At 34.4% G+C, this 57,671-nt stretch carries 46 protein-coding genes (1 of these 46 only partly in view); 17 read left to right on the top strand and 29 right to left on the bottom strand.

Annotation, left to right across the window (positions count from 1 at the left end; all coding sequences use genetic code 11):
* Positions 1-102 precede the first annotated feature (102 nt).
* On the top strand, positions 103-528 hold the full coding sequence (locus NWE55_RS13975) for an acyl-CoA thioesterase (RefSeq protein WP_155091636.1): 426 nt from the start codon (positions 103-105) through the stop codon (positions 526-528).
* Positions 529-898: 370 nt separating this feature from the next.
* Here NWE55_RS13975 and NWE55_RS13970 read toward each other — a convergent pair whose 3' ends face one another.
* The 5 genes from NWE55_RS13970 to NWE55_RS13950 form a co-directional block, all read right to left on the bottom strand.
* Positions 899-1,834, bottom strand: coding sequence for a siderophore ABC transporter substrate-binding protein (locus NWE55_RS13970; RefSeq protein ID WP_155091635.1), 936 nt, complete (start codon positions 1,832-1,834; stop codon positions 899-901).
* A gap of 24 nt (positions 1,835-1,858) precedes the next feature.
* Positions 1,859-2,617, bottom strand: a complete 759-nt coding sequence (locus NWE55_RS13965) for an iron ABC transporter ATP-binding protein (RefSeq protein ID WP_155091634.1) — start codon at positions 2,615-2,617, stop codon at positions 1,859-1,861.
* A complete protein-coding gene (locus tag NWE55_RS13960; protein WP_155091633.1) occupies positions 2,614-3,561 on the bottom strand; it encodes an iron chelate uptake ABC transporter family permease subunit in 948 nt (315 codons plus the stop codon). The genes NWE55_RS13965 and NWE55_RS13960 overlap by 4 nt, the downstream gene beginning before the upstream one ends.
* Positions 3,554-4,504 (bottom strand): ABC transporter permease, encoded by a 951-nt coding sequence (locus NWE55_RS13955; RefSeq protein WP_258204273.1) that lies wholly within the window; start codon positions 4,502-4,504, stop codon positions 3,554-3,556. Before NWE55_RS13955 ends, NWE55_RS13960 begins: the two co-directional genes overlap by 8 nt.
* A gap of 279 nt (positions 4,505-4,783) precedes the next feature.
* Positions 4,784-5,677 (bottom strand): LysR substrate-binding domain-containing protein, encoded by an 894-nt coding sequence (locus NWE55_RS13950; protein WP_258204272.1) that lies wholly within the window; start codon positions 5,675-5,677, stop codon positions 4,784-4,786.
* Positions 5,678-5,767: 90 nt separating this feature from the next.
* Here NWE55_RS13950 and NWE55_RS13945 point away from each other — a divergent pair, with 90 nt between their 5' ends.
* Positions 5,768-6,979 (top strand): MFS transporter, encoded by a 1,212-nt coding sequence (locus NWE55_RS13945; RefSeq protein WP_258204271.1) that lies wholly within the window; start codon positions 5,768-5,770, stop codon positions 6,977-6,979.
* Between the two features lie 174 nt (positions 6,980-7,153).
* On the opposite strand, the gene NWE55_RS13940 is transcribed toward NWE55_RS13945, so the two are convergent.
* On the bottom strand, positions 7,154-7,588 hold the full coding sequence (locus tag NWE55_RS13940) for a lipocalin family protein (protein ID WP_258204270.1): 435 nt from the start codon (positions 7,586-7,588) through the stop codon (positions 7,154-7,156).
* A 796-nt stretch (positions 7,589-8,384) separates the two neighbouring features.
* A complete protein-coding gene (gene bioB / locus NWE55_RS13935) occupies positions 8,385-9,389 on the bottom strand; it encodes a biotin synthase BioB (RefSeq protein WP_258204269.1) in 1,005 nt (334 codons plus the stop codon).
* 572 nt (positions 9,390-9,961) lie between these two features.
* On the opposite strand from bioB, the gene NWE55_RS13930 reads away from it, so the two are divergent.
* The gene (locus NWE55_RS13930; RefSeq protein ID WP_155092671.1) at positions 9,962-10,534 is read left to right on the top strand and encodes a Crp/Fnr family transcriptional regulator; all 573 of its coding nucleotides are present in this window, start codon (positions 9,962-9,964) and stop codon (positions 10,532-10,534) included.
* Positions 10,535-10,609: 75 nt separating this feature from the next.
* Here the strand turns inward: NWE55_RS13930 and NWE55_RS13925 are convergent, their stop codons facing one another.
* Genes NWE55_RS13925 through NWE55_RS13910 form a run of 4 tightly spaced genes read right to left on the bottom strand, consistent with a single transcriptional unit; the run spans position 10,610 to position 17,735 of the window.
* Positions 10,610-11,917, bottom strand: a complete 1,308-nt coding sequence (locus tag NWE55_RS13925) for a DUF4302 domain-containing protein (protein ID WP_155092670.1) — start codon at positions 11,915-11,917, stop codon at positions 10,610-10,612.
* Positions 11,918-11,927: 10 nt separating this feature from the next.
* Positions 11,928-12,818 (bottom strand): zinc-binding metallopeptidase, encoded by an 891-nt coding sequence (locus tag NWE55_RS13920; protein WP_155092669.1) that lies wholly within the window; start codon positions 12,816-12,818, stop codon positions 11,928-11,930.
* 10 nt (positions 12,819-12,828) lie between these two features.
* The gene (locus NWE55_RS13915) at positions 12,829-14,364 is read right to left on the bottom strand and encodes a RagB/SusD family nutrient uptake outer membrane protein (RefSeq protein ID WP_155092668.1); all 1,536 of its coding nucleotides are present in this window, start codon (positions 14,362-14,364) and stop codon (positions 12,829-12,831) included.
* A gap of 14 nt (positions 14,365-14,378) precedes the next feature.
* Positions 14,379-17,735, bottom strand: a complete 3,357-nt coding sequence (locus NWE55_RS13910) for a SusC/RagA family TonB-linked outer membrane protein (RefSeq protein ID WP_155092667.1) — start codon at positions 17,733-17,735, stop codon at positions 14,379-14,381.
* Between the two features lie 1,295 nt (positions 17,736-19,030).
* Between NWE55_RS13910 and NWE55_RS13905 the strand changes: the two genes are divergently transcribed.
* Both NWE55_RS13905 and NWE55_RS13900 read left to right on the top strand, forming a co-directional pair.
* Positions 19,031-20,251, top strand: coding sequence for a PepSY-associated TM helix domain-containing protein (locus NWE55_RS13905; protein WP_258204268.1), 1,221 nt, complete (start codon positions 19,031-19,033; stop codon positions 20,249-20,251).
* A gap of 6 nt (positions 20,252-20,257) precedes the next feature.
* Complete coding sequence (locus NWE55_RS13900) at positions 20,258-22,381, top strand: outer membrane beta-barrel family protein (RefSeq protein ID WP_155092665.1); 2,124 nt, start codon at positions 20,258-20,260, stop codon at positions 22,379-22,381.
* Between the two features lie 94 nt (positions 22,382-22,475).
* On the opposite strand, the gene NWE55_RS13895 is transcribed toward NWE55_RS13900, so the two are convergent.
* Complete coding sequence (locus NWE55_RS13895; protein ID WP_155092664.1) at positions 22,476-22,907, bottom strand: hypothetical protein; 432 nt, start codon at positions 22,905-22,907, stop codon at positions 22,476-22,478.
* A 29-nt stretch (positions 22,908-22,936) separates the two neighbouring features.
* Positions 22,937-23,083 (bottom strand): hypothetical protein, encoded by a 147-nt coding sequence (locus NWE55_RS13890; RefSeq protein WP_155092663.1) that lies wholly within the window; start codon positions 23,081-23,083, stop codon positions 22,937-22,939.
* A gap of 156 nt (positions 23,084-23,239) precedes the next feature.
* Between NWE55_RS13890 and NWE55_RS13885 the strand changes: the two genes are divergently transcribed.
* Positions 23,240-23,692 (top strand): hypothetical protein, encoded by a 453-nt coding sequence (locus NWE55_RS13885; protein ID WP_155092662.1) that lies wholly within the window; start codon positions 23,240-23,242, stop codon positions 23,690-23,692.
* A gap of 697 nt (positions 23,693-24,389) precedes the next feature.
* On the opposite strand, the gene NWE55_RS13880 is transcribed toward NWE55_RS13885, so the two are convergent.
* Positions 24,390-25,529 (bottom strand): porin, encoded by a 1,140-nt coding sequence (locus NWE55_RS13880; RefSeq protein ID WP_155092661.1) that lies wholly within the window; start codon positions 25,527-25,529, stop codon positions 24,390-24,392.
* A 379-nt stretch (positions 25,530-25,908) separates the two neighbouring features.
* Between NWE55_RS13880 and NWE55_RS13875 the strand changes: the two genes are divergently transcribed.
* From NWE55_RS13875 to NWE55_RS13855, 5 genes are all read left to right on the top strand, one after another.
* On the top strand, positions 25,909-26,337 hold the full coding sequence (locus tag NWE55_RS13875) for a hypothetical protein (RefSeq protein ID WP_258204267.1): 429 nt from the start codon (positions 25,909-25,911) through the stop codon (positions 26,335-26,337).
* A gap of 313 nt (positions 26,338-26,650) precedes the next feature.
* Positions 26,651-30,472 (top strand): efflux RND transporter permease subunit, encoded by a 3,822-nt coding sequence (locus NWE55_RS13870; protein ID WP_258204266.1) that lies wholly within the window; start codon positions 26,651-26,653, stop codon positions 30,470-30,472.
* Between the two features lie 77 nt (positions 30,473-30,549).
* Positions 30,550-32,046, top strand: coding sequence for a TolC family protein (locus NWE55_RS13865; RefSeq protein ID WP_155092659.1), 1,497 nt, complete (start codon positions 30,550-30,552; stop codon positions 32,044-32,046).
* A 2-nt stretch (positions 32,047-32,048) separates the two neighbouring features.
* Positions 32,049-33,641 (top strand): efflux RND transporter periplasmic adaptor subunit, encoded by a 1,593-nt coding sequence (locus tag NWE55_RS13860; protein WP_258204265.1) that lies wholly within the window; start codon positions 32,049-32,051, stop codon positions 33,639-33,641.
* 33 nt (positions 33,642-33,674) lie between these two features.
* Positions 33,675-34,274 (top strand): DUF3347 domain-containing protein, encoded by a 600-nt coding sequence (locus tag NWE55_RS13855; RefSeq protein WP_155092657.1) that lies wholly within the window; start codon positions 33,675-33,677, stop codon positions 34,272-34,274.
* Between the two features lie 60 nt (positions 34,275-34,334).
* Here NWE55_RS13855 and NWE55_RS13850 read toward each other — a convergent pair whose 3' ends face one another.
* Positions 34,335-34,775, bottom strand: coding sequence for a hypothetical protein (locus NWE55_RS13850; RefSeq protein ID WP_258204264.1), 441 nt, complete (start codon positions 34,773-34,775; stop codon positions 34,335-34,337).
* 284 nt (positions 34,776-35,059) lie between these two features.
* Between NWE55_RS13850 and NWE55_RS13845 the strand changes: the two genes are divergently transcribed.
* Positions 35,060-35,533 carry a hypothetical protein gene (locus tag NWE55_RS13845; protein ID WP_155092655.1) on the top strand — a complete coding sequence of 158 codons (474 nt, stop codon included), beginning with the start codon at positions 35,060-35,062 and terminating at the stop codon, positions 35,531-35,533.
* A 284-nt stretch (positions 35,534-35,817) separates the two neighbouring features.
* On the opposite strand, the gene NWE55_RS13840 is transcribed toward NWE55_RS13845, so the two are convergent.
* Complete coding sequence (locus NWE55_RS13840; protein ID WP_155092654.1) at positions 35,818-36,669, bottom strand: prephenate dehydratase; 852 nt, start codon at positions 36,667-36,669, stop codon at positions 35,818-35,820.
* 322 nt (positions 36,670-36,991) lie between these two features.
* On the opposite strand from NWE55_RS13840, the gene NWE55_RS13835 reads away from it, so the two are divergent.
* The 4 genes from NWE55_RS13835 to NWE55_RS13820 all read left to right on the top strand — a co-directional run bounded on the left by NWE55_RS13835 (position 36,992) and on the right by NWE55_RS13820 (position 42,163).
* The gene (locus NWE55_RS13835; protein ID WP_155092653.1) at positions 36,992-39,043 is read left to right on the top strand and encodes a tetratricopeptide repeat-containing sensor histidine kinase; all 2,052 of its coding nucleotides are present in this window, start codon (positions 36,992-36,994) and stop codon (positions 39,041-39,043) included.
* 391 nt (positions 39,044-39,434) lie between these two features.
* Positions 39,435-40,034 (top strand): glutathione peroxidase, encoded by a 600-nt coding sequence (locus tag NWE55_RS13830; RefSeq protein WP_155092652.1) that lies wholly within the window; start codon positions 39,435-39,437, stop codon positions 40,032-40,034.
* A gap of 49 nt (positions 40,035-40,083) precedes the next feature.
* Positions 40,084-41,739, top strand: a complete 1,656-nt coding sequence (gene menD / locus NWE55_RS13825) for a 2-succinyl-5-enolpyruvyl-6-hydroxy-3-cyclohexene-1-carboxylic-acid synthase (protein ID WP_160339077.1) — start codon at positions 40,084-40,086, stop codon at positions 41,737-41,739.
* Positions 41,740-41,818: 79 nt separating this feature from the next.
* On the top strand, positions 41,819-42,163 hold the full coding sequence (locus NWE55_RS13820; protein ID WP_155092650.1) for a DUF2853 family protein: 345 nt from the start codon (positions 41,819-41,821) through the stop codon (positions 42,161-42,163).
* A gap of 308 nt (positions 42,164-42,471) precedes the next feature.
* Here NWE55_RS13820 and NWE55_RS13815 read toward each other — a convergent pair whose 3' ends face one another.
* From NWE55_RS13815 to NWE55_RS13795, 5 genes are all read right to left on the bottom strand, one after another.
* Complete coding sequence (locus NWE55_RS13815) at positions 42,472-43,809, bottom strand: amidohydrolase (protein WP_258204263.1); 1,338 nt, start codon at positions 43,807-43,809, stop codon at positions 42,472-42,474.
* A 42-nt stretch (positions 43,810-43,851) separates the two neighbouring features.
* Positions 43,852-44,568 (bottom strand): ankyrin repeat domain-containing protein, encoded by a 717-nt coding sequence (locus NWE55_RS13810; RefSeq protein WP_160339079.1) that lies wholly within the window; start codon positions 44,566-44,568, stop codon positions 43,852-43,854.
* A gap of 70 nt (positions 44,569-44,638) precedes the next feature.
* Positions 44,639-45,505, bottom strand: a complete 867-nt coding sequence (locus tag NWE55_RS13805; RefSeq protein WP_155092648.1) for an AraC family transcriptional regulator — start codon at positions 45,503-45,505, stop codon at positions 44,639-44,641.
* Between the two features lie 87 nt (positions 45,506-45,592).
* Positions 45,593-46,060 carry a copper resistance protein NlpE gene (locus tag NWE55_RS13800; RefSeq protein ID WP_258204262.1) on the bottom strand — a complete coding sequence of 156 codons (468 nt, stop codon included), beginning with the start codon at positions 46,058-46,060 and terminating at the stop codon, positions 45,593-45,595.
* Positions 46,061-46,224: 164 nt separating this feature from the next.
* Positions 46,225-46,713, bottom strand: a complete 489-nt coding sequence (locus tag NWE55_RS13795; RefSeq protein ID WP_258204261.1) for an ecotin — start codon at positions 46,711-46,713, stop codon at positions 46,225-46,227.
* 244 nt (positions 46,714-46,957) lie between these two features.
* Here NWE55_RS13795 and NWE55_RS13790 point away from each other — a divergent pair, with 244 nt between their 5' ends.
* Positions 46,958-47,326 (top strand): hypothetical protein, encoded by a 369-nt coding sequence (locus NWE55_RS13790; RefSeq protein WP_258204260.1) that lies wholly within the window; start codon positions 46,958-46,960, stop codon positions 47,324-47,326.
* Positions 47,327-47,516: 190 nt separating this feature from the next.
* On the opposite strand, the gene NWE55_RS13785 is transcribed toward NWE55_RS13790, so the two are convergent.
* The 8 genes from NWE55_RS13785 to NWE55_RS13750 all read right to left on the bottom strand — a co-directional run.
* Complete coding sequence (locus tag NWE55_RS13785) at positions 47,517-47,654, bottom strand: hypothetical protein (RefSeq protein WP_258204259.1); 138 nt, start codon at positions 47,652-47,654, stop codon at positions 47,517-47,519.
* Between the two features lie 108 nt (positions 47,655-47,762).
* Positions 47,763-49,157: a DUF4374 domain-containing protein gene (locus tag NWE55_RS13780; protein WP_258204258.1), complete on the bottom strand. Its 1,395-nt coding sequence runs from the start codon at positions 49,155-49,157 to the stop codon at positions 47,763-47,765.
* Positions 49,158-49,176: 19 nt separating this feature from the next.
* Positions 49,177-51,564, bottom strand: coding sequence for a TonB-dependent receptor (locus NWE55_RS13775; protein WP_258204257.1), 2,388 nt, complete (start codon positions 51,562-51,564; stop codon positions 49,177-49,179).
* A complete protein-coding gene (locus NWE55_RS13770; RefSeq protein WP_160340099.1) occupies positions 51,561-52,082 on the bottom strand; it encodes a hypothetical protein in 522 nt (173 codons plus the stop codon). Before NWE55_RS13770 ends, NWE55_RS13775 begins: the two co-directional genes overlap by 4 nt.
* A gap of 25 nt (positions 52,083-52,107) precedes the next feature.
* On the bottom strand, positions 52,108-53,139 hold the full coding sequence (locus NWE55_RS13765; RefSeq protein ID WP_258204256.1) for a hypothetical protein: 1,032 nt from the start codon (positions 53,137-53,139) through the stop codon (positions 52,108-52,110).
* Positions 53,140-53,899: 760 nt separating this feature from the next.
* Entirely contained in the window at positions 53,900-55,867 is a 1,968-nt protein-coding gene (locus NWE55_RS13760) for an OmpA family protein (protein WP_258204255.1), read from the bottom strand.
* Between the two features lie 31 nt (positions 55,868-55,898).
* The gene (locus NWE55_RS13755) at positions 55,899-56,843 is read right to left on the bottom strand and encodes a PorP/SprF family type IX secretion system membrane protein (RefSeq protein WP_160340152.1); all 945 of its coding nucleotides are present in this window, start codon (positions 56,841-56,843) and stop codon (positions 55,899-55,901) included.
* A 13-nt stretch (positions 56,844-56,856) separates the two neighbouring features.
* Positions 56,857-57,671, bottom strand: the 3' portion of a protein-coding gene (locus tag NWE55_RS13750; RefSeq protein WP_258204254.1) for a T9SS type B sorting domain-containing protein. 472 nt of this gene lie beyond the right edge of the window; 815 of the gene's 1,287 nt are visible here — the last part of the coding sequence; its start codon lies beyond the right edge, outside the window; its stop codon occupies positions 56,857-56,859.

Raw genomic sequence — 57,671 nt, 5'->3', positions numbered from 1 at the left:
TTATGACATTTTGAAATGCTCTACAATGATTAAACCAAACCATAAGCTATACCAATTTAAAAGGTAAAAAGTAAACTAAGTAATAACAATCATTACATCAATATGGAAGGTCAATTAACAAACAGAGAATTACGTATCCAAAAGAAAATTAAAGATTCCGAAACTCACGTATTCAGAACAGTATTCCCTGGGCAAACAAATCACCACAATACAATGTTTGGTGGGGCAGTATTATACATTATGGATGAAATTGCCTTTATGACAGCTACGCGTTTTTGTCGTAAACCTATTGTAACTGTATCGAGTGATAAAGTTGACTTTAATCACCCAATTCCCGCTGGAACATTAGTAGAACTAATTGGAACTGTTACTCGTGTAGGACGCACAAGTTTGGATGTACGTGTAGATGTATTTGTAGAGAGCATGTATAGAGATGGACGTGAAAAGGCAATCACAGGATCTTTTACCCTTGTTGCTATTAACGAAAGCAAAAGACCAGTACCTGTTCTGGATGAAATAGATGAATAAGATTCACCTTAAATAACAAAAGCTCTCTGTAATAGAGAGCTTTTTTTTGTTATCCATACACGAAATAGGAATTAAGCTCAAGTGTTTTAGCACTTAATATAAAAGTTTAATACATCCGTGTTTTGGCCTATATCTTTATTTTTTCTATACGCATTATGCCAATCTAATCACAATTAGCTAAGAGCTACTAAAAAACGCATAAGTGTCATGGCTAAAAGATAAAATATTCTACATCTTCATCTTGTAGTTTTCCCCTACTCTACTAACACTTAGGATAATATTTGGTCAATCCAAACTTAAAAACCGAGTACTATATAAAAACAAAAGGGCTATACTTGCGTATAACCCTTTTATTCATTTAAAATTAAATTTACTCAGCGATTGCATTTTCGACCTCTGTGATCATCATTTTGATAGATTTTAATCCACCTCCTGATAAATACCATACTTCAGGGTTTAAGAATACAATTTTATCGTTTTTATAAGCATTTGTCTGTTGAATTAAAGCATTAGCAAATGCCTCTTTAGTCATTGTCGCTCTTTTAATAGCAGCACCACGGTCAATAACAAAGATATAGTCAGGGTTCATTTCCTTGATAAACTCATTAGAAATAGATTGTCCATGGGTAGCAACTTCAATCTTGTTATCTGCTGGTTTTACACCAAACACATCGTGAATGATACCAAAACGAGAACCTGGTCCATAAGCACTCATACGACCTTCATTTGTCAATACAATTAAAGCTTTCTTGTCAGACTTCGCTGCAGCTTCGTTAATCTTAGCGATACGTGCATCAATATCTTTTAACTCTTTTTCTACTTGCTCCTCTTTGCCAAACATCTTACCGATAGCGATTTGATTGTTTTTAAAAGAAGTCATATAATCTTTTGCATCTACATCTAAGTTTACAGCAGGTGCAATTTTGTTAAACTCGTCTACCATAGCAGCAGTACGCGCTCCAATCACAATTAATTCAGGATCAGCAGCATTCACTTTTTCTAAGTTTGGCTCCTTAATACCCCCAATATCAACAATAGACTCGTCTTTTGCATACTTGTCTAAGTAAGATGGAAGATTTGTTTTAGGCGCTCCTTTTACAGGAATACCAAGCTCATCAAAAGAATCTAAAGCACCATATGCAATCACAACAACATTTTTAGGGTTCTTTAAAACCTCAGTTGTTCCAGAGATATGCTCTACAGTTACTTTTTCTCTTTCTGTATTCTCCTCTTGTTTTTTCGTGTCCTTGCACGAAACAAAAAGCATAGCTGAAGCAGCTAAACAGCTTATAAATAATTTACTCATAATTTTAGTTAACAATTTAATAATCTACTTAAAATAAATACAGACTTTATTGTTACAGTTATCGACTATAGTCATATCTATGTCGAACACTTCCTTCATGATATCTTCGCGAATAATATCATCTGTTGGTCCAAAATGGATAATCTTGTGATCTTTAACCGCGGCAATATAATCTGCATAAGAAGACGCATAATTAATGTCGTGCACTACAATAATGATTGTCTTCCCGTAATCATCTGCTAAGACACGAAGAATCTTCATAATCTCAACAGAGTGTTTCATATCTAAATTATTTAGTGGTTCGTCCAGCAAAATATAATCTGTATCTTGTGCCAGAACCATCGCTAAGAATGTGCGCTGTCTCTGTCCTCCACTAAGTTCATCAATATATTGATCTTGAATATCAATCAAGCCCATAAAATCAAGACTCTCATCTATCTTCTCATGGTCAAGGTGATTTAATCTTCCTTGCGAATGTGGAAAGCGCCCGAAAGACACTAATTCCTTCACAGTTAATCGTACATTAGGATGATTTGCCTGTTTTAAAATAGATAAACGCTTAGCAAAATCTCTATTGGTAAAATTGACAATTTCTTGATTAACTAAGTTAATCTCTCCTGAATCGCGCGCCACAAGTCTACTGATGATAGACAATAGCGTACTCTTTCCAGTCCCATTACCTCCAACTAAACAAGTAATTTTACCTTTTGGGAAACTAACTGAAACGTTGTCAAGTATGCTCTTTTCCCCATATTTCTTGGTTACATTTTTTACCTCAATCATCCTCTGTTACTTCTTAATAATAAATAAATGAAATATATACCTCCTACAAAATTAATGATAATACTTATTGTTGTTGACATATTAAATAAATGTTCAACAAGGTATTGTCCGCCAATTACTGTTACAGCTGTCAATAAACAACAAGCTGTTACCATATAGATATGTTTGCTTGATTTAACCAACTCATAAGTTAGGTTTGCTACCAATATTCCCAAAAAGGTAATAGGCCCTACAAGAGCTGTTGATATAGCAACCATCACTGAGATAATCATCAAGTTCACTTTAATCACCTTGTGATAATCAACCCCTAAGCTTATTGCATTCTCTCTACCCAAACTCATTACATCTAACTGTCTAAAATATCTTGCTCCCCAAATCATACTAACAATTAATATGATAGAAGAAATACCTAAGAGATTCAGATTTATCTTGTCAAAAGAGGCAAACATTGCCGCTTGAACAATCATAAACTCATTGGGATCAATAAGCATGACTATAAAAGATGAAAAACTCCTAAAAAGCGTCCCCATCAAAAGCCCTACAAGCAATAATAAATACATACTCTTACTCTCTCGTCTAAATACCAAATAGTACATCGCGATAGAAAACAAAAGCATCAGTCCTACTGATATTGCAAAATTTGATTCTGCATTCAAAACTTGAAAAGTCTTGTCTCCATAGATAAACACCAAAGTGGATTGAATCAATAAAAAGAAAGAATCAAACCCCATGATAGACGGCGTTAAAATACGATTGGCAGATATCGTTTGAAAAACAATCGACGAGTAGGCAATAGCAAAGGAAACAAGAACCATTGCTATAATCTTATAGCCTCTACGTGGCAATACATAATCGAGTTTAGTACCTGTGAAGGTGAACATATAGATAGCGATGCATAACAACAAAGCTACTAACAAGATAGAAATAACTTTATTTTTAAACATTCTTAGCTCTCTTTAAAATTAATACTAAAAAGATCACTCCTCCAATAATACTCACTGTAAGGCCAATCGGAATTTCATATGGCGCAATAAGCATTCGACTAATAATATCGCAAATCAACAAGAATATCGCACCTATTAAAGCCGTATAGCTGATAGTCTTCTTTAAATTATCTCCAAACATTAAACTCACTATATTCGGGATAATAAGCCCTAAAAAAGGAATTACTCCTGCTGTAAGCACAACAACAGTAGAGGTTATAGCTACAAAAGTAAGTCCAAGGTAGGTGATCTTTTTGTGATCTAACCCAAGACTTGTGGCAGTTTCCTCTCCAAGTCCAACTATAGTGAATTTATTTGCATATAAATAAGAAAGAATCACAACAGGTATACCCAAATACAGTACTTCGTAATTCCCTTGGATAATAGAAGAAAAATCTCCAATTAGCCAACCTTCCATATTCTGCACTAAATTATACTTGTAAGCAAAGAACGTAGATATCGCATTTAATATATTTCCAAAAACAATCCCTACTAACGGTATGAAAATAATGCTACGCATTTTTATCTTACTTGATATTTTCAAGAAAATCACACTCGCTAATAATGCAATGGTAAACGATAATACCATCTTGTACATCATCCCTCCATTTGGGAACAAAATCATACTAAATAAAATTCCCATCTTACAAGCGTCTAATGTCCCCATTGTTGTAGGAGATACAAACTTGTTTAAAGAAATCTGTTGCACAATAAGTCCCGAAATACTCATACCAATTCCAGCAATCAACACCGATATCATTCTTGGTAATCTACTTACGACCATAACTAGTAATTCATCATTGTCTAAGCGATGTAAATCCAATATTGAAATATCTTTTACTCCTATAAAAAGGGAAATAAATGATACTATTATGAGTATAAGAACTAAAATAATTCTTATCATATATTTACTTAATATTTATTTAGAATCCGTTTAAATAAAAGCAAATATATAAAAGTAAGCCCGCTAAGAAAAACAAAAATTCAAGCAATCTTAGAATTAGCAAGGATTACAATTATTATAAACCTAAAATCAAGGGCACTTTATTTAGACTTAACCAATACAATTATTTGATTATTTAATTTATTTAAAAATAATAACGGATAATATAAAGGAATAATAATTCGACTCTAAAACGTTAAAAAGCAAGAAATGACTGTTTTTTTACAAGAAAATACAAGATTACAACTGCTTATAAGGTTGCTTGTCCTCTGTTAAAAGTAAATCGACAAAGAGTTTGACAGAGCGCTTTTGATAACTCTCCTTGAGTGTGATAATAACAGCCTCTCTACTCATATCACAATCTGTAATGGGGATTGCGCAGATATTGGTTTCACCATGTACGGTAGCAAAAGTCAAAATAGTCTTAAAGGCATTGACTCTCACCAGGTCAATAACGGTAGAGGTATGGTTGACCTCTACAGCAATATTAGCAGAAATATTGTGCATTTCAAATTGCCTATCCAGGAAATTACGAGTACTAAATCCCTTAACAGGTAAGGCTAACTTTAAACTAGCGATTTCGGCAAAACTTATACCCTTGCGATTAGACAAAGAGGAATCAGTAGATACTATTAACGCCATTTCAGAAGTCAATAGCGGTTGGTACGATAAATTCTCTTGGTGTTCTCCTTCAAAAAAAGTCAAAGCAAAGTCAATTAATTGATAATTTAAAGCATCAATAAGCTCATTGGTTGTCCCAAAGGTAATCTCAATCTTTACATTGGGATAAGCAGCGGTAAACTCTTTTAAGGAAGTTAAAACAAGTGACTTTAATCCCCAGGTTAACCCAATTTTTAATACACCGGTCTTAAGTTCATTAAGGTCCTTGAGCATTAACTCCCCATCTAAAGCTGCGCCCAAACTTTTTCTTGCATAAACAGCAAAGCGCTCCCCGGCTTCCGTTAGACTGATTCGCTTGCCTATTCGATCAAACAAGGGCTGCCCGAGTTCTTCTTCCAATTGCTTAATCTGCTGTGACAAGGTACTTTGAGTAATATATAAATGCTTGGCTGCTTCTGTAAAGTTGAGTAACTCCTTTGCCTTTAGAAAATACTTTAATTGTCTTAACTCCATTTGTAAATCGGTTTTATCGATTGATATGATAGAAAAATAACGTTTTACTAATTTAGAACATAGCTTTAACTTTACCAAAAAAAGAAGGCAATGGCTACAACTACCTATACCGAAATAAGAGAAAGTGAAAAAGCAATCAGGGGTAGTTCCCGTTACAAGAAGATAAAATGGGGAATCTTTTTGGTAGGAGTATCTGTATTTGCACAGTTGTATAATTACCAACCACTGCTATCGGAGATTACCTCCTATTTTCACATCACACCTGCCGAGAGTAGCTATTTGGTATCGGCTTCTACTTTTGGCATGGCTGTAGGGCTTTTGCTATTTGCCTTTATTGCCGACCGCTTTCACAGAAAGGATGTTATATTATTTGCCCTTATTACCTCAAGTGTACTGACACTTGTTTCTGTATGGCTGAATAATTTTGCGGTGCTCATCAATATCAACTTCATCAAAGGAATGTGTATTTCAGGAGTATCAGCAGTTACCTTGGCTTATTTAGCAGAAGAAATTGACCACAAAAATATCGGACTTGCGATAAGCTTTTACTTGGCAGGAAACACATTTGGCGGTATGTTTGGAAGAATTGTCGCTGCTTTAATTAGCGGTTGGTTCGGATGGCAAACAGCAGTATTATCTATAGGTATTATCGCATTAATTATTAGCATCATTGTGTACTTTTACTTTCCCGCCTCAAACTTTTTTCAGCCTGAAAAACTAAATTTACACGACAAACTACTGCAAATGAAAAGTATTTTCAAAAACAAGAAAATACTGGCGATGTATGTAGTGGCTATCTGCTTGATGGGGAGCTTTGTCAGTGTGTATAACTTCCTTGGCTTCAAACTTGAAGCTGCTCCTTATAATCTTCCGCATTACATCATAGCCATGATATTCCTAATGTACGCCTTTGGCATATTCAGTAATATGATCTCAGGAGCACTCTCTGATCGATTCTCTACTGGGAAGATTCTACTCACGGCATTAATCTTACTTATACTAGGAACAATAATGATGTATCTAAATAGTCTTTTTTTAATACTAATAGGTTTGGTTATATTCACCATGGCTTTCTTCAGTGGCCACACCATAGCAAGTCGAGTAGTAACAACCTTAGCTAAAGATGCAAAAACTTCAGCTACAGCATTATACTGGTTTTTCTATTACTTAGGTTCGAGTATTATAGGAAGTTCAACGGGCGTATTTGTCAATCAAAACAATTGGATTGGCTTTTTTGGATGTTTGACAATCTTAGGAATATTTGCACTTCTAACAACCTATTTCACAACCAAAAGAGCTTAGAAGAAAAATTGCGAACACCCCGTAATATAGACAATGATTCTTTAAGTATCTACAAGATTGTAGTAAAAATAAAGGCAGATTAATAAACTGACCCAACACAAATAAATATAAATGAAAAAAGGATATCTTAACCCAGACATCCTTTTTTACCCTAACTCTATATATTTCGACCACCTACTCAAAAGATACAAGCTCTATCGAGAGAATATTTTTATCGCCGATTGCCTCTACAACGGCATCTCTTTGATTTAATTCCACTATTTTATATATGAATGTATTTCCTCTATCAGATTTCATAGTCAATCTATTTCCTTCTAAGACATATACCCCTTTTGATTGCTTTAAACTATATTGATCCACTGCAGTAAAAGTACCATTTTTCAAACTAATTTCAATAGATGATTTTTGATATGCTTCTTTTGATACTCTATCACACTCTGGTGTAAAATTAAAGTGTGCTGCAATCCATTTCTTCTCAATATTTACACTTTTAACTTCCTTGGCAGGGTTTGTATCTACCATATTGTTATCCTCTGCCGAACAACTTTGAAGAGTCATTCCTACTAAAACCAAACAAACACTTGCGAATATATTTATAAAACGTCCCATACTAATAAAATTTAAAAAATTTCCACAACTACCCTTCTTAACAAAACATTAAGGGATTTATTCTAACAATCTAAGTACTTACTTTGTTATTCTAAAGTTAACAAAAAATATTTAAATACTTAAATATTAGGTTAATTTTTTAAAGTATTTTATGAAACACAGAAAGAATTAACATATATTCAAAAACAAAACAGTTAATACATAAATATATTATCAAAAACTGTATAATCTTGTCATTATTACTTTTTATTTCCTTTGACAAGACGAAATTACACCAAGAAAGTTATCTCACAACTGATATTTATCAGTGATTTTAGCCTCACAACACTGCTTAACACACCTTTGAATATTTAACAACTAACCAATAATTTGACTATCAATCCCTTTGCTACATTTTTTTTGACTAATTTAAAACAAGTTGTTAAAGGTTAAAGAAAAGTTAAAAATATAACCTTAAAAAACATCATGCTTTTTCATAAAATACTATTTTTAAAAACACGCTAACTCCAGTGAATATCACCAATAACAAGGCATCAACCTATATAACTAATTATCAAAACAATAGTCATACAACTAAGTATGGACCACAGACTTTGTAAAAAATTAGATAAATCATTTCAAATCCCTTAATTATAATCAAATAGCCTTTAAAAACTTCCTTAAAGCACAAAGTCTTAGAGAGGTTCATATAAAAAAAACTAAATAGAAATTGGCTCTATTTAGTTTTAATGAAATACTTACAACTAATCAATTGCAAAGTGAATAATATATAATTACAATTTAACTACACCTTTATCTAAGATTGACAAAATGATTCTTGGTTTTGTTTAATCATAGGTTTTAAACCTAAGTTCTCCAACATGACCATATCTTTATTCAACGCTGGGTTAGCAGTTACTAAAAGCGTTTGGTTCTCACCTGCGAAGATAGAGTTTGCCCCCGCCATAAAACACCAAGCTTGTTCCACTTCACTCATCTCAATTCTTCCAGCACTTAAGCGTACCATAGTCTCTGGCAAAACAATACGAGCTGTGGCGATCATACGCACCATATCCCATACCTCTACTTTAGGTAAATCCTCAAGAGGAGTTCCCTTTATACGAGCCAAAGCATTTATTGGCACAGATTCTGGATGCTTGTCCATAGTTGCCAATGTAAGTAACATCGAGACTCTGTCACTTGTTGATTCTCCAAGACCAATAATTCCCCCCGAACAAACAGTGATACCGGCTTTTCGCACATTATTAATTGTATTGATACGGTTGTCAAACTTCCTTGTAGAAATAATCTCGTCGTAGAATTCCTCTGAAGTATCAAGGTTGTGATTATATGCATACAACCCAGCTTGTTGAAGTCGCAAAGCTTGTGATTCTGTCAACATCCCTAAAGTACAGCAAACCTCCAAGCCTAATTCGTTTACCCCTTTAACCATGTCAATTACCCTATCAAAATCTTTGTTATCCCTTACCTCTCTCCAAGCTGCCGCCATGCAAAAACGAGAAGATCCTCCTTGTTTTGCTTTTTTAGCATGGGCTAAAACAGTTTCAGTAGGCAAGAGTCTTTGAACTTTAATATCAGTATGGTAACGAGCCGCTTGACCACAATAAGAACAATCCTCAGGACACCCTCCTGTTTTAATTGACAAAAGTGTACTTATCTGTACTTCATTTTTGGGATGGTACGCTCGGTGTACACTTGCCGCAGTATAAACAAGTTCAAGTAGCGGCATATTGTATATCTGTTCAATTTGTTGTTTTGTCCAATCATGGCGCACCTTTACCGTTTCTAATATAGCATTCATAATAAGTTTATTTCGTTATGGGTCAAAACTAAAGATAGCAGCACAACAACAAATAGTCCACTTTCAAAAAAACACATAGTCCGGGTAAGCCTGTGGGCTTTGAATAATAGATATATAAACAAAATGGGATAGCATCTATAACAAGACCTCTATCCCATTTTTATAAGCACTCTAACATTTTTAAAAATTTGGAAAACACTATACAGATACAACAAGCTGCCAAAAAAAGACAGTTATTACAACTTATTGAATAAAGCTGATTACAAAAAAGAAAACACAGTAACAGCCACTAAATCAATCAATAAAACTTAAAAGTAATAAAAACGGGAGAACATCACTTACACTGTTCTCCCGTTTTTTTGAAAAAAACACTTTATCACTTGTATTGTATAATTGAAAAAAACATACTTTGTGCTAGCAAAGTACTATCAAAGTAAGTAAGGCCCTAATCTTTTTTTAAAACATACCTAAAACGAAAAAGTTTTAATAGATAATTACTTAACTTTGATGAGACAAAATTCAATAAATTAAACTAACCCCCATAGGACATTTGTCCCTAATGTGATAAAAAAATGTTAAGAATAAATATTAGCTTCTTTTCGTATATCGAAACCCTTGCAAACACAGATGTTTTCTCGGATAAAATTTTATTGCAAAAATATAAACCAAAAGAATATTTATTGCATCAAGGCGATCCTGTAACCAAAGTAATAGTTATTAATGAAGGCATTACAAAATGCTTCATTACTGAGGAGAATGGAAAGGAATATATTCCTGAGTTTTTGAGCACTGGTGAGATTATGGGTGAAATAGAAATAATGGGTAAAAAGAACTGCCTGGCTTCTGTAGAAGCCATAAGTGAAGTTACAGCCTATATTATTCCACTCTCAGTATTTGAACACTTGCTTAAAACTGATATAACCTTCAACAATGCACTATTGGAAGTTGAAGCCCTTAGGGTATACCACACCAGTCAAAAGGCTTCATTTCAACAGCTTTACACGGTCGAACATGCCCTTGAAAAGCTATTGGAATTACAAGAAAAGCAGCAATTAAAGATTTCTAAAGAAGATATGGCCTCTTATTTAGGCATTACAACACGTACGCTAAATAGAGCCCTTAAAAAGATATCTGGCGAGGAGTAAAAGAATTGTAAGAAATAAAAAAGGAGGTCTTAATGACCTCCTTTTTCTTAAAACATATCTAAGTTTTCAATATAATTAAAAACTAGAGTTATAATCGTAATTCGCTAATGCTATAGCCTGTTTATTAGACATAATAGTAACTAATGTATTAGAATACTTAATTTTAAAACTCTCAACTCTAAAATAAAGTTTGTCCTCAAATAACGCTTCTGCAAATTCTTTCAAATCAGCTGGAACATTGTTACTAGTCCATCTTTTATCAGTAATCTTAAGTGCATCATTATCATCTTGAACATTAAAATTCAATCTATAAGACGCACCATTAAATGCAAAAGTAGCATAATTACCAGCACCTTGTTTAAAGTATATTTGTATTTGACTTAAACCTGGTTTAGAGTCTTTTTTAAATTTATCTAAATACTTTCTAAACAGTGGTGAGTTAGTTGAAGCTCCAGCCAGATCTCCTGCATCGAAAAACAACCTAGTATTACTATCTTTTAAAGTAACTTTATACGAATCATTCCAATTTATAGGTGCCTCTGAATACTTTATTGAAGCAGTATTTCCATTAGCAGAATAATTAAAACTTGATGTATTAGGGTCGAAAATAAAATCAGTAGCAATATCTTCACCTACTTTTATTCCCTTAGTTAATTTTACACCATCTGGCGTATAACCAACTCCAAAAGAACTTTGATTATTCAACATTTCTCCCTTATCAATTTTAGCGAAACGAACACTTGGTAAATAATTCAAATCATAGTTTACCACGTTTCCACCTTCATTTACCTCCAAGACACGGAATATCGGTTGAGTATCTAAACTCATATTAAATCCCATATTGTACTGCTCTTCAAAACGATCCCAGTCCTCCTTAGTTGCTTTCACAAAGACTGCTTCAGTACCTTGCTTAGGAGTTTTAAAATACATTTCATTTCCATCCTCACTCTTACCATAGTACCCAAACTGGAACTCACCATTAAATCCTTTTCCATTTTCATAAGCAGAATTAATAGGATCTGAAAGTTCGTGAATCTTAGTACGTGTAGAGAATATTAAACTTGTAGTTCCACGCATTTTAATTTGGTACTCACCTGTTTCTGCAATTAACCCTTCTTCGTTAAAATCAGACACCATTCTAACGTGACGTCCTCCAGCAAAATCTAATAGATAAGTAAAACCTCCATAGCGTTTACCATCAGTTACATAAACAAGTTTCCATCCATGTTCAGCTGTAAGCAAATGATTCTGTAATTCAATCTCTCTTTGTTCAACACGCTCGGTAGATGTCTCGCTAAATACGCGATCCTCTTCTTTTTGACAAGAAGTAAGCGCTGCTAAAACTATAAGAGCTAAACCTGATTTATATATATAATTTTTCATTGTTTACTTATTAAGGTTGATTTTCTTCAAAATTTCCATTAATCACATCATTAGTGTTGCGTTCAGCAGCATCCCTAAGTTCAAAAAAGTCCATTGAAAATTGATCTAAAAAGTACTTTTCAACAATAGCAATTTTTTGCTCTATAATTGCTTTTCCATCAGCAGACTTAACCTTACTTAGGAAACTTTCAAGTTCAGCTTTTGAACTTAAAAGAACAAAAGAAGCTGTTTCTGCAAAATCCTCATCAGAGTTTAATCTAGCATATGGAGTCACAAAACCTAAATTATTACTATCTTCATCATTTTGATTATACCAGTTAGATGTATACCCTCCAAGTTTTTCACCTAATGCTTTCCATGTTACAATATCATAAGGTTTACTTTGATTCAAAATGTGAATATATTCGTGTTGAATGGTATGTACAAACTCACGAACATCTTCTAAATCAGTGTAATCTACAAAATCAACATTGTATAGAGTGATTCGAGCACCACCACCAGCTTCACCTAAAACAATTGTTCCATTGTGATTCAAGTTGTAACTTCCTATTAAATGCAATTGACGTGGCGCGATTAGCTTAACAAAGTCCTCGCCCCCTACTTCTGAATAACTATCAATCCATATTTTCTTAACCACTTGTAAAGCAGGCTTCACACTACTTAACTTAGGCGGAAATAAAGTTTTATCTGGTTTTCCCATACTTTCATTCCACAAATAAGTAGCATCTATATTATATGGCTCTGTATATGATTTAAATATCCATTGATCTAATTCAGTCTTTGGCTGTTCTTCAGTATTGTAAATACTATCACCAATTTTATCATCACTTGAACATGATGTTAAAACAAGGCCTAAAGTGAAAAATAAACCTAAGCCTTTCAAAATATTGTTTGTTTTCATAATCTTAAAATTATCTAGGGTTAGGAGTTATACCTTTATCAATTGCCATAAGTGGAATCTGAAGTTGTTGTAGGTTATCATTCTCTTTAACTTCATACACTTCGCCTGTAGCCATTTGATGTTTAACAACTATATTATAGCGACGAATATCAAACCATCTGTATCCTTCTTGGTAACCTTCTCTTCTTCTAGCATCTAATAGCGCTCTTAACAAAGTTGTTTGTTCTTCAGAAAGTTGTGTTTTTGGATTGATATCACTTGTCTGAATTGGGTAAAGATTTTGCCAATCACTATACTTGATACTTCCCATGAACTCCTGAGCAGGTGCATTAAGATTTGTTCTTGTAAGGGTAAAATACTCTAACATTTTAGAAGCCTCGTCAATTTGGTTATCTAAAATCATTGCTTCAATTCTATCCAAATACATCATATCATTAGAAAACAGAACAAATGATACATAAGTATGACCTGTCATATTTGTAAAATCTATAATTTTAAAATGCTCATAGAACTTATGTACATAGTAACGATCATTTAATGAATATGTATCGTTTGGATAATTCCAATTTCCATTTTTCTCCGCTAATGGATGCGTATTTGGTCCAAACAATGATCTATTGGCAGAAGCAGAAGATAAATTAAATCTATTTGTATGCAAAATTCTTGTCATCCTTGACTTTACAGTACTCACTAATAAATTAGTTGGCACATAAGTCTGCGCATAATCTGTTTCGTTTTGCTCAATACTCTTCTTATTAGCCCCTTGTACATCTCTAAGTTTTCCAATTGGTAAACCTTGCACAGCTTGCGAATACTTAATAGCATTTTTGTAATCACCTTTAAATAGGTAGAAACGAGTTGCGAATGCATTTGCTGCTGCCTCATTAAAGTGGTAACGTTCTACATTGTTATTCTCATAAGTTACTCCCTTAAGTTTAGCAATTCCAGTTAAGATATCATCCTCTATTAAGTCATATACTTCTTCAACAGAATTTCTTTCATATTTAACAAGTAATTCATCTTCTACACTTGTCATATAAGGGATACCCATATCAGAACTTGCTGTTGCAGGATCGTAATGCTTAGCCCAAAGATTCACTAACATAAAGTGTGAATATGCTCTTGCTAACAATGCCTCTCCTCTTAAATTTTCTAAAGAACGTTTACTTGGTTTATTTGCATATTCTTTTTCTAATTTATCAATTGCCTCGAGTGCTGTATTAGCTTGAGCAATTGCTTTATAAGCTTCCATCCAATAACGAATAGGCCAATCTAAATCTTCATCATGAACATCTTGAAATGTAAACATCTTCTCGTCATTCTCTGATGTCAAATTCATTTTTCCTGAATCTCTTACATCATCAGCCATCATCTCATTAAACAACATAAATGTTGCATCTGGATAAGCCGCTACCAGTAACTGCTCAACCTTTCTTGGACTATCTATAACAGTTCTATTATCTGGTGTTTCTGATAAGAAATCACCACAGCTAACAGTTGTTGCTGCTAATAATAAAACACTAACTAATATTTTTATTCTTTTCATAATTGTTCAAAAATTTAGAAACCAACATTTAAAGTCAATGTGTACTGAGCGGTTTGAGGCATAGCTACCCCACCTGTTCTATAGAACTCAGGATCCTCTCCATTAAGCTTTTTATCTGCATAGATAAGCCATGGGTTTGTTGCCATAAAGCGAACTGAAAATCTTGTCATTTTCATAGACTTTTTAAAGTGGTCAGGGAATTCATAACTTAATGAAATATTTTTCAATCTCACAAATCCACCGTCAGCCACACGTTCTGAAGAATAGTTATAAGCATTAAAAGCTCTAATAACCGCAGAATTTCCATATTTAACAGAAATAGTATTATCAGCTATAACTGGTACATTTGTAAAATTCTCATCCCCAGGATTTAACCAACGATCATTCATTGATTTTCCAAAAACATCAATATCTGAATAAGAACTAGCATAAGTAGGGTTTAAACGGATCTTGTTTCCTCCAGAAGCAACAAATAAAAATCCTAAACTCCAGTTCTTGTATTCAAATGTATTAGATAAACTCAAGGTTTTATTAGGATCGATTGAACCTTCATACTTTAAGTACTTCTCTAAATTAACTGAATCTTGGAAATTTGCTCCTCCAACTACATCTGTTACTCCAGGTGCTTGAACAAATGTTGGCATACCATCAGCATTTAATCCTGTAAAATCGTAAGAATACAAAGCATTTGTTGGACGTCCTTCCATAGCTCCATAACCACTAACTAAATCAATAACACGTGGAGTATTTTGCAAACTTGTAACTTCTTGATGGAAAATAGATCCATTAACTGTTGTCGACCAAGAGAAATCTCCAGACTTAATATTAGTTGAAGTAATACCAAACTCAATACCTTTTGTTTTGATATCCGCATTATTACCTAACTTAATATATTGACCACCAACTCCAGATGTTCTAATCTGATCAATTAAATCAAATGAATTTCTTTGATAAGCATCTACTGCTAATTGAAGTCTATTGTTCCAAAGTCCTAAATCAACTCCAACGTTAAATTCGTATTGTTTCTCCCAAGTAAGGTCCGCATTTTTCAAATCTTGAATGTTAATTCCATTCTCCATATTATTCGAACCTGGTCTATGAGTCACATAAGGTCTATAAATTGCCAATGAGTTAGTAGCAGGTCCAGCAGTAGCAGTTAAACCATAAGAAGCTCTTAAAGCTAAATTACTAACTGTTAGACTGTTTTGCATAAAAGCCTCATTTGATATTAACCATTTTCCAGAAGCAGTCCATGTTGGCAACCATCTTGAAGAACCTGTATCACCTTGGCTATTAGATCCATCATAACGACCTGTTAAAGCTAAAGTATATCGGTGATCATATGTATAAGCAGCTCTTGCAAAGAAAGCTAGAGTTCTTTCTCTCTCTTCTTTAAAATAGAAATATTCTCCTCCTTGTTCAAGCAACTTACGCATTGCATCAATCTCAGGATAAGATACATCCCCATTTTCATATTGAACTCCTTGAGCTAAGAAATAATCATTACTTCTATTAACCACACGCATCTCTGTACCTCCAAAAACATCTAACTCATGTTTATCTGCAAATACGTTATCATATGAAAGTGTATTTCTTAATAAGAAAGAAGTCATATCATTTGTATAAGTACGCTTTAGTCCAGAGTTAGTCATAATTGGCATACCTGGTAATTCAGGTCTACTTGGATCTCTATATAAGAAAACGTTTTGATCGCGTTCGATTGTATTCTCATTGGCATTATATGCCGCAATAACGTTAGAGTTTTCTGTTACATTGTGCACGCGTTTTGTAGTTGCATAACGAGCAGAACCATTCACATTGTATTTTAAGTTTGGAAGAATTTTATATTCTGCCTCAGCTTGAAAACGAATATCTTTTACATCAATATCCATTCTATTATTATCAAGCTCATTTAAAATATTAAATGGCGCCCAATTACTTCTATAGTACTCATACTCACCCAACTCATTTTTAGCACGTAAAGCACGAGAAGTATTAAGAGCATAACTAAATGGGTTAATGTCGAAATCACGACTGATTGAACCATTCACAACATCTTTCTCAGAATCATATGTTCCTGGTGCTTTTTGATCACGTACAGAAGCCATTCCAGATAAAGAGATTGTCAGTTTATCATTAACAAAGAATGTATTCTTTAAATTCATTGTTAAACGGTGTACTCTATCAGCAATTGTCCATCCTGGATCAGCAAAATAACCAAGAGAAGCATAATATGCACTGTTTTTTCCTCCTCCATTAAAACTCAAAGAGTGATTCTGCGTAATAGATGGTCTGAATAATTCTTTAAACCAATTTGTATTAGCCTTCTCATAAGTTTGCAAATATCCTGCTCTTATATGATCTTGGTTAGATAAAGCAAATTTACTATTTACTGCATCATACTCATTTAAAGCTCTATACATCATATTATAAACCCCACCATTACGGCCATATAACATTTGAGCATAATCTAAATGTCCTTTTTGCTCAAGTTCGTTATAAACCATCATGTTTTGCTGAGAGTTCATCAAGTCATATTGCGAATACATCGGAATAGGTCTTAATGTGTTCTCCATCGCGTAAGTAATAGACATAGGAGTCTCTTTTCTTCCCGATTTTGTAGTTACAACAATTACTCCATTCATGGCACGTGAACCATAAATAGCAGTAGCAGATGCATCTTTTAAGATATCGATACTAAGTACGTCTTCTGCATTTAATCCAGAAATAGCTGAACTCAATACAGACTCAGAGTTACCTGAAGCTAATTGTTCAAAAGACACATTAATAATATCCTCTTGTACTACCCCATCAATAACCCATAACGGTTTTGTATCACCCATAATAGATGAGTTACCACGAATAGTAATTTTAGGTGCAGCACCAAAAACTCCAGAAGGGTTTTGCACGGTTACCCCTGCCACTTTACCTTCAATCATTCTACTTACGTCTGTAACACCATCGACTTTTAAGTCTTTAGCTTCAATACGGCTAACTGCTCCTGCTTCTTTTCTCTTTGATAAAGTTTGGTAACCAGTATTGATCACTACCTCATCCATTAGCTTAGAATCGTCTAATAAAGAAACGTTAATCACCTGCTGAGCATTTACTTTTTTCTCCAGTGTAGCGAATCCCATGAATTCATAAACTAAAACTGCATTTCCGTCATTTACTTTAAGACTATACTGACCATCTATATCTGTTTGAACAGCAGTATTTGTCCCTTTAATAATAACCGTAGTACCAGGTAAAGGTAAGCCATCACTGGCAGCAATAACTTTACCAGTAACTGTTCTTACTTGCGCTACCATTACACCTCCTGAGAGATAGATTGAGCACACAACAAGAAACCCTCGTAATATTCTCTTCATATTTGTTAATTATTAATTAATAACCGTTAACAAATAAATAACAAAAATTAAATAATTCCTAATACAGTCTAAAAATTAACATAAATAAACTTTAAGCACATAAAAAGACTAATAACTATAAATAATAACACACAATTAGCTATTTAATTAAAAATAAACCAATAATTAAGCCCACAAAAGAAACATAAACATCAATTAAGATTGAGTATATTCTAAAATAAATATTAATTTTTTATTTAACATAATTCCAAACAATAAATATCTTACAAAACAAGTGAAATATAAATGAGAATAATATAAGTAAATTATTCACTAAACGTACAATTATTTAAAATAGACTCAAAATAACCTCTCATTATTACTAATAATACAGTAAACCGACACGATGACTAAAATTAAAATATAGAATAATAATCAATAAATTAACTATTCAAACAATTAGTTTTCTATAATTATAAAATTAAATATTATTTAAGCTCAATAAAAACGCATTCAAATCATCAATTCGCAACCTTAAAACCAGCTTAACATTAACATTAAAATCTCTTTCAATCTTAACATATTCATAACTTAAACTAAGATCACTCAAGTCCGCTATACCTTGAGACTACACTTCACTCCCTAAATTAACATGAGTTTCAATTAAGTTAAGTAGTCTCCTTTCATCAATGAGGTCGTAAATAAGATGGATTGAAAGCTAACTTGGTACACATACTATTCGCTCTAACTTAAGGTTTTTTTTGCATCTTTCTTGCACCTTTCTTCGATAAAACCCCTCTCTGGCCTAGCAAACTCCAAGAAAAGCCCTAACAATCTGCAAGAAAATGCAAGCTAAGCCGCGATTAAAACATTCCCTTGTGCTTTTTAAAAGTAGTTTACTTCACTTTCAACTCTGATAATCTCATCAATAAACAACATTGAGATACTTAATGTTCACTCGACCTACATTTACTTTTGAAATCATTAATCCTATTCACTCACTTTTTCTCAATATAGAACTTACACAATCTTGTAGAGCACAAGATGTTGGCTATCCCCATAATCCCCAAGTCCACCCTCTCTTATTGAATTATTGTCTATAGTTATGATATAAAAACACTCAAGCAACAAACAACTTGCAATCAGACACTTAAAATAAATAAAACCACAATCTGCAAGTTTTAAAAGGCCAAAACCAGACATCAAGCGCAAAAATTATCAATAACTTTTAATAAGAAACTGACTTTACAGAGAATAAATTCTATATTTGCGACTTTATTTTTATTAAATCTAAATTAAGTAACTCGAAAAACTTCATGAATACAAAGAAGAAAAAAAAGGGAAGATCCCTTTTTAAAAATTGGGTATTAAAGGCACATTTATGGTTAGGTCTTTTAAGTGGTATCATTGTTTTTGTAGTATCCATTACAGGTGCTTTCTATGTGTTTAACGAAGATATTACGGCATACATGCGAAAACATGTCATATTTCACAATCAAGAAAATTACCAAGATATAGATCCCATTCCAATATATGAGTTAAAGGATAAAGTCAACAAGCAACTCAAAGAAATGGGAGAAGAAATTTCTTCAGAAGATGTAACGATTCCCATTGACCCAGCACGTTCATATCAATTTGGTCTACTTAAGAGCAATCACGATGGGTGGAACTATTTTAACACTTATCTTATTTATAAAAACGTTTATGTCAATCAATATACAGGAGAGGTCTTAGGTGTTTATGACATTCGAAAGAATCCCTTCTTCTTTGCCATGATTCTACACCGATCACTTTTACTAAGTAATACAATTGGAGGAACTATTGTAGGTGTTTCAACTATAGTTTTTGTAATTATGCTCATCTCGGGAATTATACTTTGGTGGCCAAAGAACAAAAATATGCGCAAACAACGCTTTTGGTTTAGATGGAAGAATATTAAAGGCTGGAGAAGAAAAAACTACGATCTGCACAATATCTTAGGTTTCTACGCTTCATTTTTGGCACTAATTGTCGCCCTAACAGGTATAATGTATTCCTTTAGAATCACAACACTATGGGTATATATGTTACTTAATGGAGGATCGGCCGACTCTCCCGACTTTTCAATCTATAAAACAACAGCTCCGGAAAGTGTAGAAACTCCAACGACAATTGACAAAATTGCCCAAACAGTTAAGCAACACTATCCTTATGCACATTCTTTTGGACTCGATCTTGAAGATCATGACAATGCAGACCACCACCACGACAACCTATTTGTCAGTGTAAAAGAAAAAGAATTTACTTATGCCCAGTCCAGCTTTATGATTTTTGATGAACACTCTGGCGAATTACTGCACAATCACCCTTATAAAGATAAAAGCTTTGCTCAAAAGGCAACTGATGCAACCTACGACTTACACGTAGGAGCATTTTTCGGATTTACAGGAAAAGTACTTGCCTTTATTTGCAGCCTATTTTGCGCATCTCTACCTGTAACAGGTCTTATCATTTGGTGGGGGCGAAGAAATAAAAAAAAAAGTAAAAACCTTAAATAATACATAATGAAAAAACTCTACATAAGCTTATTTACACTTGCCGGATACCTTTCTTATGGCCAAACAGAGGCCCAACTCGACAGTATCGCCAATAGCTTTAACATTCACTTGAGTGAAGTTATCATCAACGTGGATAAACCCGTGTTTCAACAAAAAGCTGATAAAATGATATTCAGTGTTGAAAACAGTGTTTTATCAGAAGGGAGTACAGTTTTAGAAGTTCTTGGAAGGGCTCCTGGTATTGTAGTTTCACAAGATGGCGAACTATCTTTAAGAGGAAAAAAAGGGGTTAGTGTCATGTTAAATGGCAAGTTGAGTTCTTTATCGACAAAGGAACTGGCAAACCTGCTGCGCTCAACCAATTCTTCTGTGGTTAAGAATATTGAAATTATAGCAAACCCCTCTGCAAAATACGACGCTTCAGGAAATGCAGGTATTGTAAACATCGTACTGAAAAAGTACAATATAGAAGGCCTAAAAGGAAGTTATTATATCAATGGTGGACGCGGAAGAAAGAACCGCTTAAACACAGGTATGAATCTGAGTTATGCAACTGAAAAAGTGAGTCTATTTGGAGATTACAGCTACACCTTTAGAGGTGAAGAAGAGAGAAAGACCTACTACCAAGACTTTTATAACACATCAGATCCCTTGTTAATTGATCGCTCAACAAAACAACGTTCAATAACCAGTGAACCCCTAACTTCTAATAATTTTAAAGTTGGAGTGGATTATACTGCTTCAAGCAAAACAAGCTTAGGATTTCTATTTGATGCTAAAATTGGCCGTTATGAAGACAAATCAAAAGGAAGTAACCTTGTGTATATGCCCAAAAACACACTATACCAAAGTATAGCTACAGATAACTATAACGACGAACATTGGTATGACTATACATTTAATTTTACGGCAGCACACAAACTCAACGAAAAGGGAGGCAAAGTAGATTTGGATGTAGAATACGAAACTTCAAAGTTCCGTTCAATGCAAACACAATTGCAGGAGAATCTTTATAGTCAAAATGGCGAAATCTTAGACGACAGGAAAGCAAAGATACCTACTCACTTAAAAGTATTTAATGCCAAGCTAGACTTTACCCTACCCTTTAATGACAATAATGCTTTAGAAACAGGATGGAAATCCATTGTCAAATCAAATACTAATCCCTCAATATACGAAACGGGAAAAAATGGACATTGGAATATAGATCCTGAAGCCACAAACGATTACAAATACAAAGAGCAGATACACTCAGTATATGCCAATTATAAACTGGTTATAGACAAATGGCAAATACAAGCAGGTCTTAGAACGGAATATACTCACAGAGATATCCATCAAAGAACCACTAATCAGAGGTATAAAAAAGATTATACTAAGCTATTTCCAAGTGCTTCAATTAAATACGAAACAGAATCTGCTCATGGTTTCTATGCCTCTTATAGCAAGAGAATTAATAGACCAAGTCACTTTGATCTTAATCCATTTCGATTCTATGATGATCCATTTAACTATTGGCAAGGAAATGCTAATCTTAAACCAGAGATCACACACGCCAGTGAAATAGGCTATACATGGAGCAAATACCTAATTGCAACTTTATACTTTAGTCAAACAAGTGATGTGATGACTCAAGTATATAACTACATCGACAACAATACAATCCTTGTAAAAACATTGGAAAACTTAAGCAAATCTTATCATTATGGTATGACATTAACTGCAAGTGTAAATCCTTTTGAGTTTTGGTCGATGAGTAATATGTTCAACTTATTTAACAACAAATACGAAGGAAACTATAATGACAATGATATAAACACCAAGCAAATTGCCTTTACGCTTAATTCTCAAAACAGCTTCAAGATAGCTTCGGGCATCAAAGCAGAGGCTAACGCACAATATTTCTCAAAATCCAATATCGGCCTTTACAAAAGAGATGCTTATTTTGATCTGTCTTTAGGTTTATCAAAAAGTTTACTATCTGATAAAGCGAGCATAAAATTGGCCGTAACAGATGTATTAAAGACAAATAACTTTAGAATTACTGGCGAAAACTTCAATTCTAAAATTCGCCAGAAATACGACTTAGACAGCCGAATCGCTACTTTGTCGTTTAATTACAAGTTCTAATCCCCTTTCATCTTTAGTTAGTGCTCTTGGCAAGCTAATACTGCCTGAAAAAACGCGTTATTCTCTAATAGCGCGTTTTTTATACTTATTACCTTTAAGCTCCCATGTATACAAAGCTCTGTCCTGCTTGTTCAAAAGCAATATACTGATTGATCAACTCTTGAGCCTCTTTCTCTGATAACAACCCTTTTACTTGAGCGATTACTTGACCATTGAGATTTAACACATCAAACAATTCAGCCGTTCTTTGCATAACTGCTCTAATTATCTCTATATGTACTTGTTTCATATATTTACTATGAGTACGCAAAGTATCCTCGAGTTGTTCCTTACTTTTTGCCTCATTGTTTTCTTGGTAATAATCAATATCAACCATATCGTAAATTATACGTTCAAATAAAAAGTCTTGTATATTCTTGGCCAAGAAATCTCCTACCTCCTGGTCGTGATAAAGAAATACAATAGGAACATCACTTCCCTTTTGTGCTCCAAAGTAAAAACAGTACAAATCATGTGCTCGATTCATAGCAAAAGGCACAAACTTTTGACTTAAATCTACCTTCTATAATCCTCTGGATCAGCCAACCAATCCATCTCCTGTACAACATCCTCATTGGTTAATAATTCGAAATCAGTACTGTGATAAAGTAATGGAGGAAAACCTTTGCGCTCTGGCTCCAATAAATAGTAACTCCTGGTCAAAGGAGCTCCCTAATCCAACAACCTATCAGCCTCCATTTGTTTAAATACCTGTGGATAAACACCCCCTATTCTATCTTCTAACTCGCTTAATTTCATCTCAATACTTTTATATTTACACTTTTTATACTTAACTTTATAAGACAAATTTTCAATAAAATGAACGCAACTAACCAAAAGGATAAACATATCGTTAAACAGACTTTTATTTGTTTACTTATACCCTTACTTATTTACTTGAGTATCTATGTGGTGTTTTTTTATGTTGGTTATAATTTATTAATGTTATACCTAAATCCAGAAGTAGGCCTATCATTTATAGTATTGGCTATATGGCCAATTATCACTTTTATAGTCGGTTCTTCTCTATGTTATTTAACGGCTATTAAATATTTGAAAAAATACAACTTAAATAATCCTGCTACAAAAATAGTTGTATTCTACTTCTTAAGCCTTTTGGTTAGTTTTTTACTTTTTTGTATGCTCTTAGATTTCCAATATACAATCAAGCTGTATTTTAGTGCACATATATTTTTCGATACCCTATTTGCTTTACTGGCAATTATGCACTTTAACAAGCTTGCGAAATCTCAAGAGAAAAAGTCAATCTAAAACCATTTTGTTTTTGCCTGTCTAATCACTTTTTATTAATAGTATTCAAACACAATCTTGCTATTATATAAGATATACAAACAAAGACGATTAATATTTGTAAAAGACATTGATTAAATAATTAAATTTAATCACGTTACAACAAAATGAATACCTTTTATGAATACCATCAAATGGCTTCCTAGCCTAACAATTCCCCCCAACTTTATTTGTTGCGATTTCATTTGTGTTACTGCATTTTTTCTTAAAGATTTGGCCCATGGTCAACTATACTTCAATGCAGGGGCTTATTGAAATACTGGGTATAATTATATTTCTTGCTGCAGTGCCAGTTTTAATTATCATCAATATTTATTTGTATTATAAAATAGCAAACTACCTCATGCCTGAGGGCAAATACAATCACAAAATAAAGTTATTTGTCAACATCTTTTTACTTTGTTTAAATATTGTTTTAGGTATAATATTCTTTTATGTCCAGTCCATCTATATTTGGACGTATCCCATCATCTTTATCTTAACCAACATCATCGTATTTTGGTATTTTTACAAGAGAAGGTTCGCATAATCATAAACTAAAAAAGGGATTGACCTGTACTACAACGAGTCAATCCCCTTTTTAGTAATAATACTAAAGTATATATATCTAATACTTACTACTGTTATTTATTGCATTACTTCACTGCATCTCTTGTTTTTAAAATAGAGGAATCATCCATCTCACTCCAATATACAACTGATGCTCATCGTTGTCTTTGGGTTTTTGCTGTACTTTCTTATAATCATAATCAATATAGCTGTAAACAGCAAACAGTCGAAGGTCTTTAAATAACTTTTCTTCAAATGGATAGTACTCTATAGCCCCCATAATTCCCTTTTGGGCGTAGGCAATATTGGCATCTAAATCATCTCGGTAGTTATACATTGCTTTGACAAAAGGAGAAACTTTATTAAACTTATACCTTAGCGTCATCGTGGTTGTATTATCCTTTACATAAGTAGTGTTTTCTTTGTGCTGTATCAAATCAAGTTGAGCGTCCTTTACATTTCTATATCCATACATCCAATCAAGCTCCATCATCCACTTGTCCACACTTACGCGATTACCAAGAGTAACCCAATTATAGTAACGGTTGCTATTATGTTGCATTAAACCATAACCATAACGAGTTTGTAGATGATTGTTAAATAGATTTCCCTCCCATAAGAAAAGCCCTCCATAAGCCTTGTCTTTATACTTTAAATCAACATACTGGGTACCTGCAGAAATACCTTGTAACTTAAAAGACTGTCCACTGGTTTTGTAAGCAATACTCGCACCAGGAGCAAATAGATCCATAGATCCGAGCATATTGGTATACATATACTGGTCAGAACCATTATAGCTAAACTCCATACTTCCCCAAGCTATGAATTGTTTACCGATACTTAAAGTCCAATGCTCATTGGGATTATACTCTAAATAAGCGAACTCCAATGCATTGGAAGCCACTGATTCATTTAGACGATAACGCATCGAGAATGAAAACTTATCTTGATAATTAGCTTTTACATAGACTCGGGACTGTTGCAAACGAAAACGACTATCGGTAGTCTCGCTTCCCTTAACTTTAGTATAGTTTTCATAACGAGAATCTAAAAACGCATTAAAACTGCTGTTCTTCACTTTCTGAGGCTCTTTGTTTGTTCCAAGCTCTGGTAGGACAAGCTCCAGTAGTGTTTGGTGTTCACCAGTATTACTCTGACTTGTTTTCTCAAGATTACCCGGCTGTGACTGCTGAGCAAACAAACTAAGATGACTAACAAGCAGGGCTCCAACCATTAATTTTACTTTCATATTTCTATTTTTTTATGATGCTTTAAACCAATAACTGCAAGATGCAACACATATTTTAACAAAGCATTAATTACCAATAATATCTAAATATTTTAAACTTATAGACTAAATTACAAAAACATAATTACAAAACATTTACGCATTCTATTTAATTTATAAAATAATCACAATTACAACAAATACAACATTAACAAATATTAACTACTTTAAAGACTGTATCGATTCTCAAACAGTAGAACTTCTACTTGCCCAAACTTGAGTAGCTTACCGTATTATTTTTACGAGTTTTAACAACATTTTGACCATTTTGCTCTACTGTTAATGGGAATAAATCGTATATTTGTGACATCTATATGTATAAAACAGACATTTTTAGACCTTGAAAAAGTTATTTTCCATATTATTCCTTTTCCTTTCAGTCTTAGCCAGTGCTAATCCTCTTTTGGATATGAACTGCTTAGATACTGAGATGGTATGTGGTATGGATATGTCTAAGATGCAGGATATGTCTTGCTGTTCGGATATGAATCACAACGCCAATCAATCCTCACCTATGGATATGATGTGTTGCATAGCACCAAGAGTGGTTGTATCAAACACAGACTTACAAACAGAACAAACACAAACTGTTTCTATTGTAAAAGCTAAAAAGGCAAGCATTATTCGTACTAAATGGTTTAATTCAAATTACTTATCTGACCTTAAATTTGTAGATACAGTTTCTGTTACTACAACTACATTTGACGTAGATGGTCACAAATATCAAGCTTTAGATAGGCTTTCCTATATCTGTATTTATAGAATTTGATTCCTTTTTACTTCTGGTTTGTTTAGCCGGTATTACTTTATGGGCTAAAACAAACACCTTTAAGATTGAACTGTTCAATCTCTTAAATCCAATTTATTTATAAACCATATCGCAGTTTAGTTCACCTTTATTTTTAAAGATAAACTATGTATGTCTTGGTAGGCTATTTCTTTAGCTAAAGCTGGACATAGATTATTTATACTTTAATAATACTAAGTATTCTATCACTGTGGTCTTATAGCTCTATTGATATAGATGCTATAAAGATTGGTTTATTAAAAGAAGGTAATCAATTTTATAAAATCAATTTACTATGCTTAATAAAATCATTAAGTACTTTCTCAACAACCGCATAATAACCATCTTGTTATTGGTTCTTGTGGTTGTATGGGGATTAATCACTGCGCCTTTTAACTGGCACAACAATATACTTCCGAGTGACCCTGTTCCTGTTGATGCAATTCCTGATATTGGTGAGAACCAACAGATTGTAGCAACAGAGTGGATGGGAAGATCACCTAAAGATATACAAGAACAAATCACCTATCCTCTAACTACATCCTTACTTGGGATCCCAGGGGTGAAGACCATTCGCAGTAGCTCCATGTTCGGAATGAGTTTTATCTACATCATCTTCGAAGAAGACGTTGAGTTTTACTGGAGTCGTTCTCGAATACTTGAAAAGCTTAATTCACTTCCAGCAGGAACACTTCCTCAAGATGTAATACCTTCCTTAGGTCCTGATGCTACAGCATTGGGCCAAGTATACTGGTACACCTTAGAAGGGCGTAATCCTCAGACAGGAGAGCCTACAGGTGGTTGGGATCCTGACGAATTGCGCACTATTCAAGACTTTTATGCAAAGTACAGCTTAGCATCTGCCGAGGGAGTTGCTGAAGTAGGATCAATTGGTGGGTATATCAAAGAATATCAAGTAGAAGTCAATCCAGATGCCATGCGTGCTTATAACGTTTCGATAATGGATGTGATGACTGCTATACAAAAGAGCAACCTCGACATAGGGGCAGAAACTATTGAGATCAATAAAGCAGAATACCTTGTTCGAGGATTGGGATATATTAAAAGCGTCAATGACCTTGAAGAAGCAGTAGTAACTGTTCGAAATAGCGTACCTGTAAAGATAAAAGATGTTGCTTTTGTCAACTTAGGTCCTTCTACACGTCGAGGCGGTTTAGATAAAGAAGGTATAGAAGCTGTTGGTGGTGTTGTGGTTGCGAGATACGGCGCTAATCCAATGCATGTAATCAACAATGTAAAGAGTAAAATCGAAGAAATGCAAGCAGGATTGCCTCAGAAGACACTTGCAGATGGTACAATTTCTAAAGTAACAGTAGTTCCTTTTTATGATCGTTCCGGTTTAATACAAGAGACAATTGGCACCCTCGAATCTGCTCTTGCACACGAAATCCTTATCAGTATTATCGTTGTTATCGTGTTGGTTATAAACCTGCGTGCTTCGATTATTATTTCCAGTATCCTTCCAATAGGAGTACTCGCTACCTTTATCATCATGAAATACATGGGCATTGATGCCAATATTGTTGCCTTATCAGGTATTGCCATTGCTATTGGAGTTATGGTTGATGTAGGCGTCGTCTTTGTCGAGAGCATTATTCGGTATATGGAAGAAGAACGAGCTAAAGGAGTGGAGAGTCGCGGGCAGGCTTTTGTCAATCTGATTTCAAAAGCGGTATCAGAAGTATCAGGTGCATTAACTACAGCCATGCTAACTACCATAATCAGCTTCCTTCCAGTTTTTGCCATGGAGGCACAAGAAGGAAAACTGTTTAAACCATTGGCTTATACCAAAACATTTGCACTTACCTCAGCATTCTTATTGGGGATACTGGTATTACCAACAATTGCTTATTACGTGTATTCGGCTAAGTTTGACAGTAAAAAACTGCGCAAGATTGCCAATATATTACTAATTATAGCAGGGCTTGGTGTTACTATATTCACGGGTAACTTAATCGCTATCGCTTTAGTATTAGTGGGTATTAACAATTTATTTACTCCTAAATACAAAACAGAGCAACTTGCCAATTACATCAATATTGCCATTACACTATTAGTAGCTGTGTACTACCTTACAGTAGAATGGTTACCACTTGGTACCCAGCAAAGCACGAGCCTAAACTTTATATTCGTTATTTTGGCCATTGGCGTGATATTAGGTATTCTTTGGTTACTTGTTATTTACTATGAAAATATCCTAAGATGGGCATTAGCTCATCGTTGGAAATTCATGAGTATTCCACTTGTAACTCTACTGTTTGGAACCTTAGCTTGGCTTGGTTTTAATACCACCTTTGGCTTTATGGCCAGCTCACTTGAAACTGTAGGATGGAAATCTGTCCGTGAGACGGCCTTTTGGCAAAAGTCTTCAGAGGTATTTCCTGGTATTGGTCAAGAATTTATGCCGAGTTTAAACGAAGGATCCTTCCTGCTTATGCCTACTTCAATGCCCCATACTGGTATTGAGCAAAACCTGCAATTCATAGGTACTTTAGATAAGCGCATTACAAATATACCGGAGGTAGAATTGACAGTTGGAAAATGGGGACGAGTAAACTCAGCCCTTGACCCTGCTCCTACACAAATGTTCGAAAATACAATCAACTATAGGTCCGAGTATATCTTAGACGAAAATGGAAAACGCCAACGATTCAAAACAACTAAAAAAGGCGAATTTGAATTAATAGATGGTACAACTTACCATCCTGATAACGGGTTTAGATTAGTCCCAAAGGATAGTTTAATCATGGATCAGAATGGTAAATTCTTCCGTCAATGGCGACCAGAAATCAAAAAAGCGGATGATATCTGGCAAGAGATTGTCAATGTATCACATATCCCTGGGGTAACCTCAGCTCCAAAATTACAACCTATTGAAGCAAGACTTGTCATGCTATCAACTGGGATGAGAGCGCCTATGGGGCTTAAGGTATCAGGACCGGACTTAGAATCCATCGAATCTGGAGGAAAAGCATTAGAAGCGGCTTTAAAGTCCATTCCTTCGATCATGCCATCTACTGTATTCTATGACAGAGCTGTGGGAGCTCCTTATATAGAAATTCACCTAAATCGCCATAAAATGGCTCGTTATGGTGTTACAGTTGCAGACTTGCAAGAAGTCATTGGTACAGCCATTGGAGGAATGTCACTTACCACAACTGTGGAAGGCAGAGAGAGATTCCCGGTACGCCTGCGCTACCCAAGAGAATTAAGAGATAATCCTGAAGCTTTAGCCAAACTAATTGTCCCTACAGCTACAGGAGTACAAATTCCCTTAAGTGAAGTAGCCGATATTGAATATGCGAAAGGTTCTCAGATGATTCAAAGTGAGAATACTTTTCTACTGGGCTATGTCATCTTTGATAAAATAAGTGGTAAAGCAGAAGTAGATGTAGTACATGAAGCAGATAAGTTATTAAAAGAAAAAATAGCCTCTGGAGAACTTACCTTACCTAAAGGAGTGTCTTATAAATTTGCTGGAAATTACGAGCAACAAGAAAGAGCGTCACAACGCCTTTTAATTGTGGTTCCCTTGAGTTTAATTGCTATCCTTTTAATACTGTATTTTCAATTCAAAACCATTACAGCATCACTGATTCACTTCTCTGGAGTATTTGTTGCATTTGCTGGAGGTTTTATTCTACTGTGGCTTTATGGGCAACCTTGGTTTATGAACTTCTCTATCGGAGATATGAATATGAGAGATTTGTTCCAAATGCACAATATAAATCTGAGTATAGCTGTATGGGTAGGTTTTATTGCTCTATTTGGGCTTGCGACAAATGACGGGGTATTAATGGGTACCTATATCCACGATACCTTTGTTGAGAGAGATCCACAGACAAAAGACGAAATCCGTGAGGCAGTTGTCTATGCAGGACTCAAACGTGTAAGACCCGCTGCTATGACTACTGCAACAGCTTTGATTGCCTTACTTCCTGTGATGACATCCACAGGTAAAGGAGCAGAAATCATGGTACCAATGGCTATTCCAACCTTTGGAGGAATGCTTATTCAGTCAATGACCATGTTTGTAGTTCCTGTATTTCAATGTTGGTGGAGAGAATGGGCCATAAGCAAAGACAAACGCAAATAAACAGTGTAATTCTCTGTTTTTGTCATTAATCATTCTGTGAAAACACACGGAAATTACAGATCTAAAAGCAACAAAAGATGAATAAAAGTAACATGTATATATATTTAGCTTCGGCTTTCTTAGCAGTGACCAGTTTCACTGCTAAAGCTGTAGCGCAAGAACAACCCAAGGACTCTTTAGCACACTATATCAATGTAGCTATCCAGAATAATCCTGCGATAAAATCACAGCACTTAGCCTATCAAGCTTTTGAAAAGAAAATTGATCAGGCAGGGGCTTTTCAAGATCCAGAATTATCACTTGGTTTTTATACTAAACCAATGGATATCGTAGGTGGACGACAAGTAGGTGATATCACTCTAATGCAAATGTTGCCTTGGTTTGGAACTCGTAAAAGTGCCAGACAAGAAGCTTCTCATATGGCACAAATGCAGTATCAAGAATACCTTGAAGGTAAAGAAACAACTGTGCTGCAAGTCTACTCTCAATGGTACATCTTACAGAAACTTGAACAACAACTCGAGAATGCAAAACAAAACAAAAGCTTGTTGGAACAGTTAGAGCAACTTTCACTCAAAAGGTTCTCTGCTCCTAGCTCATCAGGCACTAACAGTAGTGCTTCGATGAATACTTCACCCACTACCCCTACCACTTCACAAGGTGCTGCAAGTAGTATGGGAGGCATGAGTATGGGAGGCAATTCAAATACAAACGCAGCTACTGCAAAATCAACAACTACATCCAATAATGCAATGTCTTCGGGTGGTGGAATGAGTAGTATGGGTGGAAGCTCTTCATCGGGAATGTCTGATGTGTTGCGTATTCGATTAGAAGTTATTGAAATCGAAAATACTATTGAGAGTTTACAATCACAAATAAAAGCAGAAAAGGTAAAATTCAACGCTTTATTAAATAGAGAAGCAAACTGTGAAATCGCAGTAGATAAAAACATTGAGAAAGTTGATTTCCTAATAAGTGAAGACGATGTCCTTGACAACATCGCGGATAACAACCCAATGCTTGGTATGATTACAGAGCAAGGTTTGGCCTATAAAGCTAAATCAGAAATGGACAAAAAGATGAGCTATCCCATGATAGGTTTGGGTGTGCAGTATATGATTATTGGCAAGACCAATGACCCTATGCTTGCTATGGGAAGTATGAATGGGAATGACATGATAATGCCCATGGTAACCGTTACTCTACCTATATTTAGAAAAAAGTATAACTCTCAGCAAGAAGAAGGCAAGCTATGGTGGAAATCAAGTGATGAAAACTTACAAAATACACTAAATACACTTAAAGCTGAATACTATAGTTTCAAAAGCCAATTAGAAGACACCCAGCGTACTATCACCCTTTATGGCAAGCAAAGTACACTGGCAGAGACGACTTTTAATCTAATAGTCAAGGAATTTGTTTCCGGGAAAAGCGATTTGACCAATGTCATTCAAGTGCAAAGACAACTTTTAGATTATCAATTGAAAAAAGCAGAAGCTATTGCCAACTACAACACTTTGGTAGCTTCAATCAACAAACTAATGGCTGTAGGTAGTCATTCACAAAATCAATAATTATGGATAAAATAAAAAATATATTCAAAAATAATATCGTAAAATACATCTCTATTTTACTGATTGGATTACTACTTGGATGGTTAGTTTTTGGTGGAGCTGCTACCCATGAGCACAATGCAGAAGAAGCACCAACTACAGAAGCTGCTACTGTATGGACATGTTCTATGCATCCACAAATAAAAATGGACAAACCAGGTAAATGTCCTTTGTGTGCTATGGATTTAATCCCGCTTAAATCATCTGACGCGTCAGATGACACCATTGATGACAGTGCTATACAGATGTCTAAAGAAGCAGTTGCTCTTGCCAATATTCAAACCACCAGAGTGAGCCGAAAAGACCCTGTTAAAGACATACAGCTTTACGGTACGATTCAAGTAGATGAAAGATTACAACAATCTCAAACATCTCATGTTAACGGGCGTATTGAAAAACTAAATGTAAACTTTACTGGTGAGTCTGTAAGACAAGGACAATTGATTGCTACAATCTACTCACCTGAGCTTCTAACAGCTCAACAAGAACTTTTAGAAGCAGTTAAATTAAAAGACTTTCAACCCCTTTTAGTAGATGCAGCTAAAGAGAAACTGCGTTTATGGAAAATGTCTGAAAGCCAAATTAACAATGTGCTCAACACAGGTAAAGTTTCACCATACGTAAACGTATATGCCAATACAAGTGGTATTGTAGTTACCAAAAATGTCAGTGAAGGAGATTATATCTCACAAGGTTCTGTACTATATAGCGTATCAAACCTTTCTAAGATATGGGCGGTATTCGACGCATATGAAAACGACTTGCCTTTCCTGAAAGTGGGAGATAATTTAGAATATACATTGCAAAGCTTGCCAGGAAAAGTCTATTCAGGCAAGATAGCTTTTATCAATCCCATTATTGACGCTACTACGCGCACGGCCAAAATACGCGTAGAGACAAACAATGCAGACAATTTACTCAAACCAGAGATGTACGCTAATGCGCGTATAAAAGCACCGATGAAAGAGTACAAAAATGAAATGGTCATTCCCAAATCTGCTGTATTATGGACAGGAAAGCGCTCAATTATATACGTTAAACAACAAGGAACTTCCACACCAGCATTTTTGATGAGAGAGATTGTATTAGGTCCATCTCTTGGCGATAATTACGTGGTTATGTCTGGTTTGAATGACAAAGAGGAAATCGTTACAAATGGCGTATTTACCATTGATGCTTCTGCTCAATTGGAAGGAAAAAAGAGCATGATGAATAATGAAGAAACAGTACCTCAGACAGGTCATAGCGGACATGCTATGGATTCAGACAACCACAGTGAAGATCAAAAAGGAGATCACGCCATGTTTAAAGTAGCTGGTAATTGCGGTTTGTGTAAAGAACGAATCGAAACAGCTGCCAAAACTGTTGCTGGTGTAATATCAGTAGATTGGATTGTCGATACAAAACAACTGCACCTAAATTACGATAAAAGCAAGACAACTAAACAAGCAGTCAGTCAAGCAATTGCAAAAATTGGTCACGATACAGAATTTCACAAAGCAACAGAAAAAGATTATGTAAATTTACATAGCTGCTGCCAATATGAACGATTATAAATTGAGTAAATTAACAAATAGAAGAATAACAATATGAAAAAAGTAATTTTTACGGTTGCTATACTTGCAATCTCATTTGCTTCGTGCAACGACAAGAACAAAAAAGAAGATCATACAGGACATGATCACAAAACAGAGCAAACAACTACTGATGCTAATCACCATCACGTAGCGGACACTACTGAGAGTGAAGGTACTGCTATTAAACAATCTGCAACTCTAAGTCCTATTTTAAATGCTTATTTCGAAATGAAAAAAGCGCTGCAAGAAGATAATTTAGAAAGCGCAACAAAAGCAAGTGAAAAACTTGTAACAGCGATTGAAGTAACACAATCTTTGCTTAAAGAAGACGCTGATAAAGAGTTGTTAGCTAAAATAGAAACTGACGCTAAAGAATTAGTTGCTGGAGATATTAAAGTAAAAAGAGCTCATTTTGAAACTTTGAGTCATAACTTAAAAGCGCTAATTCAATCCGTTGGTTCCGATAGAGTAGTTTACCAACAATATTGCCCAATGTATGAACAAAAAGGCGGTATGTGGTTAAGTGACGAAAAAGATCTTAAAAACCCACTATTTGGAGCTTCTATGCTTAAATGTGGGATGACTCAAGAGACATTTAATCCTGAGGCATAACAATTTTTCATGATGTGATTAAAAAACGGGTGTTGCAACAATTTGCACACCCGCTTTTGTTTATTTTTTAACCATTACAGGTCTAAGTCCCCCAAATATAAACTCTACTTCATCCTCACTGATTCTTTTAAATTCATAGAGAGTTTCAACTCCCATTGCAGAAATACTAAGTTTATAATAATCAGATTTATAAACCTGTTGAACTTCAAAAACGGAATCATCAACCTTTATAGTTTGTTCAATCATTTGTTTATAACACATAGCTCCTCCTATAAAAAAAACACAAAAATCATCAGGCTTAATTCTAAAACCAGAATAGTTATATTCACCATTATTTTTGTGAACCCAATCACCGTGTAACCACTCTGGGGTTTTAATCTGCTTTGATTTAGAAATTCCCTGCTCTGTTCCTTGAGCATTGCCTGACGAATTACTATCGTCAGAAGAACACGATACAACCATGAATAAAGCCATAGTCAACATAAATATTCTCTTTATCATAACCATTAAATTTTATAACAGACTTAACAGCAATCCCCTAATTAAAAAAAATATAACTATAAATTACAAGCAAAGAGCGATTAAACACCATAAAACGGCTAAAACAAAAAACATCAACTACTTACTTTAAAACAACACAGATAGAGCAGAAAACTAAAACTCCTAAATTATAAAACTATTCCCCTACTTATAAACTCTTGAATTAAAACACCATTAATTCCCCCTATAATTTATAAGTTAAAAAGTAATACCTTTGAAAAGTACAAACTATTTAACCTATTACAATGTCGTTGAGATTCATCACCATAGTCTTATTATTTACAAGTATTAATACGTTTTCTTTCCAAAACAAAAAACCATGTAACAAGGCCTATCAGCACTTAGACGATGCAATCTTAAGTTTTGAAAAAGCCTACCGAACAGATCATTCAAAAGATTTGAGAAACTTCACCAATAAGGCTAAAAACTCTTTATTAAAAGCAATGAATGCTGCCAAAGAATGTGGATGCACAGATGCATTATCTGCCGCTTTAGATGGGGCAATTGAAACTAAAAAGGTAATGAAAGCAAACAACTTCGAAGATGCTCTTTACTATGTAAGTATGTCGAGAAATTATACCGAGGAGGCATTGGAATATATGAGTGATTGTCTTTTGGAATACGAAGTATTATTTGAAGGCAAAGTTTTAGATAGCCTTCCCCTACCCAAAGAACCGCACTCTATTATCGCTATAGATTCTCTTGGATGGGCAAAATAATTCGATACTATTATTGTGGAGCAATTGACGCAAGAACTTATAGGTATTGTCTGTTTAACCTCACCACTTTATTTAAACCTACTTTATGCTATAAAAGTCAAGACTACCACAATACATGAGTTTAGAACAATAGAATTAGTTGTTGTGTTACCTGATTATTTATATACAGTAAAAGCGATAGTGGACTACCGCTTTTACTATGGTTATTGAATATTATTTAACTCTATCGCTCACAAAGGCAATTACAGACAATAATCTCACTTGCAACACAAGTATTTCTATCTTTATTGATTCATGTCTTTATAAGTTGGACGCTTATCCTCCATATACTCTCCCAAGACATTCAAATACTGAGTCACCTCTTTGAGTTTTTCTAAAGCTTTGTAATACAAATCATAATTGTTGTTTGTCAATACAACATTTACGTGAAACGAATATTGAAATACAGTACCTGATAAAGGTACAGACTGTATTTTAGTTAAATTAAGCTCATGATTGGCCAGAATCTCTAATACTTTACTTAATCTACCTTGTTTGTGATCGGTATAAAAAAACAGAGTCGCTTTGTTGAAATCTTTGACAAGCATAGGTTGGGTACCTACCAAATAAAAACGAGTATAGTTGTCATATACATCGTGAATATCCTGGGCTAATATCTCTAAATCATACATTTGAGCAGCAAGTTTTGAGCCTATAGAAGCTACACCATACATTTGCTTTTCTTGGATATTTCTGGCGCAAGTAGCTGTATCATCCATAGCTAAACGCTGCCATGATTCATGCTTATCTAAAAAGTTTTCACATTGCAAAAGTGCCATTGGATGGGTTCTCACTTCTGTAATATCCTCTAACTTCTGCCCTTTTAAGACCAAAAGGTTGTGCTTTATAGGAAGGGCAATCTCACCTCCTATATAAAGCTTATTCTTAGTCATTAAAGAATAATTAGGCAAGATTGAACCTGCAATAGAATTTTCAATTGCCATCATTCCCAAATCTACCTTTTTATCAACCACCTGTCTTACAAGTGAGTTAAAGGTAGGACTATCGACAATTTCTACTTGTTCTTGTTTAAAAAAACGCGTTACGGCTTCATGGTGAAATGAGCCTTTAATTCCTTGAATAATTACTGATTTCATTATTAGTTTGTTTGGGGTTCGAATAAGACTACCAAAGTTATAAGATTAAATTAATACACAAGGGAGTAATCATAGCTTTTATTTACAGTGTAAACAAGACACGCATATTCGATTGAAAAGTAGAGTGAACAATAAGATTTTCAACTGCCACAAAAATAGCAAACCACTCTTATCTCTTTAATTTTAAGTTCGTAAAATAATAAACCTAATTCACTTGATTTAAAATATTTGAGAACAATTCATTTAAAATTAGGACCATATTTAAAACAGAATAGTCAAAATAACAGTAAATCTTAAAAAAAGCTAGTAAAAAGTAAATGATATGAATAAGTTATACCTTTACGCCTTAAAAACACCCAATATGCATTTTACTGGCAAATTATTCAATTTTCTTTTTTTAGCCCTTATCACAACTCTTGTGATTGGCTGTCAGCAAAATAAATCGACTCATCAATTAGATTTAGATTTTCTCTTTAAAATAAAACTTAGCGATCCTCAACAAGATTCAATTGCTAAGAATGTTGAACATTTAACCCAAAGAGCACTTACTTCTAAAAACACCCTAAAGGATCGAGAGTTAATCGACAGCGTGCTTGATCAATTAAGATGGACAGATGCTAAAGAATTTGTGACTTTAGCCCATATAGCAAAAAAAGATGCCATTAAAAGTAAAGACCAAAATAGACTTGCCTCTATCTACAATGACCTTGCTGTCTACTACCAAGATAAAGGACTTTACGATAGCGTTTATTATTACCACCTTCAATCGGAAAATATTTACAAAAAATTACAAGACAATTACGCAATTGCGGAGAATAATTTCTACCAAGGAATCTTATTCTACGAATTAGGTCTTCAAATAGAATCAGAAGTAAAAATAGCTAAGGCATTAAAATTATTAGAGAAAAAACCAAACAATCCTGTATATATGTTAGCCTTACAAACAATGGCTTATCACTACACGGATCAAAACAACTTAGATAAAGCAGAACAATATTTAGACCGAGCTTTTCAAGTATATCAAAGAATAAAAGATAACCCTAAGTTGATTGCTCAAAACAGAAAATACCTTTTCTTAGGTAATCTCTATGCTAATTATTCAATGATTAGTTATTTCAGAGAAGATTACAATAAAGCTGAAATATTTGCCCAAAAGGGGATTGAAGAAATACAGAAAAACTTCAACCCATTTATCTTCTCTTTTGTCAATATGGATTATCAACTCGCTTTATACAAACAAGGCAATAATCCCAATATTATAGAGGGGTTAATGATTTCCTATAAAATACACGACAAGCTTGATTACGATTTTTACAAAGCAGATCTTAGTATTGCTATAGCCCAGATATACCAGGAAGAAAACCAAAGTGAAAATGCAATAAAATGGGCTAAAAAATCGTATGATATTGCAAAAAAAGCTAATTTAAACCTGCAACAAAAACAAGCTATAGAGTTTCTCTTATTACAAGACTCTTCTAGTAAAAACTATCATTTAATAGAAGAACTAATCCAGTTAAATAAAGTATTGCATCAAAGAGAAAAGCAAACCCAAGAGAAATTTACTAAGATTGAATATGAAACTCTTTATATAGTCAATGAAAACAAATCCCTACGATTTAAGATAACGGTAATTATAACGGTGTCGATAGTAGTTTTTTTAAGTTTAATCTTTCTGTTTTTTTACACCAGAACAAAAGCAAAGAACATTGCTTTGAAAAATCTTGCAATTAAAAAGTCTATTGATGAAAAGATACTGAATTTGTTATTCTTAAATAACAAGCTACAACAAAGTTCAATCAATTCCGAACGCAACAGAATCGCCAATGACCTACACGATGGGGTGATTAATAGTATCTTTACCTTGCGCTTTAACTTGCAACAACTACAAAGCGATAACCAACAATTACAAGATTCCCTTGTGGGTGAATTGCAAAGATTAGAAGCAAAGATTAGAGAGATTTCTCATGAATTGGCCAATAGCAGCGCTTTCAATAAAAATTCATTCGAAGAGCTGATTACTCAGTTAGTCAAACAACAAAAAAATCCATACAACACAAAGTTTACTTTAACCATTGAAAGTGATGTTTGCATGGAATCTTTAAGCGTAGAAGAGAAAATAAACTTGTATTATATCTTAAATGAAATACTCGACAATGTCAATAAACACTCTCAAGCAATTAACTGTTTAGTGAATTTCTATATCATAGATAATCAGCTTATTTTAACAGTAACTGACGATGGAATTGGCATGGATAAAGAGCAATCAAGAGAACAGACTCTAAAGCATATTAAAGATCGCGCAAATATCATTCAGGCCAAACTAAATATCGAATCCAATAACCCTGTAGGGACAAAAATCACTTTGGAAATATAAGTTATACAAGTGCCTTGGAAATTGTATTTTTATATATTTATTGCTTATTATTAAAGCATATAAAGCTGTGAATCTATTTATACGCCCTCTACAAAAAAAAAGGTAAAAAGTCGCTCTTAACTGAATTAAAACTCAATGCCCCTTTTTATTTTATCAAAGAAAAAGTTTTGGATTTAAAAAAGGATTTTAGCCTTTCAGATATTCCTGTAAAGGCTTTTCAACTAGGATATCACTTTTATAAAAAACTATCGCTATCCTTGTACATTACTGGCTAAAAGGGTTTGAATTATATGAAACACAGTACACAAAACAATAACAATAAATCTTAAAACGTTAAATATTATACAGTTACATCAACAATTTGTATATTGACACTCAAACAAAGTAAAATATGAAAAAACTCTTAATCGCAGTATGCTTAATAGCAACTACCTCTTTCACCCTTGCAAACATAACACCTACTATAAACATTGAAATTATGAACAAACAAAAAACAGAAAAAACGATTTACCAGTTTAAGGTCAAAGACATTAATGGCAAAGAGTTTGACTTTGCAACTTTAAAAGGTAAAAAGATATTAATTGTAAACACCGCTTCTGAATGTGGATTGACTCCTCAGTATAAACAATTGCAAAGTTTATATAACGAATTTGGAGGGGAAGACTTTGTAATTGTTGGTTTTCCAGCCAATAACTTTGGTGCTCAAGAGCCAGGTAGCAATCAAGAAATTGCAACCTTCTGTGAGGCTAACTATGGCGTAACTTTCCCTATGATGGAGAAAATATCAGTTAAAGGAGACGATATAGCGCCTATCTATGAGTTCTTAACCCAAAAGAAACGCAATGGAGTAACTGATAGCCAAGTGGAATGGAACTTCCAAAAATACCTTATTGATGAACAAGGTCATTTAGTGAAAGTTATTAACCCGCGTATTTTACCTACAGATCCAGAGATTAAAGACTGGATAAAGAATAAAATTGCAGTAGAATAACCAAAGAATTGACGGGTTTGTTTGTATCTTTGAGCTTTAGTTTTTTATTATGACTTATCCAGAAATAGAATTAGCCCAAAGCATTATACAAATCTGCAAAGCAAATAACATTAAACATATTATAATATCACCAGGATCACGCAATGCCCCTTTAACTATAGGCTTTGCCAGTGATCCTTTTTTTATGTGTTACAGTGTTGCAGATGAGCGTTGTGCTGCCTTCTTTGGAATGGGAATGGCTCAACAAATAAAACAACCAACAGCACTTGTATGCACTTCGGGATCAGCTCTTTTAAATTATTACCCTGCCATAGCAGAGGCATTCTATAGTGAGATTCCCTTAATTGTAATCTCAGCTGATAGACCATCGAGTAAAATAGACATAGGAGATGGACAGACAATTAGACAAAAAGATGTTTATGCCAATCATATTTTGTATAGTGCAAACCTTTTAGATCAGAACAGTCAAGAGAATGACCACTTGATTAATATAGCTATACAAACGGCAATTGTCAAAAAAGGACCAGTACACATTAATGCTCCTTTTGAAGAACCTTTATACAATACAGTTACTGAGCTTACAGTAAACCCTACTATCTTACCTTTTGAAAGCCTACCTCCTGCTCCTATTGAGTATACAAGCTATAGCGATAAATGGAACAAGGCCAATAAAAAATTAGTACTTGTTGGGGTTAACTATCCAGATGTACTGTCAAAGGCTACAATAGAGGCTTTAGCTAATGACCCTTCTGTTGTTGTACTAACAGAAACAACTTCAAATATACATCACAAGAATTATATTCAACATATCGATCGTATAATTACTACTTTTTCACAGGAGGATTTTAAAGCCTTCCAACCTGATATTCTAATCACTTTTGGGGGAATGGTCGTGAGCAAGCGTATTAAAGCTTTTCTGCGCAAATATAAGCCTGAGAGCCATTGGCATATCGATCTGTTAAGACACTATGATACCTTTGATGCTTTAACAGACAAAATAATCGATACACCAGAGCGATTTTTCCATTCGATTTATCAATTAACTAAAGGAAATCAAAATAGTAATTACCTATTATGGGCTAAAGACATTGCACACAAAAGATTAGAGGCGCATCAAAAGTATATGGCCCAAATTCCTTATAGTGATTTAAAGGTATTTGATTTGCTTATGCAAAGTTTTCCTAAATCAACTCAACTGCAAATTAGCAATAGTTCTGCCATAAGGTATGCGCAGTTAGTACCAATTGATCCATCTATAGAGGTGTATTGCAATAGAGGAACAAGTGGAATAGATGGAAGCACATCCACCGCTATTGGCGCTGGAGTTGCTTCTGAAAAGCCCAATGTGTTAATCACTGGAGATATTGGTTTTTTATACGATAGCAATGCCCTTTGGAATGCATACATTCCAAAAAACTTTAAAATCGTTTTACTCAACAATCAAGGAGGAGGTATATTTAGAATTCTACCAGGACATAAAGAAACTCCTGTGTTTAATACCTATTTTGAGACCTCACATAATCTAACGGCTGAGCACCTTGCCAAAATGTTTAATTTGGACTACATAGCCGTGAGAAGTGAACAAGAATTACAAAGGGAGCTACCTACGTTCTGGAATTCAAATAATAGACCAGTAATATTAGAAATTAGTACACCTACGCAGGTAAACGACCAGGTACTTAAAGAGTATTTTCGCAATATGTAAAAAAAATTCGCTTTTGTATTTGATAGTATTCAAATATTTTAACTATCTTGTACATACAAAAAAATTAAATAAAATTACTATGAGTAAAAGAGCTGAATTAATTGAAAAGTATGCTGCTGATTTAAAAGAAAAATGCGGTGTAACTCCAAAAATGGACTTATTAGAGAAAGTAACTATCGGATGTGGTCCTTCTATTTACAACAAAGACTCTTCTACTGTAGCAGGAACTTCAGAATCTGAATTAGCTACAGTAAAGAACAATTTTTTAATCAAAAAATTAGGATTAAAAGATTCTCCAAAATTGGATGAAGGAATTGCGAAAGTATTGAATCAATATGGTCAATCAAATAAAAACAAATACAGAGCGGTTGTGTACTATTTACTAACTGTACATTTCCAAAAAGAAAGTGTATACGCAAAATAATAATTATTGTATTTTCTATATTTTAATGACAAGGGTTATAGTTTACTATAGCCCTTTTTTGTGCTTTTAAAGCAATCAAAAAAGCCAGCAATCCAAAAGATTACTGGCTAATAAAACACTTAACTTAGAAAGTCTAATTACTTACTTGTTAAAATAACTCAAATCAAAAAAGACACTAAAGTATAAAAGGTCTATTTTTTTGAGTTCTCACTCTCTATCATGGGCAATTGATTGAGAGTGATTTGAATTAAAAAAAAATTGGGCTATGAAAAAAAAATACTTAAAAATGTATTACTAATCTTTATTAATTAAACTACTCTTTTGCCTTTGTAAAAGACATATTCCCTTTTAGGTAATCTAGCTACGGCTTGTGCAGAACAACTTGCATCTACTAAAACAAAGCTGGCCTGATCTGATTTTTTAGGCCATTGCATCTTTCCCTTATCATCCAATGGCAACTGTTGATCTTTAGTAGCAATCTTTAATGCTCTACTTAAGTGAAATTCATCTCTCCATCCGTAAAGTTCTGCTGATAATTTAGCTTTTTCAAGCATATCGCAACTACCAAATACAGACCAGTGATCTACAATACTATCTGTACCAGTCATTACTTTAACTTTGTACTTATAAAAAGTAGGTATAGGCATAATTGTCTTTCCAATTGGCACTGTAGATATAACTCCAATACCTAAATCAGCGAACTCCTCGCAAATGGCCTCTAACTCTACTTGTGGTATCTGAGCAAGGGCAAAGCCGTGACTGATATAAGTTCTTGCTTGTAATGCTTTATTCTCACGAACTTTATTAATTAGATATTCTATTGCAGCTATACCTGTTTTTGCAGACTCGTGCAAGTGAATATCTACTCCCTTGTTATAATCTAAGGCTACTAAGAGCATAATATCTAACGACCTTTGCATATTCCCATCTACCGTTGTTGGATCAAGCCCTCCTATATAATCAACCCCTAAACTTGCCGCTTCTCTTAATAACTTCTCACTGTCTGAATAAATAATACCATGTTGTGGAAAAGCAACTATCTCTGATTCTATATTATCTTTTTTATTATCAATAGCAATTTTCAAATTCTCTAAACTTCGTAGTCCACTTGTAGGTTCTACATTGGTTTGACAACGGGCAAAACAACTACCTTTGCTATTTAATAGAGTTATTGCCTTCTCAGCCTTGCTTGTCGAATTTAAAAGCATATCAGGCAATATTTGTCGCTCCAGCTCAATCATATCTTTTACCGAACGTGCATTGATTGGCTCTGCATTCCACCCTTGTCCGTAAAAAGTCTTGTCAATATGAATATGCATATCGCTAAAACTTGGAAGCATTAAAAGACCACCTGCATCAATTTGCTTTACATTTACAACTGATAAATCACCTGTGGTAAGCTCCAAGATAACTCCATCTTTGATATGAAGGTTATAAAGCGCTGTCTTAGTTGCCTTTACTTTGTTATCATCATTATACTCAAATCCTATTTCTAATCGCACGTTTTTAAGAATAAACTCTTCGCTGTTTGCTATAGCTAATAATTCTTCTTGTTGTTCCCTATTTTTACTATATCCTACAGTAGGCATAAAAATACCCGATGTAGCTACAGCAGCCATTCCTAAAAACTCTTTGCGATTAATCATTGTCAATTTCTTATTTCTGTATTACTCTACCTTTAAGGCTTATTACTTCCCTCCTGCGTTTTTTATTAATTCAGCAATTTGCTTTTTACCTAACTCAATAGCGTGGCTTAGGGCAGTGACTCCCTTGTTATCTGGGATATTCACGTCCACCCCAGCTTTAATGAGCTCCTTGGTAATTTGAATCTGGGTTTGCATACTTCCCTTACCTATTAATACCACTTCCATAATAGCAGTCCACCCTAAATTATTCACGTGATCAATCGGAAAGCCTTTGGTATTGGCCAGTAGAATAACCATATCTAAATGACCTTTTTCAGCTGCTGGTATTAAAGCAGTTCCCCCATAGCGATTAAACACTTGAAAGTCAGCTCCATGACTCAACGCCTTTTGCGCAATCTGTAAATTCCCTTCAGCTCCAGCATACAAAAAAGGACTATTGAGCATATCATCTTGGGCATTGACATTTGCACCGGCATCAATTAATAAAGATGCAATATCATTATATGCCTTGTATAGAGCGTACATTAAGGGAGTTTGTCCCTTTTTATTGACAACTTCTAAATTTGCTTTATCCCTAATTAGCCGTTTTACTTGAGCTATATCTTGTTTGTCTATTGCCTGGAAAAATTCCATAGTTTGATTGGCTTGCTCGGTTGATATTGATTTAGAATTATTATCACTCGAACAATTTGCCAACACAGTAGAACTCATCAATACAGCAAACAATAATAAAGACCAATATTTGACAATTCTACTCATAAGCCTTTGTTTTTATAACAATAACATCTCTGACAAAGATACAAGGCTAAGGAAAATACAAATTGTGAATTTACTTTGGTTTATTGTAAATATTATAACTTTTGCGAAACTCACCTGGAGTTAGTTGAGTGTGCTTTCTAAAAAAGTTATTAAAGTAAGGGGTATCGTTAAAAGACAAATTAAAGGCAATTTCCTTAATCGAAGCATTGGTAGTTGTTAAAAGGCGCTTAGCCTCGAGTATTATGCGGTTTTGTATCAGCTCACTTGCTGTTACACCAAGTATTTTCTTACATTTTATATTCAAATAATTAGAGGTGATTTTAAGCTTATCAGCATAAAAAGACACTTGACTCTGGCATGAATAATATTGCTCGAGTAAGGCTTCGAATTCCAATATCTTGTTATCTACCTTACCAAGACTTGTTAATTCAAAAGCCTCTTGATATAATTTATGTATATGCTTTAGTAGGGTGTGAAATTCAAGTAATGCTATCTCACGATCTAATCGATTAGTCAGTTTAAGTTGCTTTTCCAAAGCAAGTAACTTAACCTTCAAATCCTTGTACTGCTTTTGGTTTAAGTTTAATACACAAGGCATACCCACATAAAAAAAAGGAAGTGGACTCAAAAGCTGAAAACTGTTGAGCATAATCTTTGAAAACAAAAGTTGGAAGCCTTTGGTTTTCTCACTCATATTCCAATAGTGAACCTGATCTGGTCGAAGAAAGTGGATTTGAAAATCCTCTACCCTATGGGTGTTAAAGTCAATATCGTGAATACCACTACCAGATTCGACAAACAACAATAAATAGAAGTCGTGTTTATGTGGAGCAATTAAATCGTTTCTGCCTCTCTCGGTATGCTTAAACAAGGTAATATCCCAAGTATCTTCTCCAAGCATCTTAGAGGCTGTGAGTGTCTCAATTTTTTGTTTCATATTACAACGATATATCTATGACATTATACAAAAAAACCCTTAAGAACTAACTTAAGGGTTTTTAATTATTTATTTGTAAATAATATCTTATTTTTTAGCTAAAAGATACTTCTCAGCAAGTTCTCCTTCAATAGCTTTTCCTTCTTGGTCTAATTGAGCAAGAGCACCTTCTCTTACTTGATACTTAGTCTCTTCCTTATCTTCAACTTTTAAAGTGATAACCGATCCGGCAGCATCCCATGCAAAAGTTCCTTTGTCTTCAAATTTACCATCTGCTTTGTCTTGGTAAACTAATACTCTTGTGAAAGTTCCATCCTCATTTAATACAATAGTAGTATCAATTCCAGGACAGTCAGCACATGGTACTACACCTTGGTAAGTTCCACTCCAATCTAATGAATTTTGAGATGTATGTTCATCTACTACTTCTTTTTTAGTTTCAGTACTTTGCTCTACTGCTGGAGTTTCTGCTTCTGTTTTTTTGTCATTCTTACAACTTACAAAACTGATAGCTAATGCTAAAGTAGCCATAGCTACTAAATTTCTTTTTTTCATAATCGTGTTTAATTTTATGGAGTAAATATACTAATTATATAAAACAAGTCACAAAATTTGATTTAGAATATTTTAATACTTTTTAATTTTTACTAATAATACACAAAAAAAGGAAAATAGCTAACTATCTTCCTTTTTCGTTTTATAAATTTGGCAATTTGTAATTATTTCTTGGTTTTTACTTCGTTAGCAAAATACTCTTCTCCATCGGTTTTGTACACTTTAAAACGCACTTCCATATCCTCAGGTATATAAACTACAATAGGTAATCTACCGTTATATCTTACAAGTTCTGATTTACCACTAACAAATATATTCCTTTTAGGAGCATCCGGACATCCCATCATAGTTGAAAATACATCACCTTTAGATTCAAAAGAATAATAAGTATATCCCCATCCCTCTAAATTCTTTTCTTTTAAAGTTCCAACTAATCCAAAATTATTACAACCATCTACTTCCATTACCTTGCCAACGGAAAACTCAATCTTCTTATCATTGTCATTTTTAGAAAAAGGTACCTCTATTAATACCTGTTTATATCCTTTCTCTGGAGATGGAAAAATAGAAGGATCTAACCTGTTAACTGTCTGCGCCATAACTCCTGTGGTTGTTATTGCAAACAACATCAAAATTGATAAAATCTTTTTCATACGTTTAATATTTTATTTATGTATTTATAATACATTATGAAAGTAGACCTTTTTTTACAAGCCTACAAAAATTTAATACTTTTTATGACTTTATAACACATACTTAAAACTGACATTTTTTATCAGTTTCAAAAATATTAGTCAACGAATTAACAATAAAAAACTATTTTAATCTTAATTATGTTAAAGTAATTACTTTTTATATATATTTGTATACAAATCAAACAACGATTTTGGATTTATTATGAAAAACAAACTAAAAATAGCAGGCATTATTATCTTTTGCTTATCCATTATCATGCTTTTATACAATACAGACGAAAAGAGAATTGCTCTTTTTGGTCAAAGTACTATGGTGGAAATTCTGCAGGAATCAAATTATCAAGACAAGCATAATATCCACTTTAAATTTCAAGATAAAATATACAGTAAACAACTACCTAAAACAGTTACAAGCGACCTTAAACAAAGTCAAAATGTTAAGGTGTATAAAGACTCTAATAACGATAAATTTATCTTCGAGGCTGAGAACAAAAATTGGGAAACTTTCTCCTCTATTATTACAATGAGTATAGGCTTATTCTTTTGGGTTACTTCAAAGAATAGATATTAAAATGAAAAAGCTCATAATCTCCTATAAATAGGGATTACAAGCTTTTTTTTGTAGTAATCTGCTCACAATAAACAAACCTTTAATACTTAATATAAACCTAGTACGAACTGTTGATTACTACAGTACTTTTACAAAACAAAATCACTTGAACTCTAAAAACCTGTTTTGTAATTTTTAATGGGTGTTTTACTTACACTACAAAGATAGCTTCTTGTTGTTCCATCCCCTTTAAATTATCTACCCAATGGGATAAAAACACGACTAAAACAACAATTAACCCCGCTAAAACGTGAAAGAATTCAACCAAGACGCGGCTATTGAAAGCCATTTTGAGTAATATTTTTAGCCATAAAAAAAGCAGCAGGAGTAAAATCTACCACCTACTGCCTTTTCAGGATTGAATTAATAATTAACTTAAGATATATTATTCTGTTATTTACTGACCATGAGGATCTAACTTATAAAATCTTGTTGGCTTATACTTATTGGCAATTTGCAAGACCTTCTTAACCTGTCCATTTCTATCTACACAATACACCCCATTGAACTTTAAGGGGTCTGAATTAGGTACGCAGACAAATAATTTATCATCTACCACTGTAAATACATTCATTCGCGAAGAAGGGTTTGACAAAGGAATATCCAGTTTTTTGAATTGATCTGGCGATTTGGGATCTACCTCATAATACCCCATTTGCAAGCTAAACTTGGTTGCACTATCCTCGCTTGAATCAAAGCGATAAACTCCTTGAGAGATATGTAAATAAAGCTTGTTGTTATAGGAAAGAATTGACTGTACGATATGCTGCGTTCCAAAATGCTTTTCTATATCCACTATAAATTCCTTGTCAAAGTCTGTTTCTGACTCTTTAATCCTAAAGACTTGAGAAGGAAAATGGGAATAAAACTGATTCCACCCCCAAGAGGCAAAATATAAGTTACCCTGCTGGTCTTTAGTTGTTGACTGATTCTCTGACACAAAGAAGCTAACTGTTTTGGCCTTGTCATAAGCAATAAACTTTTCAAATCGCATTGTAGCTATATCAACCACAGCTAGGTAGAAGCTGTTCTCCTTCTCGCTAATTAAGTTAAAACTTGCCTTTTCTAAGAACACCACACTAATAAAGAGCTTTCCTTGTTTGTGATCCAAAACTAATGAACCTGTGCGAACAAGGTTATTCCCAGATTCATCTACCCATTTAGCCTCTGGTCTAAACTTTTGTATAAATGGCTTTAGATCAATTTTACCTTCAAGTAGCATACTTGTTGGGTTAAATCGCTGAATAGTCTGAGGTGCAATACCTTCATTGTAGAAAAAACCAGTATTTTGATCCACTACACACAACTTACGCGAGGGAAATAAATTGTCTTTGTTAATACTAATCTCTTTGTCTATATACAAGCGGTTACTACTATTTAGTTTGAGTTTATAAAGCCCAGGTGTTGAAGAATATCCTTTTTTATCCTTAGCCATACTAAAGATATAATCCTTGTAAAACACATGGCCAGAAGATGTCGAAGGGTCTGAATTGGTAAATATACTATTGTCCTTAATCAGGTCATAATTTCGTTTATTGTCTATCTCAGATAAGGTAAAAGAAAAGAATCTTGTAATATCAGGAGTTGATGCATCTTCAGTAGCCAAGACATAGTTAAAGCTATCGTAATTCAACTTAGCATCGCTACTTTCTTCCTTGAGGTTATTAATTGTACACGAACTGAATAACCCAACAAAGAGAACCACCATTATATACCGAGTAAAACTCGCACAAAATTCTATTGTCTTTTTCACTACTTCAATTGTTTTTTGACCTTTTACAAATTGTATCATATCGCTTTTATATAAATATTTAAAAACTATAAGTCAATTTCACTCTATAGTTACGACCAGGATTTTGCATCTTAAATTCATTGTAAATCTCATGGTTAAATAAGTTCTTTACCTCTGCCGCTACAGCTACTTGATGTCTACCAATATGCTTTTGATAAACAATACCAAGATTGTTTAAATGTTGCACAGGTATAATTCGACTCGTATTAATCTTAGAATCTCCCCACAAGCCCAAAAAGCCATTAGGTTCAAATTGCTTTTCTATAAAATCCAAATAGTACTGATGTACATAGGAGTAGTTCCAATATAAACTCAAGTCGCTATCAATTAATAAGACGTCTTTAAAATTATACGATACACTAAGGTTTGTATAGTAAAAAGGCATATTAGCTATCCTGGCTTTTTTATAGTGTTGGGTATTTAACAAATTGTCTTTACTTGATTCTAAACGAAAGTCATTCCAAGTTAAATTTGCCGAGAAAGCCAAGTGCTTAATAGGCTTGTAGTTTACATCCACCTCTACACCGAATCCCTTTACTTTATCTAAATTTAGAAAGACAGCTTGATATTGATTAATATCTTTTAATCGAATTAAATCTGTAGTCTTTCGATAATAAGTATTCACTTGAGCAGCTAACTTTTTATTTGTGAAAGTATAACCCAAGTTTAGGTTATAACTCTTCTCTGGATTCAAATCATAATTAGAAATAACAAAATTATTATCACCAAAGAATTCTTCCTTATCAGGTAACCTATAAGTATTCTCGTAAGAAAAACGAATGTAATTTTGCTTATCTATTTGATACTTTACAGCTTGAGAGAAACTCATTCCCGTTTTACTCACAGTCTTTTCTTTAACCAACAGCTCATGGGGATTATCACTAACATTGTATTTAGCCTTTAAGTGTCCATGCAAGAATTTGACTTGTGTATTTAAAAAAACGCGACTCTCAAATAAAGTAAAGTCAATGGCAAAACTGCTCACTAACTTTTGATAGTTTGTACCACTTGAATTAAGCTCATCTAAGGTAGATTTTGTATTATAGTGACTAAAGACTGTATTGTTTTCAATCAACACATAATCACTTAATAAATAACTTAAATTACCTCTTGTGGTAAGCTGGCTTTGAGTATTTTTTAGATACCCATCTTTGATGACCAAATTTCCCATCTCAGAGGAAGATACCGTTTGATGTACATTACCTTTCCAATCGTAATAAACGTTCTTTGCCTTGTCAAATAGCTCATAATCTATCTTACTATAAACTAGAAACTGGCTCCATTGCAAACGATGATTTAAGAATGCCTTTTTATAAGTTAAACTTGGTATAAAGCGCCCTTTTTCTTTCCTATAAGCCTTACCAAAAGCTCTTGCTCTGGAATAAGCATCATTTTGAATATCTTTTGACAACTCATAAGAATGAACACTAAATGAGATTTTATCGGCCCAAGAAAGGTCATTTCCTTGAAGGTAAAACTGCATGTTTGCTTGTTCAAAGGAATTGTGAAATAGCTTTGCTTTAATATAGGTTGTATTACCTGTTTTCTCCTCTAGATAAGGCAAGTTATTTACTTTAAAATTATTGTCGGAATAATTGTAAAAACTATTGGTTCCCAAACTCCAATTCGGTGACAATAAAACACTTGCATTAACAGAACCTATATGCGTGTTATAAGATCCTGTCTCATAGGAAAGTGTGGCTGCAGTTTCTTTTTTTTCTAAAGTAACAAGGTTTATAGCGCTGCCTAAAGCATCTATTCCAATTTTGGAGGGCAGTACCCCTTTATACACTTCTACTCGCTCCAACATATTGGTTGGAACTTTGTTTATACCATAGCTACTCCCGAGATAATCCATAGGAATGTCATCTACTAAAAAACGAACGGCATTACCTGTAAATCCGCCCACTATTATATTGCTATTTGCCCCAAGCCCTCCTATGCTTCTAACCTTTACTCCTGGAGTACTACTGATAAGCTCCTCTATAGAAGCAGATTTAATGGCACTTGTTTGTACCTGTACAATATCAGATTTAATTGCAGCATGCTGTAATCTTTCGCTTTTGCTCTTTGCTTGAATTGTAATATTATCTAATAAACGATCCTTTGGCTTGACCTTTATCGACACATTGTTCCAATCGGAATCTTTACTCAGGTAAACTATTGCTTCTTGTAATGGGCTACTAACTTCTACCAATAATGTATAATTTCCCTTAATTACAGCATCAAAAGAAAACCTGCCTTGAGCATCTGTTTTTTCTTGTCTATCAGCCTCTAACAGATATAGAGTTGCATTAGCTACCGTTTGATTTAACCCATCTACAACCTGTCCTTGAAGTTTATCAAATACTTGAGAGAAGCCTAAGCAAGGAAAAAGGATAAGAAGAAGAATAAACCGCCATTTCATAATGCTATATTATTTACATAAATCACTGGCGGATTATCCCAATTAACATCATTTAAGTTTGTTAGTGTCATAGTAGCGGTTTGCTGATCGGCATGAAACACGACCTCTAAGGTAATTACGCTATAAGTATTATAAGAATCCACCTGTGTTATCTTAGCTGTCAAACCAAAGTTAAATGGGGGACTATTTAACGAGATTTGATTGATAGAGAAACCATCATGTCCTTCTTTATTCCAGAGCCAGTATCTTCCATCCTCCGGTCTATTGTTCTTCTTATTGGGAACAACAAAGCTAAACTCATTATTGGCTTTAAAATCATAGCGAACAATACCCTGTTGCATATGATAACTTGTAAACTTATTCTGTTTATCGGCAGGAGAACTATGAAAGTTTACTTTACTTACTCTCCACTGGCCTTGTAGTATATTATTACTAATTACTTCACTTGCACTTGCTTTAAAAAATGGCACTGATACAATCAGCATCAATGCCATTACCCATTGTTTGAATATATTCATATTCTCTTCCCTAACTTATATATTGTTATTTCTTCTCTCCTGCAGCTACTATCTCATTTAAAACTTCATTGATACCGTCAAGCTGATCAGTTGTAGAGATAAATGTATCATACTTAACAAAGGTTCTCTTTAGATTTGTACCCTTGTCGTCTGTGAAAGTAAACTCAAGTTTTGAATCCGAAATCTTCTTTACAAGTACAGTGAATCGCATATCACTTTTTGCAAAGCTATTCTCTGTATGATAAGCTGTTTTAAAGGATTTTTGTTTATCATCCCAAGTCCAAGTATCTTCTTTTGCAGAAATTACTCCCATTGGAAAAGTGTACTTGAATAAACTCTTATCTGCTTGTAAGAACGAGTACACTAAAACAGATTTTGCTCTATCTGATTGAGTAACCTCAATACTTGTGTCAAAAGTTTGTTTGAATACTTCTTGTCCTTTCTCTAATATCCATGTTGAATTTAATAGATCAGACTTTTTAATAACTGGATCGCTAAACAACCCACATGAAAACACATCTCCATTTGGTAGTGTTATTTTTGAAGCGATACTCGGATCTACCTTTGTTTTCTCTAAGACAAAATCAGCTTGAGAACCATTTGCCAGCTCAGCTTTAAAGCTCATGGTATGAGTATCTCCACTTTTCTCCACTTTTAAATTCAATGTCGTTAACCCAAAGTTATAGGGAGGCATTGCGATATTTAATTGCTTAATTTCAAAACTATTCTCGTTTGCTGACCATTCCCAGTATTTTTTAGCAGAAGGGTCAAATGCACTGTTCTCACCTGCTAAAAATACAAATGTCTTATCTTTCTTAAACTCATAACCTGTAAGACCTTCTATCATACAAGCATCACTTGCTGGTATACCTTCTTCGACAAATTTTGTGAAGTGAATAGTTTTAATTTGCCATGTTCCAACAAGGAGATTCTCCTGTTTACCGGGGTCTGGTTTAACTACCTGCTCTGTATCTTTTGAAGAGTTATCGTCACTAGAACAAGCTGTTCCAATAAAAGATAAAGTAAATAAGCTTAAAATTAAAAGTGTTTTTTTCATTGTGTTTTAAGTATAAATTTTTTGCTAAAATAAGCTTAATTTAGATTTAATAAAAACAATATAATTACAATGACACTTTACTTCAGTATATTTTATTCTATAAAAAAGCTTTAATAACAAGTAATTTAGCAGTAAATTTTAGATAAAAAACGACTTATTCTTTTTCTAATGATTATAGTTTAACAATAATTTAAAAATATAATTAGTCTAAATAAAATAAACATATTCTTAAGTGAGTAAAAAAATAAAGGCTATCTGTAAACAGATAGCCTTTATGAGTTTAAGAGAATTTGGGTTTGTTGTTTGTGCAAAGCACTTTTGTATAGTTTCTAACTACTTGTAAAGTCATTTGTTTACGCTATAGTTAATCTATTGTTTTGTTTTTGTTGCATGTCCTCTTCTACATTAATCATGCCAAAATTATTTTATGCAGTAATTTTATTTAATATTAAGTAAGTTACATTAAATAGCTCCTAAAATATATATACAATAACTTAAATATAAACCTCTCTTTACTTTTTAAAGATATAAAGCGAATTCACTTGATAAAATTCATAACAACAAACTAGTATCATCAGTCAATGTAATACTTCTGCAAAACAGATAATAATTACACTCATACAACTAGAAACATTATATAAGAAAAGCCCTCCCAAATGGGAAGGCTTTTCAAGGCTAAGTGCTGTTAGTTTTGTATCCTACAGCAGGATGGTCGAAAAAAAAATTGTTTTGTTGTTTGTGCACAGCACACTTGTTTCTATTATAATTCTATTACAATAAATTCACTTCTTCTATTGAGTTGGTGTTCCTCAATCGAGCACGGTACTCCGTTGCTACATTTATTTATCAACTGACTCTCTCCATATCCTTTGCCAGTTAATCTACTCTTGTCGATTCCTTGCTCGATCATCCACTTCACAGTTGATTTTGCTCGGCGATCCGACAAGCTCATATTGTAGTTATCGTTTCCTCTACTATCTGTATGAGAACGAACATCTACTTTCATATTTGGATACAGTTTCATTACCTCTACCACCTTCATTAGCTCTATAGCTGCATCTGGGCGAATATTTGACTTGTCAAAGTCAAAGTAAATTGGCTGTAATTTCAACTTCTTAAACAAGTCATCATTAACCGTTACTTCTTCTGTTGCCTTGTCAAGACCTACATTAACTGTTCGCTTGCCAAAGGTGCGGTCTGCGTTTAAAACAAGCTCCACTGTACTATACTCTTGTTTTGAGGCTTGAAGGCGGTATTTCTTACCACACGACTTAAGCTCTGAGAGATAGTATCCCTTCTCATCTGTATATAGCGTATCTACTTGTTGATACATGGCATCGGAGATTATAACCATTGCATTAGAGAGTACCTTTTCTGTTTTAATATCATAGACTGTTCCCTCTATTTGCTGTTGACAAGCTTTCTCGCTGACAAAGTAAATATCATCGGACCCCTTGCCTCCTTGGCGATTCGAGCTCACAAATCCCTTACCAGAGTTTGTGTTTAGGTAAAAGCCAAAGTCGTCTAAACTACTGTTTATCGGCATACCAAGATTGGTTACCTCTGATACAGTTCCATCGGAGTAGATTCTAGCTACAAACACATCTAATCCCCCAAGGCCTGGATGTCCATCCGAGCTAAAGAAAAGAAGGTTGTCCGAAGATATAAACGGAAAGGTCTCTCTACCTGGAGTATTTACTCCTTCTCCTATGTTTTGAACCTCTCCATACTCTGCTTGACTTGAGATACTCACTCGAAAGATATCCGAAGCGCCTTTTGTACCTTCTCTATCCGAGGAGAAGTACAACCACTTCTCATCTGGAGTAAGTGCTGGGTGAGCGGTGTTAAAGTCATCCGAGTTGAAAGGCAACTCCACTACATTATCCCACTCTCCCTGATCGTTTAGACTCGCTTTGTAAATCTTCAATAGCGTATCGTCTTGTTTATTTCTCTTTTTCTTTCCGCTTTTCTTTGAATTGTTGCGCGTAAAGTACATCGTCTTTCCATCTTGAGTAAACACCGCTGTAGCGTCGTTTACCTTTGAGTCCAACACTTTGGATAACTTCACTGGCTCCGAGAAGCTACCATCGGGATTAATCTCACTTGCATATAAGCTGGTATAGCTCTCGTTTGTCCATTGATGTCTTTTACTCTCTCTTGTATCTTGAGTTTCTCTAGCGGATGTAAACACAAGTTTGTTGTCTAAAAGCGCCGCTCCATAATCGGAATACTCCGAGTTTATATCCAAGTTTTTCAACTGGTATCGCTCTGGCATCTCAGCTATGCGTTCTCTATAGGCTTTGTTGGCTGAGTAGAGTTGCGATCTAGCATCATCCACTTCCATTTTAGAGAACTCCTGCATTACCTGGTCAGCCTTGTCGTAGTTTTCAACCGCGCGCAAACTCTGCGCATAGCGGTAGTAGTACTCCGAGCCCAATGCAGATAAGTCTTTATCCTCATACTCGGATTCGAAAAGCTGAGTATACCACTTGTTGGCCTCTACCAGTTTTGCGTTAAAGTAATACGAATCCCCTAACTTTTGCAAAATGGACTGATTCACATAGCCTTTATCTGCTATGGTCTCATAAACTTTGATTGCATCGATATAAGCTAATTTTTCAAACTCCTTATCGGCTTTCTTTTGCTTTACTTGTTGTGCGTGAATACTCATACTTCCAAAGAGCATCAAACACACTAAAAAGCTTATCTTTTTTATCTTTTTTATCATCTGTGTCTTGTGTTAGATTGACCGTTAACTCTTAGAAGAAACGAGGGGCATTGATGCGTCCTGTTCTGCTAAAAATATCAAAGCGAAGCACAATCTCGTGTGATCCTGAGTTGTAGTGACGCAAAGCGGTTGTCTCTGCATCGTAGCTATAACCCACAAATAAATTGTCGTTTACTTGGAATCCCGCCAAGGCGCTAAGGGCTGCATCCCAACGGTAAGCCGCTCCTAGGGTGAACTTCTCTGCTATTAAAAAGTTTGCCGATACGTCTACTTGTAAAGGTGCCCCTTGTATTGCCTTGGCCAAGAAAGCGGGTTTGAACTTCAAGTTATCAGACAAGTCAAACACATATCCCCCCATAAGGTAAAAATGCATCTTCTCGCGCATAGTCACGACCTCTTGACTATCGTAGTTGTCGTTGTATCTATCCACTTGTAAAAACTTGGGAACAGACAATCCAAAATAAGCTTTGTCGGAGTACACGTATACCCCTGCTCCTATGTTGGGATTAAACTTGTTGTTGATATTCTCTTGAGACACCCCGTCTGATGGATCAAAAATGCGAAGCTTCTGATAGTCTACACTCAATAAATTAGCCGTTCCCTTTAATCCAAAGGCCAATTTATAGTCATAACTAAGGTCAATTGTATAAGATAGATCCACAGAGATATTATTCTCATCCATCGCTCCTAATCGGTCGTTGACAAAGTTTACTCCAAGACCAAGACCTGACTCACCAAGTGGCGTAGACACCGATACATGCGCTGTCTTTGGTGCTCCTTCCATTCCTACCCACTGCGTGCGGTAAAGACCAAAGATGGATAAATTTGATTTAGATCCAACATAAGCCGGATTTATAGCTCCTGTATTGTACATGTACTGCGTGTACTGTGGGTCTTGTTGTGCATTGGCCGTAGAAACGCAGCCTAATGTCATTAGGCCGATTCCCACTGCTTGTATTGTTTTATGTAAATTCATGTAATCTAACTAATTAATTGGTCTCTAAGTGTAGGTATCCCGATTTTTTGATCATGCGAGAACCAAACTTATCCTTGTACTCATAAGTGACAATGTAGTAATATGTTCCCGTTGGTAACAACTCACTTTTGTCCACTGTCACCCGGCCATCTGAGTAACCATTAAACACATTGCCTCGTGAGTTGTAATTACTCGTTTCGTAAACGCGTACTCCCCAACGGTTGAAAATCTCAACCGTATTGTTTGGAAAACGCTCGATATTGTCAATGATAAAGTAATCATTCTTACCATCTCCGTTTGGAGAAACAAGGTTGTAGATAACCACATCTCCGTCTAATAACCAATCTGTTTTAACCGTAGCAAGAGTAAAGAAACCATAGCCTTTCACACTTGTCGGGGTAGTGATTTCCTTCTTGTCTAAATCAACCACTCCACCTTCGTCAACCCAGATTTGCTGCTTGCTATCCCAGCGAACAATGTGCAGTTCTTCTTGGGGATTGACAAGTAATTCTTTCGGAGTTGTGCGCTCATCCCAACTTAGCGTTAGCATTACATCTCCCTTTAAGTTGTCCTTAGCTCTTTCAACCGTCCAATACTCATTCTTATTCAACAAGTTTATCACCCCTGAGGTGTTAGAGCGAACGCGGAAAAAGTTGTGATCCTCTGTATTGTATTTTCCTTGGTAAGAATCCTTCTCTCCCTCTGGAGCACTTATACGCGCATAGCGGTACATGCCTTTGTCTCCTTTTGGATACTGAAACTCTTCGTTTCCGATCTTCTCTACAAATCCCTCTGCGTGACTTTTATCACTTGGTTGTAACGCCTGAG

Source organism: Myroides albus (genome assembly GCF_024722315.1).
GTDB lineage: Bacteria > Bacteroidota > Bacteroidia > Flavobacteriales > Flavobacteriaceae > Flavobacterium > Flavobacterium album_A.
This window is presented reverse-complemented; position numbering and strand designations above follow the sequence as displayed.

Bases quoted from the DNA above. Each gene is read 5' to 3' on its own strand.
- NWE55_RS13975 (WP_155091636.1), top strand. From the start codon at position 103: ATGGAAGGTCAATTAACAAACAGAGAATTACGTATCCAAAAGAAAATT.
- NWE55_RS13970 (WP_155091635.1), bottom strand. From the start codon at position 1,834: ATGAGTAAATTATTTATAAGCTGTTTAGCTGCTTCAGCTATGCTTTTT.
- NWE55_RS13965 (WP_155091634.1), bottom strand. From the start codon at position 2,617: ATGATTGAGGTAAAAAATGTAACCAAGAAATATGGGGAAAAGAGCATA.
- NWE55_RS13960 (WP_155091633.1), bottom strand. From the start codon at position 3,561: ATGTTTAAAAATAAAGTTATTTCTATCTTGTTAGTAGCTTTGTTGTTA.
- NWE55_RS13955 (WP_258204273.1), bottom strand. From the start codon at position 4,504: ATGATAAGAATTATTTTAGTTCTTATACTCATAATAGTATCATTTATT.
- NWE55_RS13950 (WP_258204272.1), bottom strand. From the start codon at position 5,677: ATGGAGTTAAGACAATTAAAGTATTTTCTAAAGGCAAAGGAGTTACTC.
- NWE55_RS13945 (WP_258204271.1), top strand. From the start codon at position 5,768: ATGGCTACAACTACCTATACCGAAATAAGAGAAAGTGAAAAAGCAATC.
- NWE55_RS13940 (WP_258204270.1), bottom strand. From the start codon at position 7,588: ATGGGACGTTTTATAAATATATTCGCAAGTGTTTGTTTGGTTTTAGTA.
- bioB (WP_258204269.1), bottom strand. From the start codon at position 9,389: ATGAATGCTATATTAGAAACGGTAAAGGTGCGCCATGATTGGACAAAA.
- NWE55_RS13930 (WP_155092671.1), top strand. From the start codon at position 9,962: ATGTTAAGAATAAATATTAGCTTCTTTTCGTATATCGAAACCCTTGCA.
- NWE55_RS13925 (WP_155092670.1), bottom strand. From the start codon at position 11,917: ATGAAAAATTATATATATAAATCAGGTTTAGCTCTTATAGTTTTAGCA.
- NWE55_RS13920 (WP_155092669.1), bottom strand. From the start codon at position 12,818: ATGAAAACAAACAATATTTTGAAAGGCTTAGGTTTATTTTTCACTTTA.
- NWE55_RS13915 (WP_155092668.1), bottom strand. From the start codon at position 14,364: ATGAAAAGAATAAAAATATTAGTTAGTGTTTTATTATTAGCAGCAACA.
- NWE55_RS13910 (WP_155092667.1), bottom strand. From the start codon at position 17,735: ATGAAGAGAATATTACGAGGGTTTCTTGTTGTGTGCTCAATCTATCTC.
- NWE55_RS13905 (WP_258204268.1), top strand. From the start codon at position 19,031: ATGAATACAAAGAAGAAAAAAAAGGGAAGATCCCTTTTTAAAAATTGG.
- NWE55_RS13900 (WP_155092665.1), top strand. From the start codon at position 20,258: ATGAAAAAACTCTACATAAGCTTATTTACACTTGCCGGATACCTTTCT.
- NWE55_RS13895 (WP_155092664.1), bottom strand. From the start codon at position 22,907: ATGAATCGAGCACATGATTTGTACTGTTTTTACTTTGGAGCACAAAAG.
- NWE55_RS13885 (WP_155092662.1), top strand. From the start codon at position 23,240: ATGAACGCAACTAACCAAAAGGATAAACATATCGTTAAACAGACTTTT.
- NWE55_RS13880 (WP_155092661.1), bottom strand. From the start codon at position 25,529: ATGAAAGTAAAATTAATGGTTGGAGCCCTGCTTGTTAGTCATCTTAGT.
- NWE55_RS13870 (WP_258204266.1), top strand. From the start codon at position 26,651: ATGCTTAATAAAATCATTAAGTACTTTCTCAACAACCGCATAATAACC.
- NWE55_RS13865 (WP_155092659.1), top strand. From the start codon at position 30,550: ATGAATAAAAGTAACATGTATATATATTTAGCTTCGGCTTTCTTAGCA.
- NWE55_RS13860 (WP_258204265.1), top strand. From the start codon at position 32,049: ATGGATAAAATAAAAAATATATTCAAAAATAATATCGTAAAATACATC.
- NWE55_RS13855 (WP_155092657.1), top strand. From the start codon at position 33,675: ATGAAAAAAGTAATTTTTACGGTTGCTATACTTGCAATCTCATTTGCT.
- NWE55_RS13850 (WP_258204264.1), bottom strand. From the start codon at position 34,775: ATGATAAAGAGAATATTTATGTTGACTATGGCTTTATTCATGGTTGTA.
- NWE55_RS13845 (WP_155092655.1), top strand. From the start codon at position 35,060: ATGTCGTTGAGATTCATCACCATAGTCTTATTATTTACAAGTATTAAT.
- NWE55_RS13840 (WP_155092654.1), bottom strand. From the start codon at position 36,669: ATGAAATCAGTAATTATTCAAGGAATTAAAGGCTCATTTCACCATGAA.
- NWE55_RS13835 (WP_155092653.1), top strand. From the start codon at position 36,992: ATGAATAAGTTATACCTTTACGCCTTAAAAACACCCAATATGCATTTT.
- NWE55_RS13830 (WP_155092652.1), top strand. From the start codon at position 39,435: ATGAAAAAACTCTTAATCGCAGTATGCTTAATAGCAACTACCTCTTTC.
- menD (WP_160339077.1), top strand. From the start codon at position 40,084: ATGACTTATCCAGAAATAGAATTAGCCCAAAGCATTATACAAATCTGC.
- NWE55_RS13820 (WP_155092650.1), top strand. From the start codon at position 41,819: ATGAGTAAAAGAGCTGAATTAATTGAAAAGTATGCTGCTGATTTAAAA.
- NWE55_RS13815 (WP_258204263.1), bottom strand. From the start codon at position 43,809: ATGATTAATCGCAAAGAGTTTTTAGGAATGGCTGCTGTAGCTACATCG.
- NWE55_RS13810 (WP_160339079.1), bottom strand. From the start codon at position 44,568: ATGAGTAGAATTGTCAAATATTGGTCTTTATTATTGTTTGCTGTATTG.
- NWE55_RS13805 (WP_155092648.1), bottom strand. From the start codon at position 45,505: ATGAAACAAAAAATTGAGACACTCACAGCCTCTAAGATGCTTGGAGAA.
- NWE55_RS13800 (WP_258204262.1), bottom strand. From the start codon at position 46,060: ATGAAAAAAAGAAATTTAGTAGCTATGGCTACTTTAGCATTAGCTATC.
- NWE55_RS13795 (WP_258204261.1), bottom strand. From the start codon at position 46,713: ATGAAAAAGATTTTATCAATTTTGATGTTGTTTGCAATAACAACCACA.
- NWE55_RS13790 (WP_258204260.1), top strand. From the start codon at position 46,958: ATGAAAAACAAACTAAAAATAGCAGGCATTATTATCTTTTGCTTATCC.
- NWE55_RS13785 (WP_258204259.1), bottom strand. From the start codon at position 47,654: ATGGCTTTCAATAGCCGCGTCTTGGTTGAATTCTTTCACGTTTTAGCG.
- NWE55_RS13780 (WP_258204258.1), bottom strand. From the start codon at position 49,157: ATGATACAATTTGTAAAAGGTCAAAAAACAATTGAAGTAGTGAAAAAG.
- NWE55_RS13775 (WP_258204257.1), bottom strand. From the start codon at position 51,564: ATGAAATGGCGGTTTATTCTTCTTCTTATCCTTTTTCCTTGCTTAGGC.
- NWE55_RS13770 (WP_160340099.1), bottom strand. From the start codon at position 52,082: ATGAATATATTCAAACAATGGGTAATGGCATTGATGCTGATTGTATCA.
- NWE55_RS13765 (WP_258204256.1), bottom strand. From the start codon at position 53,139: ATGAAAAAAACACTTTTAATTTTAAGCTTATTTACTTTATCTTTTATT.
- NWE55_RS13760 (WP_258204255.1), bottom strand. From the start codon at position 55,867: ATGATAAAAAAGATAAAAAAGATAAGCTTTTTAGTGTGTTTGATGCTC.
- NWE55_RS13755 (WP_160340152.1), bottom strand. From the start codon at position 56,843: ATGAATTTACATAAAACAATACAAGCAGTGGGAATCGGCCTAATGACA.